The 57,671-nt window shown below is 50.5% G+C and carries 42 protein-coding genes and 1 pseudogene (1 of these 43 running past the window's edge); 8 read left to right on the top strand and 35 right to left on the bottom strand.

Annotation, left to right across the window (positions count from 1 at the left end):
- Positions 1 to 97: 97 nt before the first annotated feature.
- Together nhaA and LX98_RS12185 are read left to right on the top strand one after the other, a co-directional pair.
- Complete coding sequence (gene nhaA, locus LX98_RS12180; protein WP_496429159.1) at positions 98 to 1,462, top strand: Na+/H+ antiporter NhaA; 1,365 nt, start codon at positions 98 to 100, stop codon at positions 1,460 to 1,462.
- 186 nt (positions 1,463 to 1,648) lie between these two features.
- On the top strand, positions 1,649 to 2,488 hold the full coding sequence (locus tag LX98_RS12185; protein ID WP_496429160.1) for a hypothetical protein: 840 nt from the start codon (positions 1,649 to 1,651) through the stop codon (positions 2,486 to 2,488).
- A 431-nt stretch (positions 2,489 to 2,919) separates the two neighbouring features.
- Here LX98_RS12185 and LX98_RS12190 read toward each other — a convergent pair whose 3' ends face one another.
- The 10 genes from LX98_RS12190 to LX98_RS12235 all read right to left on the bottom strand — a co-directional run bounded on the left by LX98_RS12190 (position 2,920) and on the right by LX98_RS12235 (position 15,821).
- Positions 2,920 to 4,131, bottom strand: coding sequence for a glycosyltransferase (locus LX98_RS12190; protein ID WP_496429161.1), 1,212 nt, complete (start codon positions 4,129 to 4,131; stop codon positions 2,920 to 2,922).
- A gap of 68 nt (positions 4,132 to 4,199) precedes the next feature.
- Positions 4,200 to 4,460: a response regulator gene (locus LX98_RS12195; protein WP_496429162.1), complete on the bottom strand. Its 261-nt coding sequence runs from the start codon at positions 4,458 to 4,460 to the stop codon at positions 4,200 to 4,202.
- A 105-nt stretch (positions 4,461 to 4,565) separates the two neighbouring features.
- The gene (modC, locus tag LX98_RS12200; RefSeq protein WP_496429163.1) at positions 4,566 to 5,663 is read right to left on the bottom strand and encodes a molybdenum ABC transporter ATP-binding protein; all 1,098 of its coding nucleotides are present in this window, start codon (positions 5,661 to 5,663) and stop codon (positions 4,566 to 4,568) included.
- Positions 5,660 to 6,343 carry a molybdate ABC transporter permease subunit gene (gene modB, locus LX98_RS12205; protein ID WP_496429164.1) on the bottom strand — a complete coding sequence of 228 codons (684 nt, stop codon included), beginning with the start codon at positions 6,341 to 6,343 and terminating at the stop codon, positions 5,660 to 5,662. Before modB ends, modC begins: the two co-directional genes overlap by 4 nt.
- Before the next feature lie 67 nt (positions 6,344 to 6,410).
- Positions 6,411 to 7,172, bottom strand: coding sequence for a molybdate ABC transporter substrate-binding protein (modA, locus tag LX98_RS12210; protein ID WP_496429165.1), 762 nt, complete (start codon positions 7,170 to 7,172; stop codon positions 6,411 to 6,413).
- Positions 7,173 to 7,255: 83 nt separating this feature from the next.
- Positions 7,256 to 8,764 (bottom strand): alginate export family protein, encoded by a 1,509-nt coding sequence (locus tag LX98_RS12215; RefSeq protein WP_496429166.1) that lies wholly within the window; start codon positions 8,762 to 8,764, stop codon positions 7,256 to 7,258.
- An 838-nt stretch (positions 8,765 to 9,602) separates the two neighbouring features.
- Positions 9,603 to 10,748, bottom strand: a complete 1,146-nt coding sequence (locus LX98_RS12220; RefSeq protein ID WP_496429167.1) for an efflux RND transporter periplasmic adaptor subunit — start codon at positions 10,746 to 10,748, stop codon at positions 9,603 to 9,605.
- Between the two features lie 12 nt (positions 10,749 to 10,760).
- Positions 10,761 to 13,919, bottom strand: a complete 3,159-nt coding sequence (locus LX98_RS12225; RefSeq protein ID WP_496429168.1) for an efflux RND transporter permease subunit — start codon at positions 13,917 to 13,919, stop codon at positions 10,761 to 10,763.
- A complete protein-coding gene (locus tag LX98_RS12230; protein WP_496429169.1) occupies positions 13,920 to 15,338 on the bottom strand; it encodes a TolC family protein in 1,419 nt (472 codons plus the stop codon). It lies immediately after the preceding gene.
- Between the two features lie 174 nt (positions 15,339 to 15,512).
- Positions 15,513 to 15,821, bottom strand: a complete 309-nt coding sequence (locus tag LX98_RS12235) for a helix-turn-helix transcriptional regulator (protein WP_496429170.1) — start codon at positions 15,819 to 15,821, stop codon at positions 15,513 to 15,515.
- A 937-nt stretch (positions 15,822 to 16,758) separates the two neighbouring features.
- Here LX98_RS12235 and LX98_RS12240 point away from each other — a divergent pair.
- Complete coding sequence (locus LX98_RS12240) at positions 16,759 to 17,256, top strand: histidine phosphatase family protein (protein WP_496429171.1); 498 nt, start codon at positions 16,759 to 16,761, stop codon at positions 17,254 to 17,256.
- 114 nt (positions 17,257 to 17,370) lie between these two features.
- Here the strand turns inward: LX98_RS12240 and LX98_RS12245 are convergent, their stop codons facing one another.
- From LX98_RS12245 to LX98_RS12270, 6 genes and pseudogenes are all read right to left on the bottom strand, one after another.
- Positions 17,371 to 17,763, bottom strand: coding sequence for a polymer-forming cytoskeletal protein (locus LX98_RS12245; RefSeq protein ID WP_496429172.1), 393 nt, complete (start codon positions 17,761 to 17,763; stop codon positions 17,371 to 17,373).
- A 360-nt stretch (positions 17,764 to 18,123) separates the two neighbouring features.
- Positions 18,124 to 19,116: an inorganic phosphate transporter gene (locus LX98_RS12250; RefSeq protein WP_496429173.1), complete on the bottom strand. Its 993-nt coding sequence runs from the start codon at positions 19,114 to 19,116 to the stop codon at positions 18,124 to 18,126.
- Positions 19,117 to 19,171: 55 nt separating this feature from the next.
- Positions 19,172 to 19,789, bottom strand: a complete 618-nt coding sequence (locus tag LX98_RS12255; protein WP_496429174.1) for a DUF47 family protein — start codon at positions 19,787 to 19,789, stop codon at positions 19,172 to 19,174.
- Positions 19,790 to 20,074: 285 nt separating this feature from the next.
- Positions 20,075 to 21,634 (bottom strand): Ppx/GppA phosphatase family protein, encoded by a 1,560-nt coding sequence (locus LX98_RS12260; protein ID WP_496429175.1) that lies wholly within the window; start codon positions 21,632 to 21,634, stop codon positions 20,075 to 20,077.
- A 99-nt stretch (positions 21,635 to 21,733) separates the two neighbouring features.
- A pseudogene (locus tag LX98_RS12265) lies at positions 21,734 to 21,865 on the bottom strand (winged helix-turn-helix domain-containing protein); the annotation flags it as partial.
- 90 nt (positions 21,866 to 21,955) lie between these two features.
- Positions 21,956 to 22,753, bottom strand: coding sequence for an inositol monophosphatase family protein (locus LX98_RS12270; protein ID WP_496429176.1), 798 nt, complete (start codon positions 22,751 to 22,753; stop codon positions 21,956 to 21,958).
- Positions 22,754 to 23,220: 467 nt separating this feature from the next.
- Between LX98_RS12270 and LX98_RS12275 the strand changes: the two genes are divergently transcribed.
- Both LX98_RS12275 and ppk1 read left to right on the top strand, forming a co-directional pair.
- Entirely contained in the window at positions 23,221 to 24,663 is a 1,443-nt protein-coding gene (locus LX98_RS12275; RefSeq protein ID WP_496429177.1) for a CHAD domain-containing protein, read from the top strand.
- Between the two features lie 138 nt (positions 24,664 to 24,801).
- Positions 24,802 to 26,961 carry a polyphosphate kinase 1 gene (gene ppk1 / locus LX98_RS12280; RefSeq protein WP_496429178.1) on the top strand — a complete coding sequence of 720 codons (2,160 nt, stop codon included), beginning with the start codon at positions 24,802 to 24,804 and terminating at the stop codon, positions 26,959 to 26,961.
- A gap of 431 nt (positions 26,962 to 27,392) precedes the next feature.
- Here the strand turns inward: ppk1 and LX98_RS12285 are convergent, their stop codons facing one another.
- The 15 genes from LX98_RS12285 to LX98_RS12355 all read right to left on the bottom strand — a co-directional run bounded on the left by LX98_RS12285 (position 27,393) and on the right by LX98_RS12355 (position 45,472).
- The gene (locus LX98_RS12285) at positions 27,393 to 28,460 is read right to left on the bottom strand and encodes a sugar phosphate nucleotidyltransferase (RefSeq protein WP_496429179.1); all 1,068 of its coding nucleotides are present in this window, start codon (positions 28,458 to 28,460) and stop codon (positions 27,393 to 27,395) included.
- Between the two features lie 185 nt (positions 28,461 to 28,645).
- Positions 28,646 to 29,305: a phosphate signaling complex protein PhoU gene (gene phoU / locus LX98_RS12290; RefSeq protein WP_312640144.1), complete on the bottom strand. Its 660-nt coding sequence runs from the start codon at positions 29,303 to 29,305 to the stop codon at positions 28,646 to 28,648.
- A gap of 29 nt (positions 29,306 to 29,334) precedes the next feature.
- The gene (pstB, locus tag LX98_RS12295) at positions 29,335 to 30,141 is read right to left on the bottom strand and encodes a phosphate ABC transporter ATP-binding protein PstB (protein WP_496430603.1); all 807 of its coding nucleotides are present in this window, start codon (positions 30,139 to 30,141) and stop codon (positions 29,335 to 29,337) included.
- A gap of 115 nt (positions 30,142 to 30,256) precedes the next feature.
- Positions 30,257 to 31,888 (bottom strand): phosphate ABC transporter permease PstA, encoded by a 1,632-nt coding sequence (pstA, locus tag LX98_RS12300; protein ID WP_496429180.1) that lies wholly within the window; start codon positions 31,886 to 31,888, stop codon positions 30,257 to 30,259.
- 11 nt (positions 31,889 to 31,899) lie between these two features.
- On the bottom strand, positions 31,900 to 34,107 hold the full coding sequence (locus LX98_RS12305) for an ABC transporter permease subunit (RefSeq protein ID WP_496429181.1): 2,208 nt from the start codon (positions 34,105 to 34,107) through the stop codon (positions 31,900 to 31,902).
- Positions 34,108 to 34,309: 202 nt separating this feature from the next.
- Entirely contained in the window at positions 34,310 to 35,323 is a 1,014-nt protein-coding gene (locus LX98_RS12310; RefSeq protein ID WP_496429182.1) for a phosphate ABC transporter substrate-binding protein PstS family protein, read from the bottom strand.
- A gap of 77 nt (positions 35,324 to 35,400) precedes the next feature.
- Positions 35,401 to 35,712: a hypothetical protein gene (locus LX98_RS12315; protein ID WP_496429183.1), complete on the bottom strand. Its 312-nt coding sequence runs from the start codon at positions 35,710 to 35,712 to the stop codon at positions 35,401 to 35,403.
- 198 nt (positions 35,713 to 35,910) lie between these two features.
- Positions 35,911 to 37,293: an ATP-binding protein gene (locus tag LX98_RS12320; protein ID WP_496429184.1), complete on the bottom strand. Its 1,383-nt coding sequence runs from the start codon at positions 37,291 to 37,293 to the stop codon at positions 35,911 to 35,913.
- Positions 37,294 to 37,322: 29 nt separating this feature from the next.
- Positions 37,323 to 38,015, bottom strand: a complete 693-nt coding sequence (locus LX98_RS12325; RefSeq protein WP_496429185.1) for a response regulator — start codon at positions 38,013 to 38,015, stop codon at positions 37,323 to 37,325.
- A gap of 25 nt (positions 38,016 to 38,040) precedes the next feature.
- Positions 38,041 to 39,531: a TM0106 family RecB-like putative nuclease gene (locus LX98_RS12330; RefSeq protein WP_496429186.1), complete on the bottom strand. Its 1,491-nt coding sequence runs from the start codon at positions 39,529 to 39,531 to the stop codon at positions 38,041 to 38,043.
- A 534-nt stretch (positions 39,532 to 40,065) separates the two neighbouring features.
- A complete protein-coding gene (locus tag LX98_RS12335) occupies positions 40,066 to 40,368 on the bottom strand; it encodes a nuclear transport factor 2 family protein (RefSeq protein ID WP_496430604.1) in 303 nt (100 codons plus the stop codon).
- A 152-nt stretch (positions 40,369 to 40,520) separates the two neighbouring features.
- Entirely contained in the window at positions 40,521 to 41,531 is a 1,011-nt protein-coding gene (locus LX98_RS12340; RefSeq protein WP_496429187.1) for a zinc-binding alcohol dehydrogenase family protein, read from the bottom strand.
- A 266-nt stretch (positions 41,532 to 41,797) separates the two neighbouring features.
- Positions 41,798 to 42,181: an RpiB/LacA/LacB family sugar-phosphate isomerase gene (locus tag LX98_RS12345; protein WP_496429188.1), complete on the bottom strand. Its 384-nt coding sequence runs from the start codon at positions 42,179 to 42,181 to the stop codon at positions 41,798 to 41,800.
- A gap of 152 nt (positions 42,182 to 42,333) precedes the next feature.
- Positions 42,334 to 43,371, bottom strand: a complete 1,038-nt coding sequence (locus LX98_RS12350) for an SMP-30/gluconolactonase/LRE family protein (RefSeq protein ID WP_496429189.1) — start codon at positions 43,369 to 43,371, stop codon at positions 42,334 to 42,336.
- A 730-nt stretch (positions 43,372 to 44,101) separates the two neighbouring features.
- A complete protein-coding gene (locus LX98_RS12355; protein WP_312746128.1) occupies positions 44,102 to 45,472 on the bottom strand; it encodes a DUF8689 domain-containing protein in 1,371 nt (456 codons plus the stop codon).
- Positions 45,473 to 45,657: 185 nt separating this feature from the next.
- Between LX98_RS12355 and LX98_RS12360 the strand changes: the two genes are divergently transcribed.
- From LX98_RS12360 to LX98_RS12370, 3 genes are all read left to right on the top strand, one after another.
- Entirely contained in the window at positions 45,658 to 47,283 is a 1,626-nt protein-coding gene (locus tag LX98_RS12360; protein ID WP_496429190.1) for an ABC transporter substrate-binding protein, read from the top strand.
- 70 nt (positions 47,284 to 47,353) lie between these two features.
- Complete coding sequence (locus LX98_RS12365; RefSeq protein WP_496429191.1) at positions 47,354 to 48,280, top strand: ABC transporter permease subunit; 927 nt, start codon at positions 47,354 to 47,356, stop codon at positions 48,278 to 48,280.
- Between the two features lie 3 nt (positions 48,281 to 48,283).
- Entirely contained in the window at positions 48,284 to 49,093 is an 810-nt protein-coding gene (locus LX98_RS12370) for an ABC transporter permease subunit (protein WP_496429192.1), read from the top strand.
- 98 nt (positions 49,094 to 49,191) lie between these two features.
- Here LX98_RS12370 and LX98_RS12375 read toward each other — a convergent pair whose 3' ends face one another.
- The 4 genes from LX98_RS12375 to LX98_RS12390 form a co-directional block, all read right to left on the bottom strand.
- Positions 49,192 to 49,824, bottom strand: a complete 633-nt coding sequence (locus LX98_RS12375; protein WP_496429193.1) for a c-type heme family protein — start codon at positions 49,822 to 49,824, stop codon at positions 49,192 to 49,194.
- Positions 49,825 to 49,982: 158 nt separating this feature from the next.
- Entirely contained in the window at positions 49,983 to 50,903 is a 921-nt protein-coding gene (locus LX98_RS12380) for a carboxypeptidase regulatory-like domain-containing protein (protein ID WP_496429194.1), read from the bottom strand.
- Positions 50,904 to 51,036: 133 nt separating this feature from the next.
- Positions 51,037 to 55,920: a multicopper oxidase domain-containing protein gene (locus tag LX98_RS12385; RefSeq protein WP_496429195.1), complete on the bottom strand. Its 4,884-nt coding sequence runs from the start codon at positions 55,918 to 55,920 to the stop codon at positions 51,037 to 51,039.
- 440 nt (positions 55,921 to 56,360) lie between these two features.
- Positions 56,361 to 57,671, bottom strand: the 3' portion of a protein-coding gene (locus tag LX98_RS12390) for a sigma 54-interacting transcriptional regulator (protein WP_496429196.1). 108 nt of this gene lie beyond the right edge of the window; only the last 1,311 of its 1,419 coding nucleotides appear in the window; its start codon lies beyond the right edge, outside the window — the gene reads right to left on this strand; the stop codon is at positions 56,361 to 56,363.

The following is a 57,671-nucleotide window of genomic DNA, read 5'->3' on the forward strand; positions in this document are numbered from 1 at the left end:
CCCGCAACAGATGAATCGGGCCGATTTCAACAAGCCATATGGACTCCGCAAATGTATCCCCAATCTTGCGCAAAAACATCCCAGGACTTTCGATTCCATGGATCTAGTCAAAGAAGCCAAACAAACCGTTAAAAGCCGACCAGTGGAAAAACTCCTTTCGCCCCTGGAGGAATTCACCAAACAAAATGCCTCCGGTGGCATCGTGCTTTTGGTTTGCACCGCAATCGCCCTGGTTCTCGCCAATTCAGCCTATGGCGATCATTTTTCGGCATTTTGGGAACTGCCTTTTACCATTGGCATTGGCACCTATTTATTAGAAAAACCCTTATTACTGTGGATCAATGACGGATTGATGGCCATTTTCTTTTTTGTCATTGGACTCGAAATTAAACGGGAAATATTGGTCGGAGAATTATCCCAACCCCGTCAAGCCATTCTTCCCATCGCGGCGGCTTTTGGCGGAATGGTTTTTCCCGCAGTGGTGTATCTCCTGCTTAATTTTCAAACCCCTTACAGCTCAGGTTGGGGGGTTCCCATGGCCACCGATATTGCTTTTGCCATTGGTCTGCTGGGTCTATTGGGTTCAAAGATTCCCTTTTCGGCTAAAATTTTCTTGACGACTCTGGCTATCGTTGACGATCTCGGAGCTGTTCTCGTTATTGCCTTTTTCTATACCTCGGATATTTCATGGATCAGTCTTGGGACTGGCTTAGGATTTTTAGTAATCCTGATAAGTGCAAACCGGTTGGGAATTCGTTCTCCATTTATTTATGGCCTATTCGGGATTGGTGGCCTTTGGTTGGCGTTTCTTTTTTCTGGGCTTCACCCCACGATTGCCGGCGTGCTTGCGGCTTTTACTATTCCAGCCACATCCGCCATGACCAAAAGGGAATTTGCTCACAAAAGCGAGAAATTCAGTCAGGAATTTCAAAGGGCTGAGGTTCCCGGGGTTTCAGTATTGGAAAATAAAGAACAGACACAAGCAGTCCATGCACTAGAAACGGCTAACGATTTAATCCAACCTCCTCTTCAAAAACTCGAACATGTTCTCTACCCGTGGGTCACATTCGCCATCATGCCTATCTTTGCTCTGGCTAATGCGGGAGTGGTAATTACCACCAACCCTTCTTCACTCATCAGCCATACCCTCTCACTAGGAATTGGTTTGGGATTATTACTTGGCAAGCCCTTGGGGATATGCCTTGGAGCCTGGTTGGTGGTCCGGTTTGGAAGTTCTGATCTTCCATCCCACCTTCATTGGCCTCAAATCATTGGTTTGGGATTTATGGGGGGTATTGGGTTTACCATGGCCATTTTCATTGCAACGTTGGCTTTTCACGAATCTTCCGATCTACAAACAGCTAAATTGGCCATTTTAATCGCATCCTGCCTATCTGCCTGTATCGGCTTACTCCTGTTATCAAAATCAACTAAAACGCCCAACGGCAAACGGACCTCTTAGCGATAGCTCAGGGTCCCCTCTCCTTGAATTCTTCTAGGCCATTTTCTCTCCCTTTAAAAAGCATGAATTAAAAAAATCATAAATTACAAACCCAGGGTTTTTCTCAGGTCTCCCATGATGAAAAATTGGATATATTTCACAAGTCTGTACTATCCCTCAACTAAAAATTAACAGAAGGAGCGTTTCATGCCTTTCACGACCGTATTTCAAAAAACGTCAAAGACCCCATCGGCACAAGGCTCCAACAGATTCTTAGGTCTGTTTGGAGTGTGCCTTTTAACTGGAGGTCTGGTTTTTTCCGGTGTGGTGTTTGCCCATGAAGGAAATAACACGAAAGGTAGTGAATCCCTGTCCGGGGAGCGTGTCATAAGTGGAACTGTGGAAGAAGTCAGAGGGGAACAGGCTAAGGTGGACACAGGGGAAGGTCAACCTCGTTACTTACCCATGAATCTCCGTGAAGAGAAAGGGCTTCCCCCTCTGAAAAATGGGGATCGCGTTGAAATAACCGTTAACGATCAAAACCTCATTGTAGATGTTCATCTGGCAGGAGAAGAGTCCCATCATCGAACGGTCCATGGTGTTTTGGCCCAGCCACTGGTGACCGGTCACGAAAAGGCCGTGATTCAGTCGCAGGATGGTCAGCAAGAATCGCATAAGATCAGTTCAATGGCCAGGAGCAAGGTAGCCTCCATCCCGGTTGGCGCAGAAGCCACATTTCTTATTGACGAAATGGATCAGATCGTGGACGTCACATTTGAGAACCAGGCAACGGCGGACAAAGCCCAACATCTTGGGGAGAAAAAGTCTCCCCTAAAAGGAAATTTCAAAAAGGTTTCAGGAGTTCTGAAGCAACCCCTGAAAAATAATATGATCGCCGTTCAACCGGATGGGGAAAAAGAGCACCAGTATGAAGTGCGCCCCCTGGTTCAGGAAAAGTTCAAAAAGCTCTCTTCAGGGCAAGAAGTCGTCCTATTTGTCGATGATGAAGATAAGGTCACCGATGTGGCTTTTGTAAAGAAAGATTAAAGCCTTCTCCCTTGATTGGATGATGGCAAACTGTTGAACAAAGTATGCCCTTGGTTGAATTCTGCTGAAACGTGGAACCGGCATAATGCACTACAAAAACAAGGAAACCGAGAGACAGGACAAACACGGATGGATACTTCTCAAGCAGTTTTTCCAACTCCATATCACGAAATAGAAGTGTGCTGGAGTTATGGACGCAGAGTGTTGAAAAACAGGAGGGTCCTGGTTCTATAAAAATCCGTTTGAACTTATTAGGGCAAATTGGGTGATATCGGTATTCCTGACCTGTGAGGGTTGTTGTTTGCCTTTAGTTGGTTTTCCATACCCAATATCCTGGTAACTTTATCTGACAATATTGGCAGGGTGAAAACCGTGGCGCCGGCAATCCTGTGTGTCTTTGGAAGCCACCTATACTAACTGAGAATTAAGACTCAATTAGTGCAGCCAATTCCAGTCCGACCTTTCCATTGTCCCCCGATCTTTAACCAATAACGGCAAGCCGAGTCCACAGTCATTCCCAGAAAAAGAAAGGCCGCTATGGGCAACACAACACCATAGGTTGGAGCCAGTGCGTACAGCCGCAAGGTAGGTTGAAACGTATACATCATAATAAGCCAAGCGAAAACCGCCAGCCCTCCCGCTAGAGCACTTCCATGAAGGGGCCAGGTCAAGGCGACAACCGGTGGGAGAAGATAGACGAGAACCAGACCCAGGATGGTGCCTACAAGCATCAAAGGGGAATACCTAAGTTGAGTATAGGCGGTCCGTTTTACCATTGCCCAAATGTCAGGAAGCGCGACATAGGGACGAATGCTGTGCTCTGAATCCGTAAGACCCACCCAAATCTTTCCTACCCGCTTAATTGCCGTTCCAAGGGCACAATCATCAATTACTTCACCCCGAATGGTTGCGATCCCTCCTATTTGAATCAGTGCACGATTCCTCACAAGGATGCAACCTCCAGCTGCGCCTCCCACAGTTGAATTGTGATCATTGATGAGCGGAAAAGGATAGAGTTTCTGAAAGAAATACACAAATGCAGGAATTAACAGCTTTTCCCAGGCATGTTGACAATGTAATCGGACCATGAGCGATACAAGATCAAGTTCCTCGAATTCGGCCTTGGAAACCAGCTCACGCAGATTTCCACGGCTGTGCTCGATGTCAGCATCCGTCAAATATCGATAGGCGGCATCGGGCCAGTGCTGCTCAGCGTAATGCAATCCGGTATGGAGGGCCCAGACCTTTCCCAGCCATCCAGAGGGCCGATCCTCGGCGACTTTCACAGTAAGGCGTGCTCCCCCTGGGTGTTCGATAGCAAGCTGACGTGCAATGTCGCCGGTACAATCCTCACTTTGATCATCCACCATCACCACGTGAAATTCCCCTGGGTAGTCTTGCTCTAAGAGAGAGCGCAACGTCCGTTCAATGACATCCGCTTCATTTCGGGCGGGAACAACGACGACGACGGTAGGCCATAGTGTAGTTGTAAAAGTAATTGGCCCATCACTACCGAGTCGCTGGTCGGCATACCAGAAGCGGCCATGCCCAAACGAGAGGTAGAGCCAGGTTACCAAGGAAAGCGCTGTGGCCAAAAAGAGATAGACCTCAAGATGAGCAAAAGGAATGGGCCAAAAACTCATAGAGCCTCCACATACATAAAGTTCATACGATCATCAATCATGTGAGTTCACTCACAAACCAATTTTTTTTATTTCGCTTCAGTCTTGTCTCTGTAAAAAGTGTTACAAAAATTGATGTGCAGTTCACTCAGCAGAGAGAGTCCCTTTATTGCCGTGATATCACTATCCCACGACATTCCACTTGTGACAACCGGAAGGAGGACAATGTCTTCGATCCCATTGTTGGCTTTCAACGTGCCATACCCCAAGGCCGTCAGCCGATCCTCCAGCACCTTATAAATATCTTCGTGATCATCAACTACCACCCACTGTTGGCCGCAATCCTCCATCGGAACAGTTTGAATTCCACTTTGGCGCTCTGGGTTGAACCCGCAAACAGGAAATAAAATGTGTTGTCTTTCGCATCGAGAAAAAATTTAGGGAGAATGGGACATTTATTCCAGGGAATCATGGGTAAGGGCCACCGCTTTGATTTGGGCATGAACTTTCTGCCCTGGATGGAGTTGGAGGGTCGCTAATGATTTTCGGGTAATGGTGGCCAGCAAGGGACAACCAATATCCAATTTGATATCGACAAAGGGTTGCCCAGACTCGATGGGACCGATTTCCAGGACCGTGGCCTCTAACACATTCAATACACTGGTTTGAAAGGCAGGAGGGCTTGCCACAAGACTGACATCCCGGGCAAGAATTTGCACTCGTAATGATTCTCCTATGGATGAATGTTGATGGGGCACTGACAATTGACCGCCGGAAAAATTGAGAGTAGTGAGCCCGTATGGCACATCATGCTCCGCCACACGAGTGTCAATGACTGCACCAATGTGGCTGTCCGGGATGACGCGACGACTGCCTACTTGAGAAAAGACTTCAGCAAGAGGCCCGATAGCGGCCACGCTCCCCTCCTTCAACAGGATGAGAGTCCTGGCAAGTTGCACCACTTCATGCAGAGCATGACTCACATAGATAATGGGTATCCTGAACTCCTTATCCAGTCGTTGGATAAATGTCATGATTTCCCGCTTTCGTTGAACATCAAGGGAGCTGAGCGGTTCGTCCATGAGGAGCAGGCGCGGGCTGGTTAATAATGCGCGGCCAATGGCCACTCGTTGCTGTTCCCCGCCGGACAGATGGGTTGCCCTGCGTTCCAACAACGAGTCTAAACCCAGAATCGCGACGACCTGATCAAGTGAAATGCGGCGTTCCGATTCCGGTATCCGTTTCCATCCGTACAATAAGTTCGATCGAACGCTCAAGTGAGGGAACAAGCGAGGCTCTTGGAATACGTAACCAACCGGACGTTCCGAAAGCGGAAGAAAAATGTGTGTGGTTTCATCCTGCCAGACGTGCTCTCCCAGGGCGAGAAAGCCAATCGGGGACCGTTCCAATCCGGCGAGACAGCGCAAGAAGGTGGTCTTGCCGCATCCGGAAGGACCGAATACGACCGTGATCCCTTCGGCGGGTACACTCACCTTCACCTTCAGGTGAAATGAGGGAAAAACCACTTCGAACCTGGCTGTCAACTCGCTCATGAAACGTGGATAGGCAAACGGCGGTTCACCGTATAGACCATAAGAAGGACCAGAAATGAAAAGACGAGAAGTCCTGCCGACAGGACATGAGCCTGGCTATATTCCAAGACTTCCACATGATCGTAGATGGCAATAGAGAGGACCTTTGTTCTTCCTGGAATATTCCCTCCCACCATCAAGACCACACCAAATTCGCCAAGGGTATGAGCGAATCCCAGGACAATCGCCGTGAGATAGCCGCGAGAGGCCATGGGGGAAACAATGGTAAGAAATGTGTCGAGCTTTGAGGCTCTGAGCGACCAGGCCGCCTCTAACGGCTTTCGCCCGATTGCCTCAAAGGCGCTATGCAAGGGTTGAACGACGAACGGAAGCGAATACAACGCCGAAGCTATGACCAGTCCGGTGAATGTAAACGAAAGCGCGGATCCGGTTAACGCCTGTGAGGCGCTCCCGATCCATCCATGGGGACCCAATAAGACCAGCAAATAAAATCCGAGCACGGTGGGCGGCAATACGAGAGGCATGGCAACAATGGCCTCAATGGCCGTACGGGCTCGGGATCGGGTATGTGCAAGCCACCAGGCAAGCGGCGTTCCAATGATCAGAAGCACAATTACCGTCACCCCGGCCAGGCGCAAGGTCAGCCAGAGAGGCCCTAAATCCACCTCAGATAATGTCATGGCTCCCTATTTAGCATTATCACCTTTGGAATGAAAGTTCTTTTCTCAAGGGTCGATGTGGGAGTGTTTAAGGCAGTCCATAGCCGAATCGTTCAATAATAGCCCGGCTTTTATCTCCTTTGATAAAATCCAGAAATGTTCTGGCACCGGCATGATTCTGTCCAGTCCCTAACAGGACCGCTTCTTGTTCAAGTGATTCGTGAAAGGAAGTTGGCACATCCCACCGGCTGCCGCTCCCGTTGATTTTGGAATCCAATACTTGGGAAAGCGCCACAAAACCGAGCTGAGCGTTCCGCGAAAACACAAATTGAAACGCTTGTCCGATGTTTTCCCCTTGAACGATCCGATCCTTGAGGGATTCCCAAAGACCCATCTTCCTGAGTGTTTGTTGGGCAGCCCTGCCATAGGGCGCAGTTTTTGGATTGGCAATGGCCAGATGATCGAAGTGGCCCTTCGACAGGACGATTTGTCCATCCCCATGCACTAAGTTCGAATCCGGACTCCATAGGGTTAGACGTCCCACGGCATAAACAAAACGGCTACCCTTGGCCGCCAGTCCTTCAGCTTCCAACAATTCCGGACGCTCAGCATCTGCTGAAAGAAAGACATCGAACGGGGCACCGTTTTTGATTTGTGCGTACAATTTTCCACTCGATCCGGAACTGACCACAACCGTATGTCCCGTGTCTATCTGAAAATTCGTGACAATGTCGTGTAGGGTGGTCAAAAAATTTGTCCCAACGGCCACCCGTACTTCTTCGGCTACCGCTACAGAGACGAAACCCGAATACAAGACCATAAAAACCAAAACAGAGATTCGAAAAAACATCAGGCATCTCCCAACATAATAAGTGCCGCCAGATGGCTCATTTAAAAAAACAGGCTGACTCCGATAAACGACTGAGAACCTGTTCACAATCTGATGCGCATGGAAAGATAAAAATAATCCGTATCCTTGTTCCCACCCTGAGGTAGATTCGCCGAAGCCGGAAGCCGATCGAAATACGATCCTTTAAACCAATGATCGTACCCGGCATCGAAGTCCAGATTTTGGCTGACAGTCCATGACACGCGTAATTCCAGATCATGTCCCAAATAATTTCCTGACCCTCCTGTGGGATCTTCTAATAGAATCCCTCCATTCACGGCACTGCCTTGGGCCAAGTACCAGAACCGATGCTTGATGTGCATCGTGACGCTTTCGGCTGGCTTCGCAACCAGCCTCCAACCGGGAGAACTGATGTTGGATCGGAGAAATGGCCCGAAAATTCCCGTAGGCATGAAATCCCATCGCCGAGCCCCGAACAAAATATCAAAGGTTCCGCTTTGGCTTCCTCCCGGAGTCCTGGTACCGCTGGAATAGGAATACTGCACCAAAAATTGAGGGGTCCAGGGCATATTAAACGTATAGCCAACCTGGGCATTGGGATTATAGGCAAAATGATCGACCTGACCTAATTGCCCGACTTGAACCGCCCCCTCCAATTCATAATCGAATTCACCAATAGCGGGATTTTTGAAGAAGCGAAATCCGTAGGTACCATACGTTCGATGAAAATTTTTATTTTGTTGTCGTTGATCGTTGAGTCCATAATAAAAGGCATTGATATTCATCCATGGAATCTGAAGGTTTTCCATATATGCACCCCAAAACAAAAATTTCTTATTCTGCTCGTCGAGCTGAACCTCGTCCCGGATGACCGGTTCAGTGATAAAAGCACGGAATCGCCAATTATCTGGTTTCCCAATCTGCCAATGGAAACCGTCAAAGGCATTAGAAGTATTTCGGAAGTTATTGCGGGCGACATACCGACGGCTTCCCAGGTCCAGGGTCATACGACCGAAATGCAGGTCGGTTCGCAACCCGCTTTCTGCAACATTGTCTATAGTCAATGATCCGAATAACTGTAAAATATCCCATTTATCGACTGTTGTCGTATTGACAAACCCCCCAATCTGGGCTCCGTATTCGCGAGAATCTTGTCCTTCAAAGAGAAACCGGAGAGGGCCATTACCCATTCCGAAGCGAACCCTGGACCGGAGGAGCCACTGAGAATCCGTTCGCCCACCTCCAATTTTTGCCGTGGATCGCCAGGGATGACTTACACTTTCGAAGCGCGTGCGGTTTTCAATCCCTAAGTCAACGAAATCCGGCAGACCCAACGCCGCTTTCAAATACCGATTCCATTGAGTCTCTCTGTCTCGGATCAGGACGGCATCAGCCGTTTCCTTCCCATTTTTTCCATTCTGTGCTTCCGCCCGAACTTTGTTCTTTTTTATAAAATCACGAAAAGCTGAACCCTTTTCAATGGCTAAGGAAGAGGGACTCGAAGATGCCGGCTCGGCCGCCCAAACCACCGTGCAACAAATCACCATGGCCATTCCTAATCCAGCCATCAGCCCCATCAGCCAGATTTTCACATCACCTGCCTTTTCTCACTACGACACATCCTTTCTTTTGTGTCAGAATGTTCAGTAAAACAAGGCCCCTCTCCTTAAAAAAATCCTTGTGTACTGTAATTTTAACAATACTTTATGTCAAGTTTAATTGACACCGCGCGGTAACCTTCCTCAGTCATAAATGGCATGGACAATTATAAATTGCGGATGAACCTTCTATTAGTTCCGGGGTAGGGACACCGAAGGGACTCCCCCGTTGGTGGAATATCAACAGAAACCACGAGGTCTTGTTACGCAGGGAGGACACATCCCTGAGAATTCAAGAATCGAGAAGAGACAGATACTTATGAAGGCGAAGGAGACCTATTCGAATGATTGTCCTCCTTCTTTGATGTGCCGTTCGGGGTATTCGTTGCATACCCACAGATATCACCGTGTAAGACAAGGACGATCGACTTTTCCGGGAATTTTTCAGCCAGCTTTTTCAAGCCAGCTTTCGCTCGAAATTACACATCTGCCAGAGACTTTCCCCCCTCAGAGCTTTGAGTTCTCTCCCAGTGCCCATTGTTTCTCACGCCATGCCCATGGAATCTGGTACCCATCCAAACTTTTTCCCCCACGTCAAGACACAAAAGCCTGCCTGGCTAATAGCTTTCCTCTGGAGTCCACGGCACGTGCACCACATGTTTCTTTGAGTCAGCATGCCGCAAAAGATAGACCCTCAGAATTCCCCTTTCCCAGAATCGCGGAGTGGAGATCTTCATGAATATATCTTGCTGATACCCATTCACAAAAGCTAGGAGTATGACAAGAAGAACTTTCATTGTTAATAATGGAAAGCTTCTTAAAGGAAGCTGAGTTACGTACTGGTGTTGGGACGTATTTCCTTTAGAATCGGAATAATCTCTGTGCCTGACCTGATCTCGTCAGTTCCCCTAAACACCACGAGATCACCAGATTGGAGAGCGCCGAACACTTCAACCATTGAACCACTCTTTGATCCCTTTCGTACGGGGATCCATTCCACCAGGTTTTCTTTGACCAACAGCACAAAGACGTTTTCCGTCGTGGTGACAACGGCCGTGGCCGGAACAAACAGGGTCGGACGAGAACGGCGAATCGGCCAGCGGACCTCCGAAAACATTCCGGCAGCCAGCCGCTGAGGCTGGTTATCCACATCCATTTCCACGGGCATAGACCGGGTTTTAGGATCGACCGATTGAGCAAAACGAGACACCACTCCCTGAAAAGTTTCCTCCGGATAGGCTGGCACGGTAAACGGTACAGTTGCCCCTTTATCAATTGACCCGGCATACGCTTCCGGAACTGGAACGATCAATCGTAAGTGAACAATTTGCTCTAACCGTAACAGCGATGAAGTCCGACCGCTTCCCCCATCCGGTCCCACCATCGCTCCAGGATGAATATTCCGTTGTGTGATCACTCCATCGAATGGCGCCTTCACCCGCAAATACTTTTCTATTTCTTGTAAAGATTGGAGACGGGCTGTCAGGGCTTCCTGATGATGCTGGGCCAATTCCACATCGTTTCCAGCCACGATACCTGGCGTCGAGGCTGCGGCTTGAAGACGGGTATACGTGATGTTTGCCGCACGAAGTTGGGCTTCCGCTTCCCTTCTCTGCGCTTGGAACTCTGGCGCGCGTAATTGGATGAGAATATCCCCTTTCTTTACTTTTGCTCCACGATCCACGCTGACGGATTCCACGATTCCCGTGATCTTTGGGGAAAGGTCGACGCTCAAAAAAGGAAGTAGTTCCCCCGGCAGGGGAATCGTCTCTTGCAAATATTGGCTGGAAACGGCCACCACCTCGATCGAAACCGGTTGAGTACGGCTCGCGGGGAATTCTGGTATTTCCGATGGGGAAATTGTAGAGGAAGAGACTGATGGGTTCTGAGCCACACGGCCATCGTTGCTCATGACCATGATACCTCCCGCAATAAGTCCGAGTAATACCAGCCCGATTCCGATGATCTTGCGTGACATGGTTACTCCGGGTTAATTGGGAACCGTGACGTGCGAAGGTTCATAGTGGATACTCGTTGGATCATCGGGATCTAATGAAGGAGACTGAATGCCTCCTCGCTTTTCAAGAATCGCATACACGGCTGGCAAGATCAGCAGACTGGAGACGGTGGCGACCAACAACCCACCAATCACTGCCTGTCCGAGAGGGGCCACCTGCTCCCCTCCTTCCATGACTCCCAATGCCATGGGCAACATGCCAACCATCATAGCCAACCCCGTCATGAGAATCGGACGAGCCCGGCTGCCAGCCCCAACCCGAGCAGCTTCGAGCGAGGAGAGCCCCTGTTTCCGATGATGTTCGGCAAACGACACCAAAAGAATCGCATTCGCCACAGCCACCCCGGTGGCCATAATTGCCCCCAAAAACGACTGAATATTCAGTGTGGTCCCGAAAAGTGTCAGGCCAAGCACGACTCCCATCAATACGGCAGGCGTCGTCAGCAAAACCACCAAGGCGCTTCGCCAGGATTGAAAATTTGCGGCTAAGAGCAGGAAAATCGTCAGCAATGCCAGAGCTAATCCCAGTTGAAGGTTAACGAACATCTCCCTCATCGGGGCAATTTGCCCTCGAACGTCCACCCGAACCCCTTTGGGAGGTGGGCCGACCCGATTTAACGCGACCTCAATCTGTTCCGCTGCCCGTCCTAAATCTTCTCCCGTCACATTAGCCACAATCGTGACCATTCGTTGCATGTTATACCGTGCATACTCTCCAATAGAGGTTCCGGGAACGACCTCCGCCACGTCACGAAGCAAGGGTCCACGTCCCCCTTCCAACTTCACCGGAAGATTGAGCATATCCTGTACGGACTGAAATTCCGATTGGGGAATTTCCACCTGCAGCTGATAGGCTCTTCCAGATTGGGGATCACGCCAATAAATCGGTTCCACAAAACGAGTTGAGGAAGTCGCCGAGACCACCGCCCTGGCCACCTCACCTGCCGTCACCCCAAGCTGGCCCCCTCGCACTCGATCCACGCGCACGGTCAGGGTGGGATAATCCAGGGGTTGTCCAAAGCGCAGATCACGGATGGCAGAAAGATGCGAGAGTTCCTCTCGCACTCGTTCCGCATACGCCCGGTTAGCCTCCATATTCGGTCCGCTCATCGCGATTTCAATTGGGGTGGGAGATCCCATGCTCATGACCTGGGTGACGATATCGCCGCTCTCAAAGGTATAACGCGTCCCGGGAAAACGCTTGGGTAAAAGTTCCCTCAATCGTTCTTTCACCTGCTCCAGGGAAACATCGGAACCCCGGTTCAACGCCACCAACAAGACTGCTTCATGAGGTCCGCTGCTCCACATATACAGGGTATTCACCGGATAACTCGACGGATGAACTCCCACAAACCCCAGGCTAATATTTATCCGCTCAGGGCCAATTTCCTGTTTGATCGTTTCTAGAATTTCCTTCGTCAACAACTCCGTTCGTTCGACACGGGTTCCATCCGGAGCCAGAATTCGTAATTGAAATTGTCCGGTATCGACCCGAGGAAAGATATCCAACCCCAGCTTGGCACCTAAGACTCCCACGGTCGCCGTACTGAGCAGCATATAGCCGATGAGGACCAGCTTCTTATGGCTCAATGTCCAGTTCAAGGCATTGATGTACCAGGCCGGCATGGTCGGACCTCCTCTCACCTCGACCTTAAGATGCCCACCCAACAGCCACACAGCCAAAACGGGCACGAAAGTCGTGGAAAGAATGTAAGAGGCTGCCATGGCAAAGCCCACCGCCAATGCCAACGGCACAAACAAGGCTTTCGCCACGCCACTCATGAAAAAGGACGGAAGAAACACGGCTAAAATACTCAGCATAGACAGGAGAAGAGGGATCACCACTTCACCACGTGAATCCTTGACGGCCCTCCCCAGACTCTTCCCACGAGACAAATGGGCGTGCACATTTTCAATCGTGACCGTGGATTCATCCACCAAAATACCCACTGCAAGGGCCAAGCCCCCTAACGTCATAATATTGATGGTCTGTCCTGTTGCCCACAAAGCCACCACGGCGGATAAGAGAGCAAATGGAATCGTCATGACGACTATTAGGGAACTCCGCCAACTCCGGAGGAAGAGCCACACTACTAATCCCGTTAAGACCGCTCCCAGCACACTTTCCACGACAACAGCCTTTACCGCATTCGTAACATAGGTTGATTGATCGAATTCAAAACTAATCTGAATATCGTCAGGCACCGAGTCCCGAAAAGTCGGGAGCGAGGCTTTAATGCGCTCCACTACAGCCAAGGTGGAGGCATCGGCCCGTTTGGTGACCGGGATGTAGACCGTGCGTCGCCCATTCACCATGGCATAACTGGTGACAATGTCTTCTCCATCTTCCACGGTTCCCACGTCTTTCAAAAAGACCGTGGGCCCGGACCCCAGTCGAATAGGCAGATGTTCCAATTCTGTAATGTTTTCGACAACAGAATTCACAGGGGTCAAATAGGCCAAGTCTCCTATGCGGACATTTCCCGCCGGCATGAGCATATTACCCGTTCGCACGGCCTGAACCACTTCCTCCGGAGACATGCCGAATGCCCGCAACCGTTCCGGATTCACCTTAATCACAATAGTTCGAGCTGTCCCTCCAAATGGCGGAGGGGCAGACACCCCAGGGACCGCGGAAAACATCGGTCGCACTCTGAACAAGGCGAGATCTTGAATTTCTTTCAGGCTCCGAGACTGACTGGTAAAAACCAAATAGCCCACCGGCACGCTTCCGGCATCAAATCTGGAAATAAAAGGCGGCACCGTGCCGGGAGGCATAAATGCGCGGGATCGATTCACATAGGCAACTGTCTGCGCCAAAGCTTGATCCATATCCGTATCCGGATGAAAAAACAATTTCATCAATGCGGCACCCTGAATGGATCTGGATTCGACATGCTCAATGCCGGTGATATAGAGGAAATGATATTCATAGAACGAGACCAGATAGGCCTCCATTTGGGCCGGATCCATGCCACCATAGGGTTGGGCGACATAAATGGCAGGAAGTCCCAGATTCGGGAAGATATCAATGGCCATCCGTTTGACAACCAGATATGAAAATAAGGCCATGGACGCGACCAGCACCATAATAGTCACAGGTCGACGAAGGGCAAAGAGAAGCAGCTTCATTTAATGGCCGGGTGAAGAAGGGGAGGGCCGCGCAAGCCGTAAAATTTCTGACAGCTCGCCCTGAACCCCGGATAAGGCCAACAAGGCTTTCCACACGCCAAGGCGCGCGCGCGCATCATCCACGGCGGCCTGAACTACCAGCCGTTGGGCCTCAGAGACGTCCACGACTGTGGCTAGGCCGACTTTAAATTGGGCGGCGGCTTGGGCTTCCGTCAAGCGAGCGGCTTGAAATTGGATGGGAGTGTTTTCGGCAATGAGTTTGGTACTCTCCACAAGCGATCGAGCCTTCACCTGCTGCGCCGTCAGCTCTTGAATCACACGATCGTAGCGAGCCATTTCCGCCAGATTGCGATAATGCGCCTGTTGTTTTTGCGCCCGGATGGTTGAAAAATCCAACAGGGAAAAGGTCGCCGTCAGACCAACCGCCCAATTCGGCACATCCGGTAATAACCCGTCCCCTCCGCCACCTCGATTCCCCTGATTATCCCATCCGCTACCACGGCCGAAAAAGCTGCTCTGCAGGTTGAATTTCGGTACCCAGGCCTGCGCCAAGGCTTCTTCCCGTTTTTTGGGAATATCGGCTGCGGCCTTTTGGACTAATGCCAAGGGATGCTGTGAGGGATCCCTTTTATCGGAGACAAATCCTTGAGGGAAGGCTTTCAGCACCTGATCTCCGATCGAAATTTGACCACCAGCTATCCCGAGCACCTGAGCCAATGTGGCCATTTGTGATCGTTCAACCTGCTCTGCTTCCAATAGGTGAGTGCGTGCAACCGCCGTCTCGGCTTGAGCACGGGATCCATCAACTCCCGCCCGCAATTGATTACGGACGAGAACCTCGACGGTCTTAGCAAAAACAACCCGACGTTCCAAATTGGCTTGTAGGGCCTGGCGAGCCTCCTGGGCCATGATGACATCGATATAGGCGTCTCCGACAGCCAATGCCACTTCAAGCTGGGTAAGGGTGATAAAGGCTTTCGAATGACGCTCCATGGTCTGGGCGGTACTCACCTGGGCCGACCGCAAACCAAAATCGAAGGGTTCCCATGCCAGCAGAATACCGGCCGCACTGCCCCAGCTACTACTATAAGCACTTCGTCCTAGATCAGGGCCGGAAATCGGTTGGAAAAAAGAATTCGGAAAAAACATCCCGGAAACATTATTAAAGGTCGAGCGAGTCCCTTGAACGCCGATTTCCACCCGTGGGAGATAGTTTGTCTCTGCCAAATCGATGCCGGATTGAGCTTCCTTTTGCTTGGCCAAGGATTCCCGCACCGCGGGATAATGATTCAAGGCGTATTCAATGGCTTGCAGCAAGGTCAGGTGAGTGGGCAACTGTTCAGGCTGTTGAGCATGACATGCTTCTATGACCACATGAAAACAAAAAAAGATTGCCAGAAAAGTTGGCAACAGATTCATTGAGGTGTCCTTCTTATTGATGATTATGGTGACCATTGACCATTTACGTGTTGAAGAATGTCCCAGGATGGGGCTAGATAAATTTGGAACACTTCTTCTTTTCTCATCCTTCCTGTACACCCTTCGTCCATCTCAGGGAATTGATTGGTAACTGTTTCCAGCAGTCTCCTTTCGTCAAATCGTTTCTCGATTCATGACCTCTTCTGTTAGTTCTCGAATTTGCTGTCTGGCTTGAGCTAAGGCCTGTCGGCCGGATCTGGTGATAAGGTAGGTTCTTCGGCGGCGTCCTGATTGAAGCTCCAGTTGGCATCGGAGATATCCTGCCGCTTCCAATCCGTGCAATGTTGGATAAAGGGTGCCTGGACTCAGCTGGTAACCATGGCTAGCCAATTCCTGAGCCAAATCAACCCCACAGACGGGCTCCTCAGCGGCATGGTGCAGAATATGGATTTTGACGAAACCTAGGAAAAATTGGCGCACCATGCGCCGAGTAGGCTCGTGATTACTGGTAGGCATAAAGACTGTTAGGGAAATAAGCTTCTGTTATCGTTTACCGATATCGATTTTCGATACTATTAGCCGAAATTCCCTAATTGTCAAGATGGTTATTACACGTCTCATTCGCAAGAGTGAGAGATAACAAACAAAACTAGATCATCTCGGCCATTGAAACATCTAGCTTCCCCGACAGAATTGGAAAATATTGGGCCATGACTGGGTAATTGGCGCTCCCCTCAAAGAAATTTAGTCAGGGCCCTATTAATATCCGGTCACAATAATGCCCCTCCACTACAAACCCTACCTTAATAGCAACCATCCTCAAAGGATACGATGCCTGTTCTTGAGCTATGGCTTGTTTACTTTCTTCCCCTGATTATGATGCTCTCTGATCATGAGAGGTTTATTTCAAGACCCTGTCTCTTTGGTACCCAGGCGCCCCTTCAGCATCTTTGGCAATACGTATACTGTGTTGGCTTATGTCAGGCCATCCAGCATTGTCCTATCTGCGTGAGTTAGCACCTACTCGTCCCCTTCTTCTCTTCTTTTTTTTTAACGTCTTTGCGCGCCCCATATCGACATTGTAAGAGAAAATCGCGATCTAATGGTAACGTTATCAAAGATACCCGTACCCGTCGTCGGAGTAGTTATGAAGGTGGCCAAAATCCCGGGCTTGTGGGTTTTCTGCCCAAAATGTTTGGCAGAGGAATGCCATGACGTTGCCTTGCCCCTTTCTATTGTTGCTTTCGTTGCGCGACTTCAATGCCAAGTGAACACTTTCTGTGTATTGCTCATTGGGGTTCCTGGTCCTTAGTTTCACCCTGGCAATTTTTAACTTTTGCTGAGCCTGTAGAGATGGTATTTTTGAGATATGATAACCGGCATGGTCGCTCTTAATGGGTCAACATAGGGAGATGTTCATATGAATTGTCTTTTGTTGCGCCATGGGATTGCTGTTAATCCAAATGAATGGGACCGCTCTGAACGGGAACGCCCTTTGACCAAAGAAGGTATGGCCAAAACTGAACAGGTCGCTGCAGGGCTCAAACGGATTAGAGTGAAGCCTACACACCTCTTGTGCAGTCCATTAATCCGTACGCAACAAACGGCTGGGATAACCAAAGAGGTGCTACAGACCACGGCGACGATTCAGCTTTGCCCTGAGCTGGTATATGACCAATCTCCCATGCTGCTTTTCGCTATTTTACAAAGATTGCCAGAGGATGCCTTCGTCATGTGCGTCGGGCATGAACCTCATCTTGGCCAAACAGCCGCATTAATGATTTTTGGAAAGAACAGCTCAGGCCTTTCGGTCAAAAAGGCTGGAGGCTGCCTGATTTCTTTTGATGGAAACGTCGGAGTAGGACGGGGAAATTTAGAATGGTGGATGGCCCCTGCGCAGCTCAGAGCGCTACGCTAGGGGCCTTGTGCACGACACAATATTTACCACTCGTCAACCTTTTTAACAATAGATCAATACGCTTTCGATGCCATGATTTTCAATCGGTACATTGGGTAAATACGGATCCTTAACTTATGAGCCCGCAGGGCGCGCCATTCCCATTTTCACCAGTCCATTGACAAAGACGCCTTCTTCTAGCAGAAAAACCGGGGAATCGATTTTTCCTTCCAATGTCGCTGGGGCCAGCAACTGTATCTTCTGTAAAGCGACGAAGTCCCCACGAAGAGGACCCTGTGCGACAATGTCCTTAGCCTTAACGGTGGCTTCAAGTTTGCCATCTTTTCCCACCTGAATCAGATCACTCCCATAAATTTCCCCTTCAACAAATCCATCGATTCGCGCCATCCCCTGGACTTTCAATACACCGCTCAATCGGCACTTTTGGCCCAAATACATTTGATAACCTTCCTCTTCAAGTCCAACCGTTGAAACTTCCAATGCGCCTGTTTGATAGGATTCTGCCATAACTCCTCCTTATGGTTACAATACCGCGTATTGTGTGAAAGGGAACCCGCGACTCAATCTTTGAACACGTCAGAGTAAAGGGAGCGATGCGAAAGGAACCATCCCCAAATTGAGGGACCGTTGAGGCAATTTCAGACAACCAATTTCTTGAGACGAGGTCGATGGGACTGTATCCACAAAACCGGGCAGGCCAACAGAACTACAAAAAAAACAAACAGGGGAAAGAAAGAAACGGTATGCCCTAACGTCAAGATTCAAGGAACAGGAAATCTTAACCTATCAATTCAGCAAAAACAGATTCCTGATGCGACCTGCCAACAGATTCTGGAGACTCACAGAAAATGAAGCAACACCGAACAACTAGAAGACTGCGGACAGCAGGAGGTAAAAAGCCACGGCTAAGAATGCCGAACCGGGAAGTGTAAAGACCCACGCATAGGCAATTCTCCTGGTGACACCCCAACGAACCGCCGACAATCGATTCACCGCCCCCACGCCCATGACTGAAGACGTAATCGTGTGAGTCGTGCTGACAGGCAATCCAATATGGGCCGTAACCATCAACACGACACCCGCCCCGGTTTCGGCGGCGAATCCATGGACAGGATCCAACTTGGCAATTCGCATTCCCAGAGTTCGAATAATCTTCCACCCTCCTAGGGCCGTTCCCAGGCCCATAGAGAGTGCGCAGGAAATAATAACCCATTTGGGCACTTCCGCAGAAGGAATATGTCCGGCAGAAAGCAAAGCCAAGGTAATGATTCCCATCGCTTTTTGTGCATCATTGGCTCCATGACTCAAAGCCATAAACCCCGCTGACAACAATTGAAGACGTCGAAACAACCTCATAGCCCTTCCTCGCGAAGCCCGAAAAAATGCCCAGCTCAACCCGACCATGAGTACAAAGGCCGCAAGAAACCCCAATAAAGGAGAAGAGACCATCGCTTCCATGACCTTTATCAATCCGGCACCCTGCAACACCTCGACACCACCATGAATAAAACCTGCACCGACCATGGCTCCAATCAAGGCATGGGAGGAACTGGAAGGCAACCCCATATGTAAGGTAATAAAATTCCAAACGATAGCTCCCCCCAATGCGGAAATAATGACCACATCATTGATCGCGGCAGGATCGATAATTCCGTTTCCTACCATTTTAGCTACCGCGGTAGACATAAAGGCCCCGATCACATTCAAGACACCGGCAAAAAGAACAGCCAAGGTGGGGCTCAGGACCCGAGTGGACACGACGGTGGCCACGGCATTGGCACTATCATGCCAACCATTTGAAAAATCAAACAGAAGTGCGAGGCCGATAATTAGAATGAGAAGTATGCTGAATTCGGCCACAGAGGTGCTTTGGGAGGGGTATCAGAAAAATCGGAAAGATTTGGCTAAGACGTCATCATCCATGCTTGAGTGCGATCCGTTCCAGGACATTCACCACATCCTCACACGAATCGGTACCCATCTCAAAATTCTCATAGATCTCTTTCCACTTCATCACCGTCTTGGGATCCGCTTCCTCTTCAAATAACCGGGAGATCGCTTCCCGGCTCACCCGGTCAGCTTCGTTTTCCAAGCTATGGACTCGAATGGCACAGTCCTTCATATCCCAGTTTTGATGACGAAGAAGATCAATCCCTTTCCCGACTTCTAAAGCGGCATCATGAAGGATTTCGGACAACTTGAGTGCCGTGGGCGTCGGGTGGTCAATTTTAAACACCATGAACAATTCGGCCACCGCATCAATTTCGTCCAGAATATCATCGAGCGCGCTGGCCAATGCGTGAATATCTTCCCGATCTAACGGGGTAATGAACGTTTTATTCAGTTTATACACAATGTCACGAGTGAGATCGTCACCCTTGTGCTCCAAATTTTTGATGTGTTGAATTTGTGTATGCGGTTCATCAAAGGACTTCATTAATGCTTTCAAGCACTGCCCTGCTTCCACGACGTTTTGAGATGCTTGCTCGAATAAATCAAAAAACCCGCTTTCCCGAGGCATAAAACTAAACATAAGGATTCTCCTTAAACTGGAAAGCGCAGAATGGTCAAATCTCGTCTATGGACTTTGCAGGCCAGGAACCACAATTTCCAAGCCGAAACCAGGTTAGCCTACCGGTTATTCGTTTTTTTTGGTGAGCAGTAATGATGGATTGACCCGCCATGATCCACAAGGAGAAGTCGACACACACAAACCGCAGCCCGAAATTTTAACCTATGCTGGGGACTTCAAAATGCGCAAGTATCCCACAAATGCCCGAACAATTTCCAGAGAAGGGTTCACACATAGAATGACCGACTAGGCGACAGTTTTCATGGCAATGGGAGCCGGCTTTAATTCAATCCGACAATGGAAGGTTTTCTCAAAGAGTTTCATCCTTCGTTCCGTTGTCCATAATTCCAACTCCGGGTCATAGCGAAAAAATACATGGAGGCGCAGAGGCTTCCCGGATTCAATGGAAATTTTCCTGATCACAGAAAAATGACTCCGATCCAGGCCATCGGCAATTCGTAAAATCGCACTGAGACATGGCACAACTTTTCGCTGATCGCGATTTAAGAGTCGAAATCCTTTATGCCTGATCGTTGGTTGGCCCCGTCGATGATATCGCGCCACGTTGGCCATAATGTTTACTTCTTCAGACGAAAAACCGGGAAGATCGGCATGGGTTATCAAATAGTAGGTGTGCTTGTGGTGTTTGTTCTCTCTAATATGATGCCCAATATCGTGAAGTAAAGCCGCATATTCCAACCACTCCCGTTCCCTGTCGCCAAGTTGATGGAACGCTTGAGTCTGATCGAACAAACTTAATGCCAACTTCGCCACATGATGCGCATGGTTTTTTGGATACTGGTATCGTCTAGCCAACAATAAGACCTGACGCCGTCGAATATGGGGAATTTCTTGTTCCGCCCGTAACCCTTCCTGATGTTGCTGGATGAAATCATAAATGACCCCTTCCCGAATCGCTTTATCACTAATACGCGCTTGTTGGACCCCGATACGCTCCATAAGTATACGCAACACCAACACCCCGGAATACAGCGTATCCACACGCCTGGGGTCCAGGCCGGGTATATTCAATCGCGTCTGTGTATCTTTTGTCCGCAGCAGTCTTTCAACCTCTCGAACTTCATCTATCTCAATTGTGGCCATATCAATTTGGGAGAGTGGCCGTCCGGTCCTAGACAAATAAATGATTTCCGCGAGATTTCCCGCCATCCCCGATGTGGCCACAAGTTGATTAAATTGAGATTCACGTTTCTTTGATGGCAAGGATTTCTTCAATGTTTGACTGACCAGATTTTCCAGACGTTGGATCATTTTTTTATCAGGAACATCTGCCTTGAGAAATTGATCCTTCAACCTGATCGCACCTAATTTGAGACTTCTCACAAATTTTAAGCGCCTTGGTGTACAAGCCATCAACTCCACGGAGCCGCCCCCGATATCCACAATCATGGCGGGAAAATGGTCGAGATCCATACTATTCCTGACGCCTAAATAGATGAGGCGGGCCTCTTCCTCACCGGTGATGACCCGCACCCTAAGACCAAGTTCTTTGCGAACGAGCTTTAAAAAATCCCCTCCATTTTTTGCCTCGCGGACCGCACTGGTGGCAATCGGTAAAATAGGATCAAATCCCTTATTCTTTGCCAGCATGGAAAACCGTTTTAGGACGGTCAATCCACGGTCCATGGCCTCGGGGGACAACCGCTGAGATGTAAAGGTTCCATCACCTAACCTGGCCATATCCTTAATACGGTCGACAATCTTGTAAGAAAATCCTTTTCCAATTTCGGCTAGAACCATGTGAATGGAATTAGTTCCAATATCAATAACCGCGAGCCTTTTCATGTGGCTGAACTCCTTCAAAAATAGATTCGGTTTTACCCGTTCATGCCCACAGAGATTCCGTGGTCAATACCGGTATCAGATGTTGCAAGAAGGAAATCTTCAGGAAGGGACAGAACTATCATGAATGATATAAATACGATACCCCACACCCCAGACAGTTTCAATAGTGGGGCCGTGATCGCCCAATCGCTGCAGTTTTCGCCGGAGGCGGACTATATGAGAGTCTACGGTCCGAACTTCGACAGTGACCTACGGTCCCCAGACGCGGTTCAAAAGATCCCGGCGATACAGAGATCTGCCATCGCTATGACCCCGAAAATATTAAAAGGAGAGTTCCCGAGTAAGATGTTGAACGAGCAAACGGTTCCCAAATACGGCATCAACCTTTCCGGATACCTTTGAGGGACGAAGGGTTGCCGCCCCTCCAGCCTCCTCAATTAATACCTGAGTAGCCAGGATATCCCACGGGTTCAAAGCTGGATCCACCATTGCGCCAACGGCTCCACTGATCACCAGGCCATGCCCAAAACAATCGGTATACCCTCGCACATACCCGGACATTCTTAACAGTTGATGATAATCCGCCTCACGATTCACACTGGAAAACTGAGCAAAATCGCCCACTCCGATAATGGCCTTATCAATGGGAAGATCTTCGGGAAGGTGCAAGGCTTTTCCTTGTCGGGTGGTCCCTTGTCCCCTGGCCGCGGCATAGGTGAGTCCGAGCATGGGAAGATGAATCACTCCAAGGACAGGAAATTGTTCTCGAGTGTCAACCAAGGCGATGATGGTACCGAATAACGGGATCCCATGGATAAAGGAACGTGTTCCATCGATAGGATCCACGACCCATTGCCATCTCGTTCCCGTTCCCTGTAACCCTTCTTCTTCACCAAGAATATCGAGAGGCCCGATTGCGGCGTTGGAAAGCAAGTGACTGCGGATGAGTGCTTCCCCCTCTTGATCGGCTTGAGTCACCGGTGAACCATCGCTTTTTTCTCTGATACGGAAATCCTGCTTTTCAAAATAGGCACGAATCGGAACAGCCGCAACGTGGGCCGCCTGGACAGCTGTTTGCAACAATTGAGTCAATTGATTATTGGGCAAACCTTTATACATCAATTATTCTCCTGCGTGTATTGAACCCCACTTTTCCTCTGGTAGTATATAGAAATTCATTATTTGGTGACACAGTTTCTCTCGAATTCTGGATCACAATACGTTTTCTCACAGTCATATGCAGACTCAATCACCCATCACGTGCAACAGAGCTTGCAGGAAAGAGATACCCGTTTCCTTAGATCAAGTGTGCTCAAGAACAGCTCCCTGTGATTACCAGAGCATGAAGGTGGCCGTATAGGCCCTACAAGGAACACCAGCACATTTATCATGTTTAGATAAGTAGTTACGCGAAAATTTCACACTTTCTTGCGATCCATTCAGGTAAAATGAGACCGATTATTTCCTTTTTTTTTATTGGTTTTCTGAGAAAGTCGCACTTTCTTATGTTTTGGAAATCAACCCAATCCCGTGAAGAATTGATTCAAACGGCCCACCGCCCACTGAATATTGCAGGATGAGTTGCCATGCCATGGAAAATTCACCAGGCGATTGAAAACGAAATTAAGTTTCGGATTCCCCCCGGCTTCCAAATCCCTCCCGACATGGGGGAACCGATCCCGTCCCGCGTGTTCACATCCACCTATTTTGACAGCGAGCACCATCGACTCGGTCAATTGGGTCTGACACTCCGAAAACGAGTGGAACAAGCCCATGGGGTCTGGCAATTAAAGATACCCAGCGGTGCCGTTCGAGTGGAGTTGAACATTGATTCCGGCAGTCGCAGCATTCCCTGGGAATTTCAGGACTTATTAACGGCTTTTTTTAGAAAACAGGAGGTCATTCATCTCGGGAAACTCCGGACAAAGAGAAAAGGGGTACGCATTCAAAAAGACAGCCAGGCCATCGCTGAAGTCGTCCAGGACTCCGTCGCCCTCATCAAAGACAAAAAAATTGTGCATGCATTCCAGGAAGTAGAGGTTGAACTTCAGGAAGGCACAGCCGCTCAACTCAAGCCTATCATGAAGATCTTGCTTCATGCCGGGGCAGAGGAGAAACCATTACAACCCAAGATTTTTCAAGCACTACAACTTCCCTATCCGCTTACACTCGAACTCAGTGATCCTTCAGCCCCACCGACAGAACATATTCGAGAAAGGCTCCATTCCCAATTCCTTCAGATGTTGCAGCATGATCCTGGAACCCGCTTGGGTCGGGATAGCGAAGCACTCCATCGCATGCGAGTCGCGACCCGGCGCATGAGAGCCATCATTCGAGCGGTGCGTACCTTTCTCGCACCCGAATGGACAGAGCATGTCCGCCAGGAGCTGGGATGGGTTGGCTCTTTGTTGGGCGAAGTCAGAGATGGGGATGTCCTTTTGGAATCATTTCGTCAAAATTTCCATGACCTCTCCATACAAGAACAGCCTGTCTTTCAATCGATTCTCAAGAAATTTGAAGATCAGAGGTCTATGGACCGTGCCAATCTTTTGGAGGGATTGCGTAGTGACCGGTATCTCAATCTCCTGAATCATCTTGAGGATTCACTACCCCGGTTACCGTTTCAGCCGTCTCCACTGACGATTACGGAATTAGCAAGAAAAACCTTTCACAACGTTCAGGATTTTGTGAATGTCTCAAACAGCTTGTTCCCGAAAACTGAACTGCATCGCACTCGAATACTTTTAAAACGCGCGAGATATGCCCTTGAACTCGCCGAGCCCTTGCTTGGCAAGCGTGCCAAACGGTTTCTTGAACAAGCGAAATACACGCAGGATCTTCTGGGACACCATCAGGATGCGGTGGTTGCTGAACAACGGCTCCTCGCTATCAAACAGCACTCCCGGGCAACCGGCATAGCCTATGTCACCGGACTGATGGTCGAACGGTTACGCAACCAGCAATCCCAGGTGTATCAACAGTTCCCGAAACAGTGGCAAAAGCTTCAAAAACATGGGAAAAAGCTATAAAGCCTTATGCCACAAATCCTCCTTGACCGTTTACGTCGGCATAGACCCGTTTTATTGGACTGACGATGATGGGCCTGAATAACCTCAATCAGGTAGAATGACTCTTCATCCATAACAGGCATAATAGGAGATCAGGTCATGACCCATCAGATAAAACCGAAGCCACCCAATCTATCTGAGGTCATCGATAATCTTGATGACCCTAAGCTGTACCTGAACCGGGAACTGAGTTGGCTGGAGTTCAATAAACGGGTACTGGAAGAGGCAGAAGATCCGAGCCATCCATTACTGGAACGAGTTAAATTCCTTTCGATATTCTTCAATAATCTTGACGAGTTTTTCATGATCCGGATTTCCGGATTACGCGAACAATTGTCCAGCGGCGTCCTGGAAGCCGCTCTGGATGGGATGAGTCCGTCCGATCAATTGGGACAAATCCGGGACGCCCTTCTCCGTAGTTTCTCCCGTGTCACCCAATGCTGGCAGGATGACCTTCTGACGCGTCTGGCGCAAGCACATATTTGCATTCTTGCCTATCAAGACCTCAAACCCAAACAACGATCCCTCCTCCGCCGATATTTTCGAAAAGAAATATTTCCCGCGCTGACGCCTTTGGCCTTTGACCCCAGCCACCCTTTCCCCCATATTTCCAACCTCACGGTCAACCTGGCTGTCGTGGCGAACGACCCCGAGCGTGGAGAATGTTTTGCACGCATTAAGGTTCCGTCGTTGTTCCCAAGATTGATCAGAATTCCAGACGAATCGCAGGTATCAGACGATGAACAAATGGGGTTAGCCACCGGAGCGGAAAGCACCAACTTTGTGTGGCTGGAGGATATCATCGCCGCCAATCTGGACTTATTGTTTCCGGGTTTGACGATTCAAGCCTCCTATTATTTTCGCATTACCCGGGATGCCGATTTTGAAATCGAAGAGGATGAAGCCGGCGATCTGCTGGCTGCCATTGAGGAACAAATTGATTTACGCCAATTCGGTTCGGTGGTGCGATTGGAACTGGACCGGCATATGCCGGATTCCATTAAAGATATCCTGGTCAGAAATCTGAGTTTAGCGCCCTATCAAGTTTACACCTATGATTTCCGCCTCGGCCTGTCGAATCTCCTTGAACTCACCGCCATCGACCGACCGGATCTGAAATTTCCACCCCATTTCCCCAATATTCTGCACGACCCCACCTCAAAAGAGTCATTATTTTCACTCATTAAACGGGAAGACATCTTCCTTCATCACCCATACGACAGCTTCTCACCCGTCGTGGATTTCATACGACAAGCCGCTCTGGATCCGAAGGTGTTAGCCATTAAGCAGACACTCTATCGAGTGGGCATCAACTCCCCTGTGGTAGACGCCCTCATGGAAGCCCGCCAAAATGACAAGCAGGTTGCCGTACTCCTGGAACTCAAAGCCCGGTTCGATGAAGAAAATAATATTGAATGGGCAAGAAAATTAGAAGACGAAGGCGTCCATGTGGTGTATGGTGTCCTGGGCCTGAAAACACATGCCAAGGTCTGCATGGTCGTTCGTCGTGAATCAGATGGCATTCGTCGCTATCTGCATCTCGGAACCGGCAATTACAACCCCATCACCAGCAAATTCTATACAGATTTCAGTTTATTTACCTGTCATCCGGTATTCGGCGAAGATGTCACCGATCTGTTCAATGCCTTGACCGGGTATTCAAAAAAAGACTCCTACGCGAAACTTTTGATTGCGCCGGTCGGGATTCGAACGAATATCATCGAGCGAATCAATCGGGAAATATCCCGCCAACAACAACATGGAGACGGCTACCTGGCATTCAAGGTAAATTCTCTCGTAGACAAAGCCTCAATTCAGGCTTTATACCGAGCCTCTCAAGCAGGGGTCAGGATTGAACTTATGGTCCGTGGAATGTGCGGGCTCCGCCCTGGGGTTCCTGGGCTCAGCCAAACCATTACGGTCACGTCTCTCGTCGGACGATTCCTCGAGCATTCCCGCTGTTATTATTTTCGTAACGGAGGGCAGGATGAATTATTTCTGGGAAGTGCGGATCTCATGCCTCGCAATATGGACCGGCGGGTTGAAATTTTGTTTCCGATTGAGAATCCCACACTCCGCGCCTTCATTGTTGAGACCGTTTTGCGTCCTTACCTGAAAGACAACATGCACACGCGACAACTCCAAGCCGATGGAACCTATACTCGTATTAAGCCTTTGGAGCATGAAGCACCATTTCAGGCCCAGGATTGGTTTATTGCCAACTGGAAAGGGAAATACACCAAACCGCCTTCCTTTTGAAGACGGTAAATGAGAAGTTGTCTGTTTTTTCAGCTGTGCCAACACATCTCCGCGCCTCTGCCAAACTTAGCTGGTGGCTTTGTTAGGCACTAAAAACCAATATTCCGAAAGAAACGGTGCTCCCAACTCCCTCAGCGGACATCCCTCTTGATAATGAGCGGACTCCCACTCCAAACCACAACTACGGGACCACAATGGGATCGTACCGGATCTGCCCTGGGACGAAGCATTTGGGGCACAGTCTCTCTCACATTTCAATCTCACTCTGGTCATGCATTCCCCTCTTTTCTTGGAACATCTCCATAATCCAAGCCCGAAAATCAGGGCTGGCTCTATTTCCTAAAAGCCGGGTCATCAGAATATCTATCGAACGTGAGCTTCATGATCAGCCATCCAGCCGACTCAAAAATCTCATTGAATCATCAAATTCTCTAGCCCATAACAACGGTGCACTTCTCCTGAACCGCCTCGTTCTGACGGGAGGTCATACAAGCCTGGCCAACCCCCTCACTAGCAACTCCACAGAGTTCACGTCGCCTCATACACGCGATAGTTTCCTGAATGCGCTCAGGCCTTCCCCAATCACTCCAATAGACCCCGGTCAGATCCATCATGTGTAATTGCTGAGGAATCAGCGATAAAAGATCGCTCGAGAAATTTCTCGTGGGCATCGTTCGATAGAGATGCAGTAAACGTTGATGTTCATTTGAGGTCCCAATCCCGCCCGCATGTTCATCAAGAGGCATCACAACCTCCGGAATACACTGACGTCCGGCTTCCCATAAGGTTTGAACGTTGGCAATCAACACCAACGTATTCCATTGTCCTCCACTCAGGGCAATATCCTCAAGCTGGGATCCCTGTGGTTTTTCCACAAATCTTCGCACTTCCCTGACCCGGAGCCCTCCCGGATGCGGGAGACGACCACCTGGAATCACCCACCCATAGTCCTGCTCCCGCGATTGAGGAGGAACAGTCAACAACACCATACGGTGCGGGTGTTCCCGGACCAGGGCCGCCGCATCACGAACCACTTGAATCATCGGCTCAACGGGGAAAATGAAATGATCAGAAGGCCACAGAACCACCGTGGCATAAGGATCATGCGCTCGAATATAGGAGAGCGGCAGAAACACACCGGGGCCGGTTCCCCGATTTTCAGGTTGCCAGACCACCCGTCCCAGGGATTCCTGGATCAATTGTGTCCGTACATGCCCCCAGTGTGATTGGTCCATCACCGTCACAACCTGATGAGGAAGACAAAGGGTTTTCGCCCGCCTCCACGTATGTTGGATCATCGATCGTTTTCCCATAAACGTACAATATTGCTTCGGTCGATACGCACCGAAACACCGTTCGGTATATTCCCGAAGGCGCTCCCCATGTCCACCTGCGAGGACCAAAGACCACAGCGAACCAGGGCCTTGTGAACGTAAGGGAGTAACCGGACCTTGGAAATACCCTGAGGAACCTCCGCGGGTGTCAATCCATTTTTGCATACCATTCTCCTTCCCCATGCGCTGGTGTATATTAATGATTATTCATACCCACACTATACGTTTGGGAAATGACACCCCTGTCACAGACAGGTAAATTTTCCGTGACAGACGCTAGGAAGCTGGAGCGGGAACACACCAACAAGAGAAAATGACGAGGAGAAAACAGCAGGCAAGGAGACGAAGTGTCAGGTCGGATTCATATGACGGATAATTTTCCCTTCAACCATATACACAACCAGTTCCGCCACATTTGTCGCATGATCGGCGATGCGCTCAATGTATTTGGAGATAAATGACAACCGGATCGCACGCGAAATTGTTTGGGGATTTTCCATCATAAAAGACAATAGTTCACGAAATATTTGTTCATTCAGTTCATCCACGTAGTCATCCTCGTTGAGGACCTGTCTGGCAAGTACCGAATCCCCTCGCACAAACGCATCAAGGGCTTCTCCCACCATTTTAATAGCACGCTCGGCCATGAGCGGAATATCGATGTACGGCTTCAATTGGGGTTCGGCATGCAGTTCGATGGCACGCTCACAGATATTTTCGGCCAAATCGCTCATACGCTCTAATTCTGTGGAAATTTTCATGGCGGTCGTGACAAACCGAAGGTCTTTCGCCGCGGGTTGGTGGAGCGCCAACAATTCGAGACAAAGTTCGTCGATGACCACATCCATCGTATTCACCTGACGATCATTCTGAATGACCTGATTGGCCACGACATCATCACGGTCCACAAGTGCGGTAAGGGCTTGACGAATTTGCCCTTCAACGAGCGCTCCCATGCGCAAAATTCTCTGCCTGAGATCCGCTAACGAATCATCAAAATGTCGTTTCATCGTGATCCTTTATTCTGTTCGACCCGAAATCAGCCAAACCGCCCCGTCACATAATCTTCCGTTCGGGAATCGCCTGGGTTGGTGAAAATTTTCTTGGTGCCATCGAATTCGATTAATTCCCCTAACAGGAAAAATCCCGTCAAATCAGAGACTCGGGCAGCCTGTTGCATGTTATGTGTCACAATGACGACTGTGAGCCGTTCTTTTAACGTATGAAGAAGTTCTTCAATCCTCCCGGTGGAGATCGGATCCAGAGCGGAACACGGTTCATCCATCAACAACACTTCCGGATTCACCGCAAGTGCCCTCGCAATACAGAGTCGTTGCTGTTGACCTCCCGACAAACCCAAGGCGCTGGCATGTAACCGATCTTTGACCTCATCCCACAATCCTGCTCCCTGAAGACTTGTTTCAACGATTTCGTCAAGGATGGCACGTTTGCGGATCTTCTGCAATTGGGGACCATAGGCCACATTTTGCCAGACTGTTTTCGGAAACGGGTTAATCTTCTGAAACACCATACCCACCCGGGTTCGAAGATCAGTCGCATCGACTTCAGGTCGATAAATATTTTCCTCATCCAGGAGAATGGTGCCTTCGACCCTGGCCCCATCGACCAGATCGTTGAGACGATTGAGACAGCGCAAGAGAGTCGATTTCCCACAACCTGAAGGTCCGATAAATGCCGTCACTTTATTGGCGGGAATGGTCATATTCACACATTTGAGAGCCTGAACGGTTCCATAGTAAAAGTTCATATCTTGAATGACGATTTTCGCAGACACAGCCGTTGATGAATGTTGAGCCGTTTCGGATTCTACAAACGTCTTTTTCATGGGATCCGTCTGCCTCGTTTCACCCACCCGCCTTAAAGGCTTTGCCCCGGAGGTCTTGACCAAAGGCATAGATTGTTCCAGAAAATTCTGCTCGATTTCCATAATTGTACCTCATTTAGACCGAAGCACCAGCATAGCGCTTCCGCATCCGTGTGCGGAGCGCAATTGCCGTCATGTTCAAAAGAAGCACGACCAGAACCAGGACCAGGGTCGTGACGTAGACCATCGGTTTTGCCGCCTCCACGTTAGGGGATTGAAATCCCACATCATAGATATGAAATCCCAAATGCATAAATTTTCGATCAAGATGCAGAAAAGGAAACTGACTATCAACCGGCAGGGCCGGAGCAAGTTTGACGACGCCGGTTAACATGAGTGGCGCCACTTCCCCCGTAGCCCTGGACACCGCGAGAATCAACCCGGTTAAAATTCCCGGCATGGCACACGGCAGGACAACTCGCATGAGGGATTCGAATTTTGTCGCCCCCAAACCCAACGACCCTTCCCGATACTCCCTGGGAACTGCCGACAATCCTTCTTCCGTCGCAACAATCACGACTGGAACAGTCATGAGGGCTAAGGTAAGTGAAGCCCATAACATTCCCCCGGTTCCAAACGTCGGGTTCGGCAAGGAGGCCGAAAAAAATAATTGATCAATGGTTCCTCCCACCGCATACACAAAGAACCCCAGACCGAATACACCAAAGACAATTGACGGAACCCCTGCAAGATTATTCACCGCAATCCGAATCATTCGAGTCAATGCGCCTTGTTTGGCATATTCCTTTAAATACACGGCAGCCAGGACTCCGAACGGCACCACCACCACACTCATCACCAGGACCATCATGACCGTACCAAAAATCGCAGGGAAGATCCCACCTTCGGTATTGGCTTCCCGTGGCTCTTCGGTTAACACGTTCCAGAAGTTTTCCACATACATCAGGATTTTGTCCGACACAGTCATGGCATTCGGACGCCACGCCTTTACAATGCCGCCAACCGGAAATGTTTTTTCTTCGCCGGTGACATCAATGAGGGTGACACGATACCGGTTCAATCGCTCATACAACCCCACCAATCGTTCGATCTGCTCCTGATAAGCCGCTTCCCGTTGTTGAATTTCCCGTTGAAGAATGTCGGCTGAATCCTGAGATATTTCCCCTTTTGATTCCAAAACCTTCAGATTCAGGCGCGCCCGCTCCATGTCAGCGTTTATGGCGCCAATCACATCGTGTTCAATATGATGAATTTCCCGGTGAAGAGCTTCGGCCTGCTTCAGAAAGGGATACCAGACGTCCCACCCGATATCCCGGCCTTGAGCCAGACGCGTCTCCCCATCCCACACCTCCGTGACCCAGCCATAGAAATTCCCCCACTCCCGTCGTTCAAATGCGATGACATCCTGAGGCCAGTTCCGCTGGGCAATGTCAGCTTCATCAACCCACCGGAAATCCAGTCCGTATACATCCCGGTTGCCTACTTTCAGTTGAATGCGAGATTGCCCATCGGGAAAATCTGCAGTGACCGTTTCCGGAATGCGTTGGGTATCCACGATTTCCCCAAGCACCCGGGTGTCATCCTTGAGCGTCAGCAGCACAAGATCCTTCGGCCAAAAATACCCCATACCATTAATGAAAATTAGTGCCAGGAGGCCGCCGATCAGAAGCAGAGAACAGGCCAGGGCACCACCTGCCAACCAGATAAATAATGTGCCGGATGCAAAAAACCGTTGAAAAAACTTCATAACCGCTCGACTTAAAACTGAGAATATTTTTGGCGGAGCCGTTGCCGGACGATTTCGGCAATCGTATTGATCGTAAAGGTGAAGCCAAACAAAATCAGACCGGACAGGAACAACACACGATACAGAGTCCCGCCATGAGGAGCTTCAGGCATTTCCACTGCAATGTTGGCCGATAGCGTACGAAATCCATTAAACATACTCCAATCCATAATCGGGGTATTTCCGGTGGCCATCAGTACAATCATCGTTTCGCCTATCGCACGCCCAAAACCGATCATCAATGCCGAGAAGATCCCCGGACTGGCCGAAATGAGAACTAACCGGGTCAAGGTCTGCCAACGCGTCGCTCCCAGGGCCAGAGATCCGGCGACAAGTTGCCTCGGCACATTGGCAATAGCATCTTCAGCAATACTGAAAATAATCGGAATCACCGCAAAACCCATCGCAAAACTAATGACAATGGCATTGCGCTGATCATACGTTAACCCCAAATTTTGTATTAACCATTGTTTGAAGTTTCCTCCAAACAACCAGCCCTCAATCGACTGATTGGCCATCAAACAGGCACTCACCGTGAGAACGATGGCAACCATCATGACCACTAGGTCAAGGCCATACGCCTCAAATCGCTTTACCCGAATAGGAAGAAATTGCCACGCCAGACAACAGACGGCAATCACTAGAGGAAGCAATCCCACGATGGCCACAACCGCAGGGAAAATCTTTTCTAAGAGAGGAGCAAACCAGAGGCCCGCGAGGAAGCCCAATACCACGGACGGTAGAGCCGCCATTAATTCCAAAGACGGCTTCACCACAGCCCGAAGATGGGGATGCATGAACATCCCCGTATAAATGGCTCCCATAACTGCAAGAGGTATGGCCAACACCATGGCATACAAGGTCCCCTTCAACGTCCCAAACATGAGTGGGATGAGTCCTAATTTCGGCTCAAACTCATCCGAACCACTGGAGGATTGCCAAATCATCTCCGGATGATCATAGCCTTCATAGGTCACCGGAAAAAATAAGGATTTGAACGTCACCTCCGGATGAGGATTATCAATAGCATAGGTCTGAAGCGTGCCACCTTTCTCCAACCACACCGCGCCATCGGCTTTGGGAGCATAGCGTAGCGACTCGATGGCACTGCCCGTCCCAGGAATTTCCAAAATCGTTTCGCCAGTTGTGGAATAATGCAGCAACACGGTTCCCTGCTCATCGGCAGTGAGAAATCCTTTATCACGTTGGGACACGGAGAGACTCGTCACCGACCGGGCATGAGGGCTGAAGGTATGAACTTTTCTCAAGATTTTTCCGAACGGCCCGGACTGATCGGCTGAAAATACCCATGTACTCACGCTTCCAGAGGTGGTGCCAGCCACCAAGGTTCGTTCACCTAACACATAGGAAAGAGCAGTCACGCCATCCCCGGCAGCACCAACGGGCACGGATTGAGGCAGAGCATCAAATCCCTGCCGTTCCCATTCCCATGCGAGCAGATGTCCATCGTTCGTCCCGGCCACCAATCGTTTTCCCACACTATCCAGAGCCAAAGTCCTCAGATACGCCTTCGGCGGAAGGACCAGCCGATTGGTTGTGACAACGACGTCATCCGAAAAGGAAAAATCCCCTGGTTCTTCAATCCTGGTCACCCAAAGCTCCCCGCTTCCGGTGAGAGCCACGACGGTTTGAAATTCATCTCTTCGAGTGACATGCGCATGTAGGGTTATCCCCGTTCCGTCAGGAACCACCCGCACAGGATCATTGACCTTCACACTCGGGAGAATGGTCCGTTGGTCCCCTTGGAAATCCGAGCGATACATTATCTTGACCAGATAAACGAGTCCCCGATCGGTCCCGACGCTAAGGGTATGGCCCTTTAACCCGACACGTACCACAGAAGTCGGCTCACCTTCGATCGACAACTCCCCTCCTGCCTCCGGTATTGGCGTGCCATTGGGTAAGGAAAGAAATTTGAGCTGTTTCCCTTCAAAAATAAACGGAACTTCACGGTATTCATCAATTCCCACCATCATGTGAGTCCGTTCGGAAAATTGAGTCCCGGGAATAGCCACAGGCAGAGTCAACTCAGGAAAGACGGTCGCGGGTTGAAACAAAGGAATGACTTCCCACACCAGATACACAAAAATCCCAAGGATACTGACAATCGTCGCCAGGCCTCCGGCCCCGACGATATATTTGGCCACGCGATCAAACACGTGACGGATCCGCCTTCGAGTGCCAGGTCGGGATACGCCAGCCAATGATCGTCTATGAGATTCTAAAGAAGAAGAGGAGGAAGATACGGGTGGCATCATGTGTGAAGGGAAATCAGAAACAGGGCTAAAATGATATTAGAACACCCAACCGTTCTCCAAAAGGTTTCTCCGGGAGGCGGTCAGGATGTTCCTGAAGATATTTCTACTTGAGGTGCTCCGACTGTTTCCCAATAATCTTTTCCGGAATGGGGAAATAGCCATCTTTAATGACGACTTTCTGTCCTTCACGGCTATACACATATTTCAAAAACTCTCGAACAATCGGCGACAACGGTTGATTGGGAGCTTTGTTCACATACACAAACAAATACCGTGACAAGGGGTACTCCCCCTTGATGGCATTTTCATAAGTGGGCTCCACAAAGGGTTGCCCTGCCTTCATGGAAAGAGGAAGCGCATTGACACTAGAGGTTCGATATCCAATACCGCTATATCCGATCCCTGCCTGATCTTCAGTCACCCCTTGCACGACAGAAGCCGAACCGGGCTGTTCCTTCACTTCATCCTTATAATCACCATTTTCCAGCACCACTTCTTTGAAAAACCCATAGGTCCCCGACGCCGAATTCCGGCCATAGATACTAATCGGCATATCGGCGAACATTCCGGTTAAGCCCAATTGGCCCCAACTGGAGAGGTTTTCCTTATATCCGTGCTGCCGGGTCTTGGAAAATATTGCGTCGACTTGCTCAATCGTCATCCCTTGAATGGGATTGTCCTTATTGACATAGACCGCCAACGCATCTATCGCAACGGGAAAGGGGGTAGGTTTATAACCGAACTTCGACTCAAAGGCATCGATTTCTTTCCCCTTCATCTTACGAGACATCGGTCCCAATTGAGCCGTGCCTTCAATGAGAGCAGGTGGAGCGGTGCTTGATCCTTTCCCCTCAATTTGAATTTTGACATTCGGATATTGCCTCCGGAATCCTTCAGCCCATAGTGTCATAAGATTATTCAGGGTATCCGAGCCAATGCTATTGAGGTTTCCGGATACGCCACTCACTCTGGCATAATTCACCCAATTAGGATCTTCCATCTCATCTTTAGCCCAAACAATGGAGGCCCCAAGCATGGCGGTCCCGGTCCAGCCCATGAACAGCCCTATCCCCAAGCCCAACACCCACATTTGCTTTCGTTTCTGACTGTGTTTCATCAATCATGCCTCCTCATGTGAATAAATAGTGTAGGTCCAACAGGTTTCTTCCATGTAACAGCAATGTTACGAACGTGTTAAATACCCATCCACCAATCTCCCGGTTTTGAAGGAATACTTCCCCTCAGGACATTCTCCTCATTTCCGCTTGACGACGAATGGATGGCCCGGACTTCAAATTGAAACTTCTTTTGGCACAAGATTACGGACCCTTCTTGCAGGCATTCCCCAAGAATGAAAAATAAATGCCCCCACCGCATCCATGGCAAATGCTCCAAAAGTGCTTCTATCGTCACACCCGGACTGGCGGAAATGACCGCTAACACCTGATCATGATCTTTCCGTTCCACATCAACCGGAGCAATCCATTCTGTGCTTTTTGTTCCCATGGGCCTCTCCCCTCATTGTCGTCTTACGTTGAGACAGATCCAAAGCTCCGTAGTCTAACTATTTAACCCTGCCCTGGAATCCTAGCAAATGCCTATTGCACCTCTGTGAGGTTCGGGTTACAACTGTGTAACGTTTTTTTGCGGGGACTAGGTGGAAACACTAGAGGAAGGGAGTTACCCGGGAGAGAACACGAAATCTCACAAAGATTGGCTTGAGGGAGTAGGTCTGGATATCGGCAGGATCACCTCCACGGTGGTGCCTTTACCCAATTCACTCTGGATGCGAAGTTTGCCATCCAGCAGTTGAAGCAGATGCTTGACGATGGAGAGCCCAAGGCCTGTCCCACCTTCTTCACGGGACCGCGCTCGATCCACCCGATAAAATCGTTCGGTAATCCTCGGAAGATCCGTTGAAGGAATCCCCTGGCCTGTATCTTTAATCTGCAATGAGATCCGCTCATCTCTCAAAAGGATGGCTTGAAACGATATGGTGCCTCCGTCGGACGTATACTTAATGGCATTATCCACGAGATTCACCAGAATCTGAATCAACCGATCTCTATCAACCCAGGCACGAAATTCGACTCCGATCATATTGGAGATTTGCAGATTTTTTTTCGACAGTTGGTGCTGAAACATCTCACAGACATCCTGCGCCACTTCACACAACGGCACCGATTCACAACGCAATACGACTTTTCCCGATTCGATTTCCGAGAGGCTGCGTAAGTCTTCTACTAACCTACTGAGCCGCACCGCATGTTGGTAGGCAACCTGCACAAATTTCCGATTGTTCGGAGTTTCCAATGACGGTTCATCCACAAGCGTTTCCAAATATCCGACAATGGCCGTCAGCGGGGTGCGCAGTTCATGGGACACGTTCTCAACAAACTCCGTCCGTACCTGTTCCAAGCGACGCAATTGGGTGACATCGTGCAACACCAGCACACTCCCCTTCTTCTGATTGGAAAAGGGAAAAGGGAGCGCATAGACCTCTAACACCATGGAGACGGGAGGATGCAATTCTACCTCTGCCTGTCGTCGCTCATGCCACGCCAGTTCCTGACAACCTTCAACCAGACCTGCCAGTTCTTGATTTCTGATGATTTCCCACAGCGATCGTCCCTGAATCGCCTGGGCGTCCAATCCCAAGATTCGATGGGCGCTGGAATTGGTGAACAACACCTTTCCCTTTGGATCAAAGGCCACCACCCCTTCCACCATATTTTCCATGATGGCAATAATTTTCGTGCGTTCTTCCTCGAGGCCGGTCATACGTTTCTTCACGTTTTCCACCAGACGCTGGATATGGCCTCCAAAGGCATCGGGTAACAACACACGAGAAGTCCTCTCTTCATCAATCCCGCTGAGCTGCTCAAGTTGACGAACGCCTGTCATGACATCTTCATGGTTTTCTCTCGTCTGATCCCAGATATCCCGGGTCAGCAACACCGCCACGCCAACCAGACCAGCCCCCAACAACACGATCGCCCAGAATGGCCATGCCCAGGCCACCGACACACCCACACCGATCATGGAGGCCACCATCCAACCAACAAAAATGAGCGAAGGATTACGCATTGATCAAGGTCGCATTCATCATTTTCACCTTAGACTGTCCCCGACTCAAAACGATAGCCCACACCTTTGACCGTGACAATGCGTGCGCATTCGCTTCCTAGCTTTTCCCGGAGCCGCCGAATGTGCACATCCACCGTTCGCGATTCTATATCCACGGCGTTGGAATAGCCCCATACCGTTTCCAATATTTGTTCCCGGTTCAGGACCCGGCCATTCGCCCGTATCAACGCACAGAGCAGATCGAATTCCTTGACGGTTAATTCCACCACGGTTCCGTCCACCGTCACCTGGTGCTTTCCTTCATCGATCTCGAGCGTTCCAACCCGTTTGAGCGCCGGCATGTCCTGCCCCTGTCCCCGCCGCAACACCGCCTTGACTCTGGCGAGGAGTTCCCTCGGGCTAAAGGGTTTCACCATATAGTCGTCCGCCCCCATTTCCAACCCGACAATCCGATCGACCTCTTCAGCCTTCGCCGTCAGCATAATAATGGCGATCGAAGACGTTTTCGGGTCTTTCCTCAATTTCCGGCAGACCTCTAAACCATCCACCCCCGGCAACATCAGATCCAGGACCATAAGATCCGGAGTACGTTCCCTTGCCATCTGCAAAGCCGTTTCTCCATCACGCGCTTCCAAGCACTTAAGTCCTTCCTTTTCCAAGTGGTACTTGACCAACTCCACCAGATCCTTTTCATCATCAACGACTAATACCGTTGCAGCCATAGTCCATTCTCCTCAACCGTGGTTCTCAAGGCGCCAGCTTTTTAGCCATCCCCTGAGTCTTGTGGGCGTGATTTTCAAAATATCGTGTGATGGCTGCCATGGCATAGCAATCATCCTCGTTATATTCCAAAATTCTATTTAGCAGCGCTTCATTGGCCGGATTCGCTAAATAATCGTTATACCAGGCAATGGAGTTGGCCCCGGACGGGTCTAGGTCTCTCCACTGAAATCCGATAAACTTGGCGATATGTTTAATCCCATAAGAAAATGTCGGCCAGTCAGAGTATTCCACAATGAGGTCTTGATACAAATCAAATTCACAGGACTTATATTTTTCAAACGTATCGGCGTCCAGATCATATTTTTCCATCAGACGTTTCAGCGTCGATCGCTCCTTATGGGAATACACATAATACACAGCTTGTTCCGTCGATTGAATAAATTGCCAGAAGTCCCTGACCGTCTGCTCTTCGTCTTCGGGCCTTTTAGCCAAAAAATAGGTAAAATGAGAGGGTCTTTTCCCATCCTGAATGACCATTCCGAACAGATAGGTGACGCCACGGGTCGGGTCATCTTCAATATCAAAATAGATCTCCCGATCAACCTCCGGGAAGCAATAACCGGAGCGTATCCTCGGCTTTCCCTCTAATAGAACCTGCGCCCGCTCTTTCATCCGGGTCAGTGAGACTTTTCCCATTCGCGGAATCTTATGAGGCGGCTTGAGATAAGTTTGCACATCCATGTAAGCAATATCTTGAATCGTCCGAAGCCCCTGGTCCCTGAGCGAAAACTTTTGCTTGCCCACAAAAAATAAACCGGTGGGATCGGACTGGTCTTTCACCCATCGGTAGCATCGGCTAAACCATCCGCACATGGTACAGTGACTTCCCAGCACCGGCTCCGAAGTCTCGTCTCCGGACACCAATTGCTGAACGTCCTGCATGGCCTGGTTAAAACGTTCTTCAAAGAAAGCCGGATCAAATTCTTCAAGTTTTTTGTCTACATTAATAATCCGGCCACCCCCTGGAACTGTTCCCTGGATCTGCTCAAGTACCAGCCGATAAAACAAAATCTGAAAGGCGTAATGTTCTTTAAACTTGGGTTTCTTGCCGTCCGTTTCTTCCCAACCCTTTCCAGCCTTAATATCAATCGGCTCATAAAGATATTCGCCAAAGCGAGACGCTCCATCCTCACGTTTCACCAACAAATCCGGCCGCCCCACAAAGTGCTCATGGATCAGACAGCCTTGGTAAATCACAGCGGCTCCGTGCTCCATGGCCAACAGGGTTTCCTGGAATGCCGGTTCTACGGCAAGATTTTGCAGATCTACGATCTCCTGATCGCCGAGCGAAGTAATATAATCCCGTTCAGTCTGCAACCCCACCTCCCACAACAATTTCACAAATGAGCTGACCTCGGATTTTTCGGAGGGATCGCCGTTGCTATCCAGGTATACGCGATGCAGACACTTGGTGTAGTTATAGAGGTCTTGGGCGGTGACTCGTTGCCGGGCCATGTTTCAGGAAGGAACGAAGCAGATGTTCACATTGGTGATAATCCTGTATTCACTGATGGCACCCATACTAGCACAACAGACAGAAAAGACCGAACGGAAAGGTGAAGGCGTTAAAGAACGCAACGGGGAAAAACTTCAACGAAACTCTCCGGCTGATAAGGCAGTCGTAGCCTCAATCCTTGTTTGAGTGTTTCGAAATCCCGGGCGACCTGCTAGTCCTCCATTCAAGCCTTCTATTTACGCATTGTTTACATTGATGTTATCGGCGCCTAACCTTCCGGCAACTTCCGGCCATTACACTTCCCTTTATCAAATAAAAGAATTGAACCCGAAAACTTTCTCATCCCAATTTTTCTGGTTATGGCACATGTCCCACAATCAGAGGAGGATTTCAATTTATGTATTGGGAAGTTGGAATTAAGTTTTTAATCAAATCCGTCCGTTCATATGTTCGCCATTTCATCAAACACCTCAAATAGAAGCGCTACCAAGGATTTGAGAATCATTTTGTCGCCTTGCACGGCTTTAAGATCGTTACCTGTGATTTGAAGTAGTAATGCCGCTTGTACTCTTAATTCCGTTCTTTGATTCAGGTAAAACTTCTTGAATGGCATCACAATGCTCAAAGATCTTCTCGTTCGAATCAAATCTAAAGAAATCCATCGTGACGGATTCTTCATTGTTTGAGAACGTCAAATGAGTGTGTAAGGCGACGAGGTCTCCCTCGGCTATCGCACGGACGAACTCAATCTCCTGGGTGAGGTATTGCTCCGCCTTTTCCTTGAAATAATCAATTAACGCCTGCGTCCCGTCCCCTACGCGCGGATTGTGTTGAATCTATTCACCTCCGACATACAGTGGGACAGCTTAGGCGGGATTCCCCAAGTACACAGTGCGGTGAGCAGGCAATGGCATTCTGCTTATTCGCTTCCAGCTTGTCCTGCATGTCAACACTCCAATGGGGTGATTCGCCTCTGCTACGCAGCGAATCAGAACCCTTCTAGCACAATCTTGCCCCGCGCAGAGCCGCTTTCGAGCTGCGCATGCACCGCACGCAGCGTCGCCGCAGCGATCTTGCCGGCGACTTCGGTCGCGGTGGAACGGATACGTCCCGCATCGACCAGCGCGGCCACTTCGTTCAACAGCTTGCCCTGTTCCGCCATATCCGGTGTGCCAAAGAGGGAACGCGTGAACATCATTTCCCAATGAATTGACACCGCCTTGAGCTTGAAGGGCATGACGTTAAGCACGTCCGGGTCATCGATCAGACCAAAACGGCCCTGCGGGGCAATCAGTCCGACGATATCGGTTAGATGCTTGCCGGTCTGAGTTGTTGAGAACACAAACCCGGGAGCACCGAGACTCAGTGCCTCAACCTGAGGTGCTAAAGGCTGGCGGTGGTTGATCACGTGATGGGCGCCGCATTCGCGAACCCAATCCTGTGTTTCAGGACGCGAGGCGGTAGCGATCACCGTGAGATCGGTCAATGCCCGCAGAAGTTGGATGGTGATCGAGCCGACGCCACCTGCGCCACCAATGATTAAGATGGCGTTGCCTCCCTGCGGAGTCGGGCGTTTGACATCGAGCCGGTCAAACAGCATTTCCCAGGCGGTAATCGCCGTGAGCGGAAGAGCTGCGGCCTCCGCGTTACTCAAGCTGGCGGGTTTGCGGCCGACGATGCGTTCATCGACAAGATGATATTCGCTGTTGGTGCCGGGTCGCGCGATGGATCCGGCATAAAAAACCGCATCGCCCGATTTGAAATTTCGCACCTCAGGCCCCACGGCCTCGACCACGCCAGAGGCATCAAATCCAAGGACTCCCCAATCGCCTTCGGGGGCAGCACGGAGGCGCAATTTGGTGTCCACGGGGTTGACCGACACGGCCATGATCTTGACGAGCAAGTCACGGCCTTCGGCTTTGGGTTTATGGAGGGTGATATCTTGAAGGGCGTCTTCACGCTCAATCGGACCAGGTGTTTTGTAGGCAACGGCTTTCATTCTGAGTCTCCAGTTGTGCTGATGGTGTAAATAGGAAATAGGCGGTTCATGCAACTACACATCGGTGAAATTTTGCACTTCACATCGAAACAGGTGGAAGGACCGATATTTTCTCCTCGGCCTCTGATCATGAATTGGGTGACACTCAGTTCGGGGATCGCGGGATTTGGTTGGGAAGTGTCGAAAATTTAATGATTCCAGATCGATGCTCGGTGACGGATGCCGGGTTGGAACCAGAACAGAGAAAACACATTTCTTCGAATTTGTCATGAACGAGCCCGCCAAAGTCTCCACCAAGTGCCCATCCATTCTCTTGCCGTAACTATGCCGCCCATGGTGAGTACGTTTGCATTGTTGATCGATCGTGCCTTGGTCGCAGCTGAAAGATCCTCGCACACTGCGGCATAGACATGAGGATGCTTGTTCGCAATGATCGCCATGCCCATCCCTGTACCGCACACCGGGATACCCCGATCATACTCACCTGAACCCACTTTTCCGGCGAGTTCATGAGCGACTTCATAATAGGGACGTGCTTCATCCGTTGTCCCGCCCACATCCACGCACACATGACCGAGTGCCAGGACATGTCGCTTCACTGACCTTTTCAGTTCCAAGCCAAAGGGATCTGCTCCGACTCCAATCTTCATGCCCAGTCTCTCCTTATTTATACCCTAAGTGAGGGCATCACATTCCGGTTGCAACGGTGGGTCGTGAACGCCGTTTATTGCAATCGCTTATGAGACGGCGGGTTTTCTCAAGTTTTGCCTCCCAAGACATTACGGGGAACCCGCGTACAAATTCACTCCATTCGAAGCCGGATGCGATACAGGCCGTTACTGGAGGGTGGAGTCCACGGTCCGGAACCAGAGGGAAACCGGGCGCACACCACATACAGAAAATTGGCGTCGGCACCCCGCCCAAAATCGAGATTCACGGCCGTCTCCTCGGTCGCCAGAAAGGCGAGTCGTTGCCCACTCGGTGTGTAGATGTGAACCCCATTGCTACCAGGAGGGCCACCGACTCCCACGTAGATGTTCCCCTTTCTATCCACAGTCATCCCATCGCCCCAGGTCCCCGTGGGAAATGTCACCACTATGTTTCGATAGCGAAGAGAGCCGTCGTCCAGGAGATCATACGCGTGAACCGCGCTTGGTGGACCGCCAACAACCGGAGACTTCTCCAGGATATTGGTGTTATAGATTCCAACCTCAACGACGTAGAGCGTCTTCTGATCGGGGGAGACGGCGAGGCCGTTTGGCTGCCACAGATTGGCCGCAAGAAGATGCACGCTTCCGTCAGAATCAATCCGATAGATGCCCATCACCGGTTGCTCGATGGGCTCAGGTCCTGTGTATCGCGGATCGGTGAAGTAGATCCTGCCCCGAGCATCAATCGTCAGGTCGTTTGGGGCGTTGAACCGATTCCCCTTGTAGAGAGCGGCAACAGTGTGGCTCTTGCCTGTGCTCATCTCGGTGTGCGTGATCCTGCGGCCACCGAAGTCTGCACCTTCGGCCACGATCATGTCGCCGCGGGGATCAAACACGATGCCATTCGCCATCCCACTCGGGGAGCGGAAGATGCCAGTAAGACCCGTGCGTGGGTCATACCGCCAGATTCGACCGGCCTGCATCCCGCTCACACTGGTGTGTGGAATGTCTGAAAAGTAGACAGAGCCGTCCGGAGCGACAGCCGGGCTCTCAAGCCAGAATCCACCGCTGAACACCTGCTCGAACTTGGCTTCGGGGTCCACGATGGGTAATGAGCCCTGAGCCAGAAGCGTCTCGACGTTCAACACTAAAAAAAAGAGCACGAGGACCGATAGAATTCGTTTCAGCATGGTGTTCACTCCCGTCGGAACAAGGCCAAGTGGCCTGTCCCTATGTTTGGGTGCGGCCTCATATTCCTAGAATAAACAAGAACAAGCCGAGCGAACCAAAAAACGCAATGGATGAAAACATGATCTCAAGAGGCCCGGCTAGACTTCGAGCGCCAGTGCGAGAACTGCCGATAGAAGATTCGGTAATGACCGAGGATCGCAAAAACGTATCCGGATACAAGAATGGCAGCTGTACCACGGGCAGCCATCCGCAATCTCAGGTGGTTAGGCGAAGCCAAATCTAGAGTCACTAGAGAAACCATCACAAGAAGAAGAGACACCAAGGTCGCGAGAATAATGAGCCAATCAGCAAGAGGAATCCAGACTCGTTTCCTTTTCTGCCTCATAAGGAGTTCACGTTGAATCCTGAAATACAGCATCGCTATCCCAAAAGCGCCTATGATCCCTCCGAAATTGGCAAGAGTTCCACTATCCATCGATTCTGTTGACAATCCTCGCACTTCCATAAGTTTTTGTTCTTATGGCCAGCCATCGCTGATATCTTTGCGAATCGGCAACAACATTGAACTCAGCCACGGATCTGTAGTAATCCAGGCAAATTCTTGGTCAATTGACGAGAAATGTCAATGCGTGAGGTACGAATGGGAGGAACGGACAGCGAGATGGGACACCAACTCTCCCTCCCTGGAAAGTTAGGCCATCATAGCGAACAGCATCGGTAGGGTAAACGTTACTGACTCGTGTTCTGATCGTACTCGGCGGCCTCCACAAAGAAATAGGTATGGCAAGCCCGATCGATAAACGTTTTGGAGAGGGTCGGCGGCACGCCGTTAAATTTTGCAATACTGACGATCTGCTCGATCAAATCCCGGGGATGGCAACTCCGCATATTCAATTGATACTTGACATACACACCATCCAATAAATACTGCACCGCTTCCGGATCATACGGCACCCCTTTTTTCTTGCAGACTTCTTCAAAAATCTGTGTAAACCGTTCGGGGGTCGGATCGGCAATGTAGATTTTATTTCTGATCCGACGAAGGAACGCTTCATCGGCCAGCTTGGCCGGTTCCAGATTCGTGGCAAACAAGACAATCGTATCGAAGGGAATTTGGAACACCTTACCCGTATGCAATGTCAGATAATCCACCCGCTTTTCCAACGGCACAATCCATCGGTTGAGCAAATCTCGCGGACGGACCAATTGTCGTCCGAAGTCGTCAATCAGAAACACTCCGCCATTGGCTTTAATGTGAGGAGGCGCTTTGTAATATTTCGCAGAGGCATTAAAAGAGAGATCCAGCGTGGCCATCGTCAACTCACCGCCGGCAAACTCGATCGGACGCTTACACAGTACCCAGCGGGTATCTTTTTCCACTTTGGCTTCAATGAGGGATCTGGCCGCTTCTTGTGGAGCGTCGACTTTGACGTGAGTGATCGGATCAAACACTTGAATGATTTGTCCATCGACCTCCATGGCATAGGGAATATAGACTTCTCCCCCGCCTACCGCTTCCAACATCTTCCCAATGGCTTCGGCCAGGACGGTTTTCCCGTTTCCAGGAGGCCCATACAAAAAAATGGCCCAACCGGAATTGACGGCTTCCCCGAGTTGATCGACGGTGCCAGGAGTCAACACCAGATGTTCCGTCGCCGCTGTCACCGTTCGCCGGTCAATGGTTAAACTATTCACGGGCTGACTTTTGATCATGTTGATATACTGATTGAGGGGTACCGGAGCCGGTCCCACATATCGGCACAGATCCATAAAGGCCGTGGCACGCTGACGACCTGCTTCCGTCAACACATACCGGAGTAACACCCCAAGCGACTCTCCATGTCCCTTGACCTCGCACAACTTCTCCCGTTGGATAAGGATGAACAGCTCCCTCATGACCCCATAAGGCAATTTCATAATCTCTCCGGCCGATCGCTCGGTGAGTTCTCCTTGGGTGTAGAGGGTTCTGACCAGAAGCTGGACAAGCAATTCCTCCGGCAATCCGGTCTCTTCAATCGTTGTCGGAGCCGTTAAGGAGCGAGCGTTGAGAGGTTGGGTCGTCGCATTTCCATGAGATGTCATCGTGGCAGCCGAACTCATTCGTGATCTCCTTTGCTTAGTCTATTTCTTGAATAAGGGGATATGGCGAGGCAGAGGTTCTTCGAGTCGTCAACTTTCGCCCTTTTACAATAGGGATAATCCCTGTAAAATTAAAAAAATATCGCCATGCATAGATCCCCACGCTATTTTCCCATCTCGCTTACACGCCGATTTCCTGAGGTTGCATGAGGATTTCTTTCCATGAACATCTCCATCTCAGCCATCATCGATCCCCTGTGTGTTCCCCTATCGGTTCTGCCAAAAGAATCTTTCATGGCTTTCAGGTGAACTGGCGATTATGGCTAATGGTGTTGGGCCTTATTTCAATTGTTGGCTGCACCGAAGCGCTTCCCGATGACACGCTCCGTTTTGGGTTAGCCAATTCGCCGACGAATTTAGATCCGCGTTTTGCCACTGATGCCACTTCGGCTCGACTCAATCGGCTGCTGTATTCGCGCCTAGTGGACTTCGGCGAGGGCACAATCCCGATTCCAGCTTTGGCCAGGTGGCGTGAACTCTCTCCCATCCATTATCGATTCGAGTTGCAGGAACCAACACCACTCTTCCACAATGGGACACGACTCTCCGCCAACGATGTCAAAGCCACCTATGCCTCCATTTTGAATCCTGCCACGGCATCTCCTCATCGCGGGATTTTGCAAATTATCACCCGGATCGACACGCCGACGGAGAATACCGTTGATTTCTTTCTGAAGCAGCCCGATTCATTATTTCCCGGCTATTTAGTTATCGGCATTCTCCCCGCAAACCTTATTGCCAAGGGACACCCCTTCCATGACGATCCCATAGGGAGCGGGCCCTTTCAATTTCTTGAACGCCCCGATGACACCCGGCTTGTTATCGAACGACGAGCAGATGGTCAACGTGTTGAATTTTTAAGAATTCCCGATCCGACCGTTCGAACCCTTAAGCTTTTGGCAAACGAGATTCATCTCCTACAAAATGATCTCGCCCCTGAGCTTGTTACGTATCTGTCCGCCCACAAAGGCATCACCTTGCAACAGCGTGAGGGGGCAAATTTTGCCTACCTGGGATTCAATCAGTTAGATCCTGTGGTCGGTCAAGAACGGGTGCGGAAGGCTATTGCCCATGCCATCGATCGTGAGCACATTATTCAATTCGTGTTGAGAGGACGAGCCAGGGTCGCGCAAGCGCTCTTTCCTCCGGAGCATTGGGCTGGACATGCCACCTTATCAGGGTACGCCTACGATCCGGAGGAGGCCAAACGCTTATTGAAGGAAGCCGGATATAATCATGCCCATCGGCCGACCATCACCTATAAAACCTCAACTGACCCCTTTCGATTGCGCTTGGCGACAATCATTCAATACCAACTCGACCAGGTTGGAATTGATGTCTCCATCCAAAGCCACGATTGGGGCACATTTTACGGTGACATCAAATCCGGTCGATTCCAAATGTATAGCCTGGCGTGGGTCGGTGTGAAATCTCCGGATATTTTCCGGTATGCCTTTCATAGTGACGCCATCCCTCCTGTCGGCGCCAATCGTGGTCACTTTGCCGATCTGGTGGCGGATCGTCTCATGATGCAAGCCGAACAGACCCTGAACAGGCAGGAGCAGCAGGCCTTATATCGCACCCTTCAAGCTCGTCTCCAGGACGCCCTTCCGTATGTGCCTCTCTGGTTTGAAGACCATTATGCTCTGACGTCCGCCACTATTACCGGATATCAATTGAGTGCCGATGGCAATTTTGACGGACTCAGTCAGGTCCGGTGGATGGGACCGGCCACAGTTCCCCCCAAACGCATCGCACGGCTCTACCCATGACCAGGCCACACTACCATGACCGGGGCAGGCAGCTTCTTTTATTTCAATTACCGTTTTCTCCAGCGTCGTCATGACCCATTTCCTGGTGACAAGAATTTTAAGCGCGATGCTCGCCCTCATGGGAGTCATTTGCCTGGTGTTTCTGTTGATTCATCTTATTCCAGGCGACCCCGTAGAAGTAATGCTGGGTGAATCAGCTCAACCGACAGATAAAGAAACCCTTCGTCATGCATTAGGCTTGGACCTCCCTCTCCATCAACAGTGGTGGATTTATTTTAAGGGGCTTTTACATCTGGATTTGGGCACTTCCCTTTTCTCGGGTCGGGCGATTGTGGATCTGCTCATTGAGCGCATTCCCGCCACCCTCTATCTCAGTCTCGTCTCCCTGATGGTGGCAATCGGTTTAGCGATTCCCCTTGGCCTCGTCGCGGCCGTCCGCCAACACACACCTCTGGATTATGGCGCCATGGGGTTTGCGTTGATTGGACTGTCGATTCCCAATTTCTGGATGGGTCCTGTACTCATTTTAGTCGGGGCGCTTTGGCTTGGCTGGTTTCCCGTAAGTGGGCGGGAAGGTTGGAACGCCGTCGTGCTGCCTGCCCTCACACTCGGAACAGCCATGGCGGCCATCCTGGCCAGAATGATTCGGAGCAGTGTCCTTGAGGTACTGGGAGAGGACTTTATGCGGACCGCTCGCGCCAAAGGTCTCTCCTTAACCCGGGCGGTTTTGCGCCATGCACTCCCCAATGCCCTCTTACCCATCTTGACACTCCTGGGTTTGCAGCTCGGGGGCTTGCTTGGTGGTGCGGTCATCACTGAAACGGTTTTTGCCTGGCCGGGATTAGGGCTACTGATGATTGAAGCCATACAACAGCGCGATTATCCGGTTGTGCAAGCGGCAGTGCTTTGTATCAGCGTGACCTATATCGTGGTAAATCTGCTCACAGATCTGCTGTATGCCTGGCTGGACCCTCGCATCCAATTTACCACTGACTAACCCATGCGTCTTTGGCTCCCACTCTCCATCATCGCCGCGTGGGCCTTTCTGGCCATCTTCAATTTCATCTTTTCCTTAAGCCCTGATGCGATTGATCTCACCAAAATTCTTTCCCCGCCAAGCCTGGAGCACTGGTTGGGGCATGATGAATTAGGTCGACCGGTTGCCGACCGCCTCATCAGCGGCGCACACACGTCGTTTTTTGTTTCGCTGTGCGTGGTCGCCCTGGGGGTGAGCCTTGGAAGCCTTCTTGGCGTCTCCAGTGCGTATCTGAGCGGATGGGTCGATGCAGGCTTTGTGCGAATTGTAGACGTCATGCTCGCCTTCCCGGGATTACTGCTTGCCATCGCCCTCGCCGGGGCATTGGGACCGGGAATCGGCAATGTCATTCTGGCGTTGGGAATCGTGGGATGGGTGGGATATGCCCGACTGGCGAGAGGACAGGTTCTCGCCCTCAAGCACGCCGATCACGTGCTGGCGGCTCAAGCCATCGGCGCACCGCCTTGGCGTATAATTCTCCGGCACCTTCTGCCATTAATCATGGCTCCGCTTATTGTTGAAGCCAGCTTTGGTGTTGCCGGCGCCATCATAGCCGAAGCCGGCCTCTCATTTTTGGGACTGGGGGTTCAACCTCCTGCCGCGTCATGGGGAAGCATGATTCGCGACGGAACCCGCTACATGTTGGTCGCGCCCCACCTGGTCGTCTTTCCCGGCTTGGCTCTTATGGCGGTCGTTCTCGCGGCAAACATGCTGGGAGATTGGCTGAGAGACCGGTTGGATGTGAAAGAACAGACTTCCCGAAGACTGTCATGAAACATGTCAAACAGCAAACTGAAGGTAACTGCCGGTTCAACACCCACAGCCACCTTCCTGACCTCGGACTCAATAATGGACGGAATGTCTTTGTTCGTTCAGGGTGTTTCCTTTTTTTCCGAAGGCAGCGGAAACGAGATGATGATGGCACCCATCACATCTCCCATTTTAAAATCACGCTTGGAACTCAACAAATGCCCGTTGTGGCAGTCCACACAGGCTTTCGAAACAGCCCGATCCGCATAAATGGCTTTGAAAAACCGTTGATCCCCTCTCTTGATAATTCCACTATATACCTCATCGGGATCCTCGGCCACGACTTTTAATCCGGCCTCTTCAAAGGCGGTGCTCGGCCCATTCTCCTCATAAATAGGCCACAGACTGGCCAGACGGTACCGCAGGCCGGACCCGCCCATTTCGACCACTCTTCCACCCATCAAAAGCATTTGCGCCGGGAGCGGAAGCGCCTTCCGTTGCTTCCAGGCCTCTGCGGCAACCACGATCCGATCCTCCTGCATGCGATCCACCACATGTGTCGTATAGAGCGCTCTGTCCGCGGCAATCACCGCATGGATATACCCGGCCACAACCTCTGGAGAGAAATTCACTTCAGTCCCTGGTGCCATCCGCACTTCCGATTCATCCTCACCCGCAGCTTGTGCGCGCTCCCAACCGCCCGGGTACACCATTGCCCCAAGCACGATTCCTATGAATAATATCCGTAAACTCATGGTCGCCCTCCTTTCATCCGTCATACTTCAGTGAATGAACCAACATCCTGTTGCCTTGCTTCGAGCGGGCTACCCGGGAGACGTCTCCTGTTCTTGGACTTTCCGTCATTAATTTCCCTCGTCTGCAGGGTGACCACTCGTGGCACGCAGACAGCCCGTTAGGGAATCTGGCGTCTAATCGAAGGAACAATTTCCAGGCCTTCTTCCAATAACTCCAATCCAAAACGGGGATTCTCCTCTATTTCATGCGCACTACGCCGGCCTTGTGGAGCCTCATACTGAAAATTCGCCACAGTGGCTTTCTGAGCCGTCACCGTGATGGGTTGTTCGACAAACTCCTTCATCCCGGGATGCCAGGCAGTCAGCATATAGTCTCCAGGAGGAACGTCGGTAATTTCAAAGGTTCCATCCTCGGGAGTAATCGCATAATAGGGGTTCTCCAACACGAGTCCCCAGGAAAACATGTAGGGATGGAATCCGCACTGCATGACAAACACATTCCGTCCTTTTCGTAAATGAATTTTTTCCACCATCGGTTCACCGGGAAGGTGTTTCTTGCCGAATATTCCCGCCACCTTGTGATACGGGTTCATCGGGAGGGGACGATTGAACAATACCCTGGCTCCTCGCTCTCTGGCCGTTTCATAGGCCTGAATATCATGCTCGACCGGGTCCATGTTGACTACGGTCAGTTCGTCCCCATCGCGCAATACATTCACAAACGGAATAAAGTCACAGTCGACTGATTCGATCCTGACCTTAGGCATGTGAAACGGCTTCCCTTTTTCGATATCTTTGAGATAAACCACCACATCCTTAAGACTTTGATCAGGCCCGATAATAAAATCCTCAACAATGCGCCAACCCGTTCCCGTAGAGATGGTTCCACAAAACACCGGATCGGGAATCGTCACCAGATTAAAGGCCATGGGTCTGGGCTTATCTCCTGTAATGGTCACTTTCCCCTGAATGGTTCCCCCATTAGTCACGGTTATTTCATCGTAGGACCATGCCGTTTGCGCGAAAAGCGCTAGAAGCCCAACCCCTACGATCTCTTTCCATACTTTTCGGCCCTTCATTCTCTCCTCCCACAAAAAATAAAATGATTGTTCTGCTTATGGACATTCTATCGAACCACCCACTCAAAAAAAAAGCGGGGAAGCCGAAGAGTGGCTTCCCCGCTTTCGGTAACCCTCAGAATGAGGGTCTGGCTTACTTCGCGATGGTGGGAATAATTCGCGGCTCGCCACCGGACTCCTCAAGAGTCGCTTGTTTGGAAGACAAGGCCGAACCATCCAATGGCTGAATTCGTTGATCCGTGTTCGGCAACACCCGGAGATAGCCCCATTGCCCTGATTGGGAATAGGGTAACCGGCCATTGCTCCACACATAATCTCCGGCCAGAGACCATTTGCCTCCTGCCGAGGGCAGGAAAACATCCAAACCTTCCGAACCCGAGAACTCCACGGTGCTAATCATATCCGCACCAGGCAGGAAGGGTTCGATCGGCCATTCATGCTTCTCCACCGTGAACATCCCGTTCTGCTCACTGCTGGCGCCAAAGACGTGAATCCGTACTTTGTCTCCCGCATGGGCTTCAATCACCGGTGTCGCAGGATCCTGCGGCTTGTCCACTTGGCACGGTTGGAACATCCGGCCCAATGAACAACCGGCTTCTTCCCGATGGAGATAGGGTTCGGCGCGATAGTTGACGCCGGTCAGCCCTGCCACATTTTGCACATAGGGCATGAAGCTGGTTCCGATGATGTTATCCTCGTCCTGGAAATACAAGGCGACATCCCGGTAGCTCGCCCGGCTCTCATTGCCCTGAATAGTCCGATCCACGATCACATCGGCATTCCAACTGTTTTTCAGGGAAATATCTTCCCCGGTTTTGGGATCACGGTACTGTGATCCCTTGGGACCGATAATGATTCCCCCGTACAAACCGTTGCGGGGATTCATGGACACATTTCCCCAATCCCACACCAAGGTTTGCGTCTCGCCATTGAAGGGATCCGCATAATAGGTGTACATCCGGGATTCACCAGGCGCCACAGTTTGGTCCCCGGGGTTGTTCCCCAAATTGAGGCCTTGGGAATCTTTGGGATCGAAGGCCAGGCCGAAGGCCGAGAACGACGCTCGCCCTTCTTTGAGCTTATTCGTCAATTTGACTTGGAGACAGTCACCCACGTTGGCCCGTAACGTTAACGGCATGGGTTGCACGTCACTACCGACCTTTTGCACCTCATCTTCGAGGACATAGATTTTGGCTTCAGGATTGCGCAATTCAATCTTGCGTTCAAAGTCCACTTCAATCGTTTCCGGAGCATTGCTATTAAAGCTCATCCCCGGATGGTCCAAGGCCACGACATTGAAGCTCTTCACCGGAGCTCCTTTCGGACAAACCGGCAATCGCTCCGGCATGCCTTCTTTGCCATAAGCTTTATTCGGCAAGGGCTGCAGATCACTCACCGGCTTATCCAAGACCCGAATCAGCCCCCAAGAGCCTTCCGAAAACTTCGAACTCCGGCCATTAAAAAACATATAATCGCCGGCTTGATGGCGTGGGCCACCCGCTTCCGGAATGACCAGGTCATACCGTTCGGCAATGCCGATATGCAGCGAATGTTTGCGATTGGCTTCCTGCGCATAGCGTTCTGACCAGAACGTATGGCCGGACAATGTGAACACATTACTTTCATTCATCGTCACATCCAACAGCCGGAACACAATGGCATCGCCAAGGTAGGCCCGAACCATAGCCGTACTGGGATCACCATGCACCACACTGCTGAATATTTGCGACGGCTCCGGGTTATTGGCCAATCGTTGTGCAAACGGCTCTGACCGGAAATTCAACGCCCCCCCGGTGGTATGCGTACCGCCATTCAGGAACGGCATAGGCGTCATTTTAATTTTGTCGTTCGGCGGCATGATGAACGACACGGTCCGACCCGCTTCTAAGGCCACATCCACGGGTTGCCCCGGAGGATTGCCCGCGGTCACGATGTTCACCGTGTGCGGCACGGTATCCATAATATGCACCATTAATTCACGGAAGCTGCCGGCCACGTCATGACCCACACGCTCTACCGCATGGATATCGGCGACCGGGCCCGTTCGAATCCGTTTGCCGGTCTTCGGATCGTGCCACGTGGAGCCGAAGGGTTCGGCAATCATGGTTCCGACCGCCCCGTGTGGCCATGTCGTGCCACCAAAGGCATGGTCATGCCAGAACACACTCCCAACATCCGCATCCACCCAGAACCGCTGCCGCACATATTCCACGGTCACAATGTCCTTGACGGGATGCGCATTTTTTAATGGCTGGGCAAAGGTCAACGTATTGCCATTAATCTTGACTATCCGTCGCACCTCCTGGCCTTTGACATTATCCGCACCAATCAAAATTGGAATGCCCACATGATATTGCTTGGCATTCGAAACCTCCAAGGTTTTGTCACCTTTCCTGGCGGCCTTCGTCACCTTCGCATTCATCGGCACCGGCAACCCTTTATCCGACTTTTTCTCGAATTGGGTAAACGGCCGCATGGATTGTTCATACGAAAATCCTGAAATAACCCCATCGGATGCCTGATTATCGAACTGGAAGAAATGGAAATGCGTGTTGATCTTGGACGACTGGAAGTTCGTGATATCGTCATCCAACCATTCACTCGTCAGCGTCCAATCGATGCAATCATACACATTCGCCCGAACCACCAACGGAAATTTTTTGTCGTTGTTGGCCCGCACTTCTTCCTCTTCCTCATGCACAACATAGAGAAGCCCATTGGGGTCGACAATCGCCGACTCCTTTCCTTCGGCAGCCGACAATTCTATCGGCAACTTAATAAAATGCACCTTGTAATCCTGTGATCCGGCTCGATCCGGACACAGACTCCAAGAGCCATTTTCGCCGGCCTTGGCCGGTTCGACCGACCGTGTTCCATCAGGATTCAATCGGATCATTTCCAACCATGGGGCCGGATTATGATCATTGGAAAACGGCACACGTTTTCCGAAATGCGGCGTGAGCCACGGCCACGCGACTTTCCCGGTAGACGGTTCAAACCAAATGGCCCGCCGTTCCCCGGCTTTATATCCCTGCCACTCCGGCCGATATTTGGGATTTTCCCCAAGCGTCGGCTCTTTCTCGCTCATGGCCTTCGAATCATCCCAGACCCAATCCATGACGGTCGCATCATAGGCCTTCATTTGACCGGCCTCATCATCTTTATGCCCGGGCTTGCCTTGATTGCTGAGCTGCATTTCCACCCAGTCTTTGATATTCACGACGGCGGGCTCGGCTTTCCAATCACTTTTGCCTTTACCCACAATCTTGAATTGTTTGCCGAACCAATTGACGGTCTTGCCCACCAGTTGATCGGAAGTCACGGGTTTGTGAATGCGGCCTAACCGGTCCGGCAATTCTCGCAAAGGAGCCATCACGTCATTTTGCACACCTGGCTCTTGCAGGCTGTTATACACACGCCAGTAGCCCCACATACCGGCCACATAGTGATGCGCCACATGGCAGTGAAAGAGAAAATCTCCCGCCAACCATTGGCAAAGCCCCGAGCCGCATTCGGTCTCCAAATCTAACGCCTCAGATGGCCCAATCACTTCCACATCGACCCGGTCCGACTTCGTCCGAATCACCGGATATTTCACAGGGCCGTTTTGCCCCGTACTCCAGACCGGCATCTGCGTCGCACGTGGGCTTCGTTGCCACCGAATGGACCCGCCATGAGGATGATGCGAATGGAAGACTTCCGATCCACCATGCACAATACGGAATTTAGCCGGGTCACCCAAATAACTCCGGGGAATAGTCGGGGCGGCATCACCAAAGGTATAGGAACTATACGCCATCGACTCATCTTCAAATCCAAAGTATTCATGTTGCACGTGCATATTGTTGATACCGAACGGCTCACTACGATAATTGAGAGCCCGGGCACCCGGACGATAGGCATCGGTGAGCGGGTCCCGCTGAGGCAGGAAGTCTCCATGCTTATTCACGGGACGAAACGCTTCATCACCGACTTCATGATAAATCAGGACAAATTCCCGAAAGTCAGGTCCGTTCCCATTATCAATCATCACCTGCCAGCCACTCGTGGCTTCCGTGGCCGGCCCCGTACCCAATGGCTCATAGTAATTCGATCCACGTGGTTCCACGACGAAGACGCCGAAGAGTCCCATGACCGTCAACTCCCGGTCATTGCTAAAGGTATGAAATTGCTTTCCACCTTCTTGAGTATCGGGATGGATGTACCATTCCATTTCAATGGCTTGGCCTTCTGTCGCCACCGAATCAGGATTGGTGGTGAGTGCCGGCTGACCGGTCTGGCTCATCACCATATCAGACCCATTGATATGCAAACTGACTTCTTCGCCGAATTCCAATTGGTTACGCAGAGTCACCTTCACGCAATCGCCTTGATTGCCGCGAATCACCAAGGGTTGTATCCACTGATCCTGGATGCCATTTTTCACAGCTCCCGGATCAGCATGCCCTTCCTTTTCACGAGCCTCGGCATTTTTGGCTTCCTCCTCACGGATCTTGTCAATATTTTCGGTCAAGGCATACATATACCCGGGATAATAATCCAGCCATTGATTCAGACTGATTTCCACATCAATGGCTGACACATCATAATTTCGAACAGGTGCGGTCTTGGGACATAACCCACCTTTCATGGACACCGGCTCCACACCGGTCGTACTTGCCAGGAGACCATTCGCCGGCCCCGCTCCATATTGGTGAATCATCGACATGGAATCAAATGCACCCGTGTCGGCGCCCTTATGCTCCATGTCCTTCTGCATTTGCTCCATCATGCGATGATGCTGCTGCTCAACCAGGGCCGCCCGTTCCGCCCGCCCTTCCATGGCATCTTCCACAATCGTCTGGCCCTTGAGCTGTTCGGCCCAACCAGGAGATTGCGCCGGCACCCCCGTCTGATGGACGTGGGGAGGAGATGCATCTTCAGCACTGACAAAGGCCGGGGTAGCCCAGAAGGCCGCTCCCCCCATTAGCGCCAAAAATATAGACGCAGTTAAAAATCTACTATTGCCGTGAAACATTCTCCGGCCTCCTTACTTATGGGGTGAATAAAGATCCAGTTTTTTACCAGACAACTTCTTTCAACATTCCAGGTTTCTCGAAAAACAGCCCGGCCTTTTGCTTGATTTTAAGTGCCGACGCCAGAATTCCTCTTTGAGAGGTCGGGCATTACGGAGGCCGGTCCATCACACCCAAACCAGCGTCGGCATCAATTTGTTCCGCAACATCGATGCCAATAAACACTCATCCATGCGATAAACCACAGAAGCCCCTACTGGTGCTGTTTTTAGTGAACAGTCAGGATTGAATGGAAAAATGCACAGCGTGGCAGAATGTCCAACATCTTGGACCAACTTTTCCGGGCTTTGTTATTTCAACAAAAATTCAAGAAGTTGTGTGTCCAAAAAAATGGACAATTGAAAGCTGAGAATGGGGATTTTGGGGGCAAAAACCGTTCAGATTAGGAAATATGATAGTCCCGCAATTTGTTGTAAAGGCTGGATCGACTGATATTCAAGGCCCGCGCTGCGCGGGTCTTATCTCCCTTGGCATCCCGGAGGGCTTGGAGGATTCTTGACCGTTCCGCTTCCTGGCGAGCAATTTTCCCGATCGAACTCAAATCGCGTTTGTCGGGTTGCAACGGATGATCGGCAAAAAAATCTTTCACTTCAATTGTGGAATGCGGGCATGTGACGACCACCCGTTCTATTAAGTTTTCTAATTCCCGGACATTCCCGGTCCACGAATGGTGCACGAGAGCCCTTTGAGCATCCTGGCTGACCTGCATCGGATCACGCCCGTGCTTTCTGGCGCATTGCTCCAAAAAGAACCTCACCAACAATAGAATATCGTCTCTCCGCTCTCTCAAGGGCGGAACGGTTAGCGGGAGGACGGCAAGCCGATAGTATAAATCCGCACGAAACAAATTGGTTGCCACAAGATGTTCCAGAGGTTTATTCCCGGCGGAGATGATCCTTACATTCACCTTGATGGATCCATTGCTCCCCACGGGCTTGATTTCGCCTTCCTGCAGGACGCGAAGTAAGCGGGCTTGAAATGCAGGAGTGGTATCAGTAATTTCATCCAAAAAAATCGTGCCGCCTTCGGCTTCTTCAAACAAGCCTTTTCGATCAGCGACCGCTCCGGTAAAGGATCCACGTACATGGCCGAATAATTCGCTTTCCAGCAATGTCTCGGGCAATGCACTGCATTCCACCACAATAAAAGGCCGGAGGCGTCGACGACTCAAGGCATGAATGGTCTTTGCCACCAATTCCTTGCCCGTTCCACTTTCCCCTTGAATAAGCACCGTTGCTTCGCTCGCCGAGATCAATCGAATCATTTCCACCAATTGTTGAATCGGCTCACTGTTTCCGATGATCGTGGGAGGGAGGGTCTCCGGGAAGAATTTCCCAGGCAATGCAGGGGGGTCAGATGGATCCTCATCCTGTGGAACCATCATAATACTCTCACTCCCCCGAGCCCCCATCAATATCGCAACATGGGTCCTACCGGTCTCGCTTTTCAATGGCACCGCACGGGGAAACGGACATACAGGGGTGGCCACGGCTGAAGGGGAAGGACAAGGAAATGTATTCTGAACTTGCCCGTCAGACCGAAACAGTTCTATTGCGTGACAGGGGTCACAAGGTGTCTGAATGGAAGCCAGTGAGTTGGAAGAAGAGAAATATGATGAAGGGATTAATGGACAGTCTTTCGCTTTTTTAGTGGCTGAGGGATTGGCATACACCAATTCCTTCCGAGGATTGAA

The organism is Nitrospira marina (genome assembly GCF_059568365.1).

Excerpts from the sequence above, each read along its gene's own strand:
- nhaA (WP_496429159.1), top strand. The coding sequence starts at position 98 with ATGGATCTAGTCAAAGAAGCCAAACAAACCGTTAAAAGCCGACCAGTG.
- LX98_RS12185 (WP_496429160.1), top strand. The coding sequence starts at position 1,649 with ATGCCTTTCACGACCGTATTTCAAAAAACGTCAAAGACCCCATCGGCA.
- LX98_RS12190 (WP_496429161.1), bottom strand. The coding sequence starts at position 4,131 with ATGAGTTTTTGGCCCATTCCTTTTGCTCATCTTGAGGTCTATCTCTTT.
- LX98_RS12195 (WP_496429162.1), bottom strand. The coding sequence starts at position 4,460 with ATGGAGGATTGCGGCCAACAGTGGGTGGTAGTTGATGATCACGAAGAT.
- modC (WP_496429163.1), bottom strand. The coding sequence starts at position 5,663 with ATGAGCGAGTTGACAGCCAGGTTCGAAGTGGTTTTTCCCTCATTTCAC.
- modB (WP_496429164.1), bottom strand. The coding sequence starts at position 6,343 with ATGACATTATCTGAGGTGGATTTAGGGCCTCTCTGGCTGACCTTGCGC.
- modA (WP_496429165.1), bottom strand. The coding sequence starts at position 7,172 with ATGTTTTTTCGAATCTCTGTTTTGGTTTTTATGGTCTTGTATTCGGGT.
- LX98_RS12220 (WP_496429167.1), bottom strand. The coding sequence starts at position 10,748 with ATGTCACGCAAGATCATCGGAATCGGGCTGGTATTACTCGGACTTATT.
- LX98_RS12225 (WP_496429168.1), bottom strand. The coding sequence starts at position 13,919 with ATGAAGCTGCTTCTCTTTGCCCTTCGTCGACCTGTGACTATTATGGTG.
- LX98_RS12230 (WP_496429169.1), bottom strand. The coding sequence starts at position 15,338 with ATGAATCTGTTGCCAACTTTTCTGGCAATCTTTTTTTGTTTTCATGTG.
- LX98_RS12235 (WP_496429170.1), bottom strand. The coding sequence starts at position 15,821 with ATGGTGCGCCAATTTTTCCTAGGTTTCGTCAAAATCCATATTCTGCAC.
- LX98_RS12240 (WP_496429171.1), top strand. The coding sequence starts at position 16,759 with ATGAATTGTCTTTTGTTGCGCCATGGGATTGCTGTTAATCCAAATGAA.
- LX98_RS12245 (WP_496429172.1), bottom strand. The coding sequence starts at position 17,763 with ATGGCAGAATCCTATCAAACAGGCGCATTGGAAGTTTCAACGGTTGGA.
- LX98_RS12255 (WP_496429174.1), bottom strand. The coding sequence starts at position 19,789 with ATGTTTAGTTTTATGCCTCGGGAAAGCGGGTTTTTTGATTTATTCGAG.
- LX98_RS12260 (WP_496429175.1), bottom strand. The coding sequence starts at position 21,634 with ATGAAAAGGCTCGCGGTTATTGATATTGGAACTAATTCCATTCACATG.
- LX98_RS12270 (WP_496429176.1), bottom strand. The coding sequence starts at position 22,753 with ATGTATAAAGGTTTGCCCAATAATCAATTGACTCAATTGTTGCAAACA.
- LX98_RS12275 (WP_496429177.1), top strand. The coding sequence starts at position 23,221 with ATGCCATGGAAAATTCACCAGGCGATTGAAAACGAAATTAAGTTTCGG.
- ppk1 (WP_496429178.1), top strand. The coding sequence starts at position 24,802 with ATGACCCATCAGATAAAACCGAAGCCACCCAATCTATCTGAGGTCATC.
- LX98_RS12285 (WP_496429179.1), bottom strand. The coding sequence starts at position 28,460 with ATGCAAAAATGGATTGACACCCGCGGAGGTTCCTCAGGGTATTTCCAA.
- phoU (WP_312640144.1), bottom strand. The coding sequence starts at position 29,305 with ATGAAACGACATTTTGATGATTCGTTAGCGGATCTCAGGCAGAGAATT.
- pstB (WP_496430603.1), bottom strand. The coding sequence starts at position 30,141 with ATGAAAAAGACGTTTGTAGAATCCGAAACGGCTCAACATTCATCAACG.
- pstA (WP_496429180.1), bottom strand. The coding sequence starts at position 31,888 with ATGAAGTTTTTTCAACGGTTTTTTGCATCCGGCACATTATTTATCTGG.
- LX98_RS12310 (WP_496429182.1), bottom strand. The coding sequence starts at position 35,323 with ATGAAACACAGTCAGAAACGAAAGCAAATGTGGGTGTTGGGCTTGGGG.
- LX98_RS12315 (WP_496429183.1), bottom strand. The coding sequence starts at position 35,712 with ATGGGAACAAAAAGCACAGAATGGATTGCTCCGGTTGATGTGGAACGG.
- LX98_RS12320 (WP_496429184.1), bottom strand. The coding sequence starts at position 37,293 with ATGCGTAATCCTTCGCTCATTTTTGTTGGTTGGATGGTGGCCTCCATG.
- LX98_RS12325 (WP_496429185.1), bottom strand. The coding sequence starts at position 38,015 with ATGGCTGCAACGGTATTAGTCGTTGATGATGAAAAGGATCTGGTGGAG.
- LX98_RS12330 (WP_496429186.1), bottom strand. The coding sequence starts at position 39,531 with ATGGCCCGGCAACGAGTCACCGCCCAAGACCTCTATAACTACACCAAG.
- LX98_RS12340 (WP_496429187.1), bottom strand. The coding sequence starts at position 41,531 with ATGAAAGCCGTTGCCTACAAAACACCTGGTCCGATTGAGCGTGAAGAC.
- LX98_RS12345 (WP_496429188.1), bottom strand. The coding sequence starts at position 42,181 with ATGAAGATTGGAGTCGGAGCAGATCCCTTTGGCTTGGAACTGAAAAGG.
- LX98_RS12350 (WP_496429189.1), bottom strand. The coding sequence starts at position 43,371 with ATGCTGAAACGAATTCTATCGGTCCTCGTGCTCTTTTTTTTAGTGTTG.
- LX98_RS12355 (WP_312746128.1), bottom strand. The coding sequence starts at position 45,472 with ATGAGTTCGGCTGCCACGATGACATCTCATGGAAATGCGACGACCCAA.
- LX98_RS12360 (WP_496429190.1), top strand. The coding sequence starts at position 45,658 with ATGAGGATTTCTTTCCATGAACATCTCCATCTCAGCCATCATCGATCC.
- LX98_RS12365 (WP_496429191.1), top strand. The coding sequence starts at position 47,354 with ATGACCCATTTCCTGGTGACAAGAATTTTAAGCGCGATGCTCGCCCTC.
- LX98_RS12370 (WP_496429192.1), top strand. The coding sequence starts at position 48,284 with ATGCGTCTTTGGCTCCCACTCTCCATCATCGCCGCGTGGGCCTTTCTG.
- LX98_RS12375 (WP_496429193.1), bottom strand. The coding sequence starts at position 49,824 with ATGAGTTTACGGATATTATTCATAGGAATCGTGCTTGGGGCAATGGTG.
- LX98_RS12380 (WP_496429194.1), bottom strand. The coding sequence starts at position 50,903 with ATGAAGGGCCGAAAAGTATGGAAAGAGATCGTAGGGGTTGGGCTTCTA.
- LX98_RS12385 (WP_496429195.1), bottom strand. The coding sequence starts at position 55,920 with ATGTTTCACGGCAATAGTAGATTTTTAACTGCGTCTATATTTTTGGCG.